General features: G+C 62.6%; 51 protein-coding genes and 1 tRNA gene (1 of these 52 only partly in view). 35 read left to right on the top strand and 17 right to left on the bottom strand.

Going from position 1 to position 57369, the window contains the following annotated elements; translation table 11 throughout:
* Both ACIQWO_RS22945 and ACIQWO_RS22940 read left to right on the top strand, forming a co-directional pair.
* Positions 1-1287, top strand: the 3' portion of a protein-coding gene (locus tag ACIQWO_RS22945; RefSeq protein WP_402829165.1) for a molybdopterin-dependent oxidoreductase. 789 nt of this gene lie to the left of the window's left edge; 1287 of the gene's 2076 nt are visible here — the last part of the coding sequence; the start codon falls outside the window, past its left edge; the stop codon is at positions 1285-1287.
* A 58-nt stretch (positions 1288-1345) separates the two neighbouring features.
* Positions 1346-2479, top strand: coding sequence for an aminopeptidase (locus ACIQWO_RS22940; RefSeq protein ID WP_402829163.1), 1134 nt, complete (start codon positions 1346-1348; stop codon positions 2477-2479).
* 37 nt (positions 2480-2516) lie between these two features.
* Here ACIQWO_RS22940 and ACIQWO_RS22935 read toward each other — a convergent pair whose 3' ends face one another.
* Together ACIQWO_RS22935 and ACIQWO_RS22930 are read right to left on the bottom strand one after the other, a co-directional pair.
* A complete protein-coding gene (locus ACIQWO_RS22935; protein WP_402829161.1) occupies positions 2517-2996 on the bottom strand; it encodes a MarR family winged helix-turn-helix transcriptional regulator in 480 nt (159 codons plus the stop codon).
* A gap of 184 nt (positions 2997-3180) precedes the next feature.
* Complete coding sequence (locus ACIQWO_RS22930) at positions 3181-4338, bottom strand: porin (protein ID WP_039393361.1); 1158 nt, start codon at positions 4336-4338, stop codon at positions 3181-3183.
* A 318-nt stretch (positions 4339-4656) separates the two neighbouring features.
* Here ACIQWO_RS22930 and coq7 point away from each other — a divergent pair, with 318 nt between their 5' ends.
* From coq7 to lpxC, 17 genes are all read left to right on the top strand, one after another.
* Positions 4657-5304, top strand: a complete 648-nt coding sequence (coq7, locus tag ACIQWO_RS22925) for a 2-polyprenyl-3-methyl-6-methoxy-1,4-benzoquinone monooxygenase (RefSeq protein WP_402829158.1) — start codon at positions 4657-4659, stop codon at positions 5302-5304.
* 421 nt (positions 5305-5725) lie between these two features.
* Complete coding sequence (mraZ, locus tag ACIQWO_RS22920) at positions 5726-6154, top strand: division/cell wall cluster transcriptional repressor MraZ (RefSeq protein WP_010806918.1); 429 nt, start codon at positions 5726-5728, stop codon at positions 6152-6154.
* 46 nt (positions 6155-6200) lie between these two features.
* Entirely contained in the window at positions 6201-7130 is a 930-nt protein-coding gene (rsmH, locus tag ACIQWO_RS22915) for a 16S rRNA (cytosine(1402)-N(4))-methyltransferase RsmH (RefSeq protein WP_402829156.1), read from the top strand.
* The gene (ftsL, locus tag ACIQWO_RS22910; RefSeq protein ID WP_150666603.1) at positions 7127-7471 is read left to right on the top strand and encodes a cell division protein FtsL; all 345 of its coding nucleotides are present in this window, start codon (positions 7127-7129) and stop codon (positions 7469-7471) included. Before rsmH ends, ftsL begins: the two co-directional genes overlap by 4 nt.
* On the top strand, positions 7468-9243 hold the full coding sequence (locus ACIQWO_RS22905) for a peptidoglycan D,D-transpeptidase FtsI family protein (RefSeq protein WP_402829153.1): 1776 nt from the start codon (positions 7468-7470) through the stop codon (positions 9241-9243). The genes ftsL and ACIQWO_RS22905 overlap by 4 nt, the downstream gene beginning before the upstream one ends.
* Positions 9244-9275: 32 nt before the next feature.
* On the top strand, positions 9276-10814 hold the full coding sequence (locus ACIQWO_RS22900; protein ID WP_402829219.1) for a UDP-N-acetylmuramoyl-L-alanyl-D-glutamate--2,6-diaminopimelate ligase: 1539 nt from the start codon (positions 9276-9278) through the stop codon (positions 10812-10814).
* On the top strand, positions 10811-12235 hold the full coding sequence (gene murF / locus ACIQWO_RS22895; RefSeq protein WP_402829151.1) for a UDP-N-acetylmuramoyl-tripeptide--D-alanyl-D-alanine ligase: 1425 nt from the start codon (positions 10811-10813) through the stop codon (positions 12233-12235). The genes ACIQWO_RS22900 and murF overlap by 4 nt, the downstream gene beginning before the upstream one ends.
* Positions 12236-12250: 15 nt before the next feature.
* Positions 12251-13420: a phospho-N-acetylmuramoyl-pentapeptide-transferase gene (mraY, locus tag ACIQWO_RS22890; protein ID WP_039393356.1), complete on the top strand. Its 1170-nt coding sequence runs from the start codon at positions 12251-12253 to the stop codon at positions 13418-13420.
* Positions 13421-13629: 209 nt separating this feature from the next.
* Positions 13630-15156 carry a UDP-N-acetylmuramoyl-L-alanine--D-glutamate ligase gene (gene murD / locus ACIQWO_RS22885; protein ID WP_402829148.1) on the top strand — a complete coding sequence of 509 codons (1527 nt, stop codon included), beginning with the start codon at positions 13630-13632 and terminating at the stop codon, positions 15154-15156.
* Positions 15153-16421 (top strand): putative lipid II flippase FtsW, encoded by a 1269-nt coding sequence (gene ftsW, locus ACIQWO_RS22880; RefSeq protein WP_402829146.1) that lies wholly within the window; start codon positions 15153-15155, stop codon positions 16419-16421. Before murD ends, ftsW begins: the two co-directional genes overlap by 4 nt.
* Entirely contained in the window at positions 16418-17521 is a 1104-nt protein-coding gene (murG, locus tag ACIQWO_RS22875; protein ID WP_402829144.1) for an undecaprenyldiphospho-muramoylpentapeptide beta-N-acetylglucosaminyltransferase, read from the top strand. The genes ftsW and murG overlap by 4 nt, the downstream gene beginning before the upstream one ends.
* A 1-nt stretch (position 17522) precedes the next feature.
* Positions 17523-18932 carry a UDP-N-acetylmuramate--L-alanine ligase gene (murC, locus tag ACIQWO_RS22870; protein WP_402829142.1) on the top strand — a complete coding sequence of 470 codons (1410 nt, stop codon included), beginning with the start codon at positions 17523-17525 and terminating at the stop codon, positions 18930-18932.
* 1 nt (position 18933) lies between these two features.
* Entirely contained in the window at positions 18934-19917 is a 984-nt protein-coding gene (locus tag ACIQWO_RS22865; RefSeq protein ID WP_402829140.1) for a D-alanine--D-alanine ligase, read from the top strand.
* Positions 19918-19964: 47 nt separating this feature from the next.
* Complete coding sequence (locus tag ACIQWO_RS22860; RefSeq protein WP_150666596.1) at positions 19965-20798, top strand: cell division protein FtsQ/DivIB; 834 nt, start codon at positions 19965-19967, stop codon at positions 20796-20798.
* A 22-nt stretch (positions 20799-20820) separates the two neighbouring features.
* The gene (gene ftsA / locus ACIQWO_RS22855) at positions 20821-22053 is read left to right on the top strand and encodes a cell division protein FtsA (protein ID WP_010806905.1); all 1233 of its coding nucleotides are present in this window, start codon (positions 20821-20823) and stop codon (positions 22051-22053) included.
* 117 nt (positions 22054-22170) lie between these two features.
* Positions 22171-23361 (top strand): cell division protein FtsZ, encoded by a 1191-nt coding sequence (gene ftsZ, locus ACIQWO_RS22850; RefSeq protein WP_023594064.1) that lies wholly within the window; start codon positions 22171-22173, stop codon positions 23359-23361.
* A gap of 559 nt (positions 23362-23920) precedes the next feature.
* Positions 23921-24835: a UDP-3-O-acyl-N-acetylglucosamine deacetylase gene (lpxC, locus tag ACIQWO_RS22845; protein ID WP_150737360.1), complete on the top strand. Its 915-nt coding sequence runs from the start codon at positions 23921-23923 to the stop codon at positions 24833-24835.
* A 115-nt stretch (positions 24836-24950) separates the two neighbouring features.
* On the opposite strand, the gene ACIQWO_RS22840 is transcribed toward lpxC, so the two are convergent.
* Complete coding sequence (locus tag ACIQWO_RS22840; protein WP_402829136.1) at positions 24951-25418, bottom strand: DciA family protein; 468 nt, start codon at positions 25416-25418, stop codon at positions 24951-24953.
* Between the two features lie 305 nt (positions 25419-25723).
* Here ACIQWO_RS22840 and secA point away from each other — a divergent pair, with 305 nt between their 5' ends.
* The 4 genes from secA to ACIQWO_RS22820 all read left to right on the top strand — a co-directional run bounded on the left by secA (position 25724) and on the right by ACIQWO_RS22820 (position 31621).
* Positions 25724-28534, top strand: coding sequence for a preprotein translocase subunit SecA (gene secA, locus ACIQWO_RS22835; RefSeq protein ID WP_402829134.1), 2811 nt, complete (start codon positions 25724-25726; stop codon positions 28532-28534).
* A gap of 201 nt (positions 28535-28735) precedes the next feature.
* Positions 28736-29965, top strand: coding sequence for a bifunctional glutamate N-acetyltransferase/amino-acid acetyltransferase ArgJ (argJ, locus tag ACIQWO_RS22830; RefSeq protein WP_402829132.1), 1230 nt, complete (start codon positions 28736-28738; stop codon positions 29963-29965).
* Between the two features lie 251 nt (positions 29966-30216).
* The gene (locus ACIQWO_RS22825) at positions 30217-31098 is read left to right on the top strand and encodes an ATP-binding protein (RefSeq protein WP_402829130.1); all 882 of its coding nucleotides are present in this window, start codon (positions 30217-30219) and stop codon (positions 31096-31098) included.
* Positions 31099-31186: 88 nt separating this feature from the next.
* The gene (locus ACIQWO_RS22820) at positions 31187-31621 is read left to right on the top strand and encodes an NUDIX domain-containing protein (protein ID WP_373275334.1); all 435 of its coding nucleotides are present in this window, start codon (positions 31187-31189) and stop codon (positions 31619-31621) included.
* 137 nt (positions 31622-31758) lie between these two features.
* Here the strand turns inward: ACIQWO_RS22820 and yacG are convergent, their stop codons facing one another.
* The 7 genes from yacG to ACIQWO_RS22785 form a co-directional block, all read right to left on the bottom strand.
* Positions 31759-31953 carry a DNA gyrase inhibitor YacG gene (gene yacG, locus ACIQWO_RS22815; RefSeq protein ID WP_402829127.1) on the bottom strand — a complete coding sequence of 65 codons (195 nt, stop codon included), beginning with the start codon at positions 31951-31953 and terminating at the stop codon, positions 31759-31761.
* Positions 31954-31957: 4 nt separating this feature from the next.
* Positions 31958-32713, bottom strand: a complete 756-nt coding sequence (zapD, locus tag ACIQWO_RS22810; RefSeq protein ID WP_039393327.1) for a cell division protein ZapD — start codon at positions 32711-32713, stop codon at positions 31958-31960.
* Positions 32714-32888: 175 nt separating this feature from the next.
* A complete protein-coding gene (gene coaE, locus ACIQWO_RS22805) occupies positions 32889-33503 on the bottom strand; it encodes a dephospho-CoA kinase (protein ID WP_402829125.1) in 615 nt (204 codons plus the stop codon).
* On the bottom strand, positions 33500-34360 hold the full coding sequence (locus ACIQWO_RS22800; RefSeq protein ID WP_402829123.1) for a prepilin peptidase: 861 nt from the start codon (positions 34358-34360) through the stop codon (positions 33500-33502). The genes coaE and ACIQWO_RS22800 overlap by 4 nt, the downstream gene beginning before the upstream one ends.
* A complete protein-coding gene (locus ACIQWO_RS22795; protein WP_402829121.1) occupies positions 34357-35583 on the bottom strand; it encodes a type II secretion system F family protein in 1227 nt (408 codons plus the stop codon). The genes ACIQWO_RS22800 and ACIQWO_RS22795 overlap by 4 nt, the downstream gene beginning before the upstream one ends.
* A 138-nt stretch (positions 35584-35721) precedes the next feature.
* On the bottom strand, positions 35722-36891 hold the full coding sequence (locus ACIQWO_RS22790; RefSeq protein WP_402829119.1) for a GspE/PulE family protein: 1170 nt from the start codon (positions 36889-36891) through the stop codon (positions 35722-35724).
* A 141-nt stretch (positions 36892-37032) separates the two neighbouring features.
* On the bottom strand, positions 37033-38238 hold the full coding sequence (locus tag ACIQWO_RS22785; RefSeq protein ID WP_402829117.1) for an HlyC/CorC family transporter: 1206 nt from the start codon (positions 38236-38238) through the stop codon (positions 37033-37035).
* Between ACIQWO_RS22785 and ACIQWO_RS22780 the strand changes: the two genes are divergently transcribed.
* Entirely contained in the window at positions 38237-38362 is a 126-nt protein-coding gene (locus ACIQWO_RS22780; protein ID WP_263596972.1) for a hypothetical protein, read from the top strand. The genes ACIQWO_RS22785 and ACIQWO_RS22780 overlap by 2 nt on opposite strands.
* Positions 38363-38555: 193 nt before the next feature.
* Here the strand turns inward: ACIQWO_RS22780 and ACIQWO_RS22775 are convergent.
* Positions 38556-38632, bottom strand: a tRNA-Pro gene (locus ACIQWO_RS22775).
* A gap of 19 nt (positions 38633-38651) precedes the next feature.
* On the bottom strand, positions 38652-39581 hold the full coding sequence (locus ACIQWO_RS22770; protein ID WP_233327767.1) for a polyprenyl synthetase family protein: 930 nt from the start codon (positions 39579-39581) through the stop codon (positions 38652-38654).
* 327 nt (positions 39582-39908) lie between these two features.
* On the opposite strand from ACIQWO_RS22770, the gene rplU reads away from it, so the two are divergent.
* The 4 genes from rplU (at position 39909) to proB (ending at position 43115) form a co-directional block, all read left to right on the top strand.
* Positions 39909-40220, top strand: coding sequence for a 50S ribosomal protein L21 (gene rplU, locus ACIQWO_RS22765; protein WP_039393314.1), 312 nt, complete (start codon positions 39909-39911; stop codon positions 40218-40220).
* Positions 40221-40248: 28 nt separating this feature from the next.
* Positions 40249-40509, top strand: coding sequence for a 50S ribosomal protein L27 (rpmA, locus tag ACIQWO_RS22760; RefSeq protein WP_039393311.1), 261 nt, complete (start codon positions 40249-40251; stop codon positions 40507-40509).
* Between the two features lie 147 nt (positions 40510-40656).
* Positions 40657-41796 (top strand): Obg family GTPase CgtA, encoded by a 1140-nt coding sequence (gene cgtA / locus ACIQWO_RS22755; RefSeq protein WP_402829113.1) that lies wholly within the window; start codon positions 40657-40659, stop codon positions 41794-41796.
* Between the two features lie 185 nt (positions 41797-41981).
* The gene (proB, locus tag ACIQWO_RS22750) at positions 41982-43115 is read left to right on the top strand and encodes a glutamate 5-kinase (RefSeq protein ID WP_150737373.1); all 1134 of its coding nucleotides are present in this window, start codon (positions 41982-41984) and stop codon (positions 43113-43115) included.
* A gap of 108 nt (positions 43116-43223) precedes the next feature.
* On the opposite strand, the gene ACIQWO_RS22745 is transcribed toward proB, so the two are convergent.
* Positions 43224-43799 carry a CNP1-like family protein gene (locus ACIQWO_RS22745; protein ID WP_402829110.1) on the bottom strand — a complete coding sequence of 192 codons (576 nt, stop codon included), beginning with the start codon at positions 43797-43799 and terminating at the stop codon, positions 43224-43226.
* A gap of 85 nt (positions 43800-43884) precedes the next feature.
* Positions 43885-44571 carry an RNA pyrophosphohydrolase gene (locus tag ACIQWO_RS22740; RefSeq protein WP_402829108.1) on the bottom strand — a complete coding sequence of 229 codons (687 nt, stop codon included), beginning with the start codon at positions 44569-44571 and terminating at the stop codon, positions 43885-43887.
* Positions 44572-44809: 238 nt separating this feature from the next.
* On the opposite strand from ACIQWO_RS22740, the gene ACIQWO_RS22735 reads away from it, so the two are divergent.
* Entirely contained in the window at positions 44810-46549 is a 1740-nt protein-coding gene (locus tag ACIQWO_RS22735) for a proline--tRNA ligase (protein ID WP_402829106.1), read from the top strand.
* A 147-nt stretch (positions 46550-46696) separates the two neighbouring features.
* Positions 46697-47290 (top strand): MarC family protein, encoded by a 594-nt coding sequence (locus tag ACIQWO_RS22730; protein ID WP_039393298.1) that lies wholly within the window; start codon positions 46697-46699, stop codon positions 47288-47290.
* A gap of 114 nt (positions 47291-47404) precedes the next feature.
* Here the strand turns inward: ACIQWO_RS22730 and ACIQWO_RS22725 are convergent, their stop codons facing one another.
* The gene (locus ACIQWO_RS22725) at positions 47405-47953 is read right to left on the bottom strand and encodes a hypoxanthine-guanine phosphoribosyltransferase (protein ID WP_150737378.1); all 549 of its coding nucleotides are present in this window, start codon (positions 47951-47953) and stop codon (positions 47405-47407) included.
* A gap of 107 nt (positions 47954-48060) precedes the next feature.
* Entirely contained in the window at positions 48061-49425 is a 1365-nt protein-coding gene (gene ffh / locus ACIQWO_RS22720) for a signal recognition particle protein (RefSeq protein WP_150666578.1), read from the bottom strand.
* 110 nt (positions 49426-49535) lie between these two features.
* On the opposite strand from ffh, the gene ACIQWO_RS22715 reads away from it, so the two are divergent.
* The 5 genes from ACIQWO_RS22715 (at position 49536) to ACIQWO_RS22695 (ending at position 55884) form a co-directional block, all read left to right on the top strand.
* Positions 49536-50420 (top strand): inner membrane protein YpjD, encoded by an 885-nt coding sequence (locus tag ACIQWO_RS22715; protein WP_039393291.1) that lies wholly within the window; start codon positions 49536-49538, stop codon positions 50418-50420.
* Between the two features lie 6 nt (positions 50421-50426).
* Positions 50427-50723, top strand: a complete 297-nt coding sequence (locus tag ACIQWO_RS22710; protein WP_402829103.1) for a PP0621 family protein — start codon at positions 50427-50429, stop codon at positions 50721-50723.
* Positions 50724-50944: 221 nt separating this feature from the next.
* Positions 50945-51457, top strand: coding sequence for a DUF1269 domain-containing protein (locus tag ACIQWO_RS22705; protein WP_150737723.1), 513 nt, complete (start codon positions 50945-50947; stop codon positions 51455-51457).
* A 501-nt stretch (positions 51458-51958) separates the two neighbouring features.
* Positions 51959-52558, top strand: coding sequence for a 1,6-anhydro-N-acetylmuramyl-L-alanine amidase AmpD (gene ampD, locus ACIQWO_RS22700; protein WP_402829101.1), 600 nt, complete (start codon positions 51959-51961; stop codon positions 52556-52558).
* A 374-nt stretch (positions 52559-52932) separates the two neighbouring features.
* Positions 52933-55884 carry a ribonucleoside-diphosphate reductase subunit alpha gene (locus ACIQWO_RS22695; protein ID WP_402829099.1) on the top strand — a complete coding sequence of 984 codons (2952 nt, stop codon included), beginning with the start codon at positions 52933-52935 and terminating at the stop codon, positions 55882-55884.
* Positions 55885-55999: 115 nt separating this feature from the next.
* On the opposite strand, the gene ACIQWO_RS22690 is transcribed toward ACIQWO_RS22695, so the two are convergent.
* A complete protein-coding gene (locus ACIQWO_RS22690) occupies positions 56000-56971 on the bottom strand; it encodes a hypothetical protein (RefSeq protein ID WP_402829097.1) in 972 nt (323 codons plus the stop codon).
* Positions 56972-57369: the final 398 nt, after the last annotated feature.

The following is a 57369-nucleotide window of genomic DNA, read 5'->3' as shown; positions in this document are numbered from 1 at the left end:
CCGGCGCGTGTCGCCGAGATTTGCGGCATTCCCGAAGAAACGGTGACGACGCTGGCTCGCGAGTATGCCAGCGCGAAGCCTGCCGCCATTCGCCTTAACTACGGCATGCAGCGCGCGAAGGGCGGTGGTCAGGCAACCCGTGCAGTGGCGTGCCTCCCGGCGCTGATCGGCGCATGGCGAGACCCGGCGGGTGGCCTGCTGATGTCGACGTCTGGCTTTGCGCCAGTCGATGCAGCGGCGCAGGCACGTCCTGATCTGCGGGCGCGTCAGGACAAACCGGCGCGCATGGTCAATATGAGCGCCATCGGTGATGCGTTGTGTCATCCGGGTGACGACGTTTTCGGCCCGAAGATCGAGGCGCTGGTGGTTTACAACAGCAACCCGGTGGCCGTTGCGCCTGAGTCGAGCAAGGTGGCGGCTGGCTTCGGGCGTGAAGATCTCTTCACTGTCGTACTCGAACACTTCCAGACGGACACGGCCGACTACGCCGACTTTGTGTTGCCTGCGACGACGCAACTGGAGCATCTGGACATTCACAAGGCCTACGGGCACACGTATCTGCTCGCGAACAACCCGGCCATTGCGCCGCTCGGCGAGTCGAAACCGAACTCGGAGATTTTCCGTCTGCTGGCCAAGCGGATGGGATGGCAGGAACCGTGTTTTTCGGACACCGATGACCAACTGGCGGCGCAATCGATCCGCTGGAGCGACGCTCGTATGGCTGGCAGTGACTGGGAGACGCTCAAGCGTGACGGGTGGATTCGCTACGATCTGCCGGAGGCGCCTTTTGCGAACGGTCAGTTTTATACGCCGTCCGGCAAATGCGAGTTTTACTCCGAGCGTATGCGTGAAGAAGGATTCGATCCGTTACCGGACTGGGTACCTCCGTACGAATCGGTCGCCAGTAATCCGGGATTGGCCGAGCGTTATCCGCTGGCCATGATTTCACCGCCCGCGCGTAACTTCTTGAATTCGAGCTTCGTAAACGTCGACAGTCTTCGGGCTTCGGTCGGTGAGCCAACGTTGGATATTCACCCGGAAGACGCCGCACCACGCGGCATTTCGGATGGTGCGAACGTGCGCATTTTCAACGACCGAGGCACGCTCAATGCCAAGGCTCGGGTCACGGAGAAAGCGCGGGAGGGCGTTGTCGTCGGACTTTCAATCTGGTGGAAGAAGCTCGCGCCGGACGGAAAGAACGCCAACGAAGTTACCAGCCAGCAACTCACCGATCTTGGCAGGGCGCCGACGTTTTACGATTGCCTGGTCGACGTCGCGCCGGTCTGACGACGACGTTCCAAGCCGGTTCTGAGTCCCTTTCGAATCAACACTCAGGAGTCTAGCAATGCCGATCTTGCTTGCGATGCTCCTGCGGTGGGTATCCCGGGGCGCGGGACTCGCCCTGACGATTGCCCTCGCGATAGGGCTTCCCGGCTGTTCGCAGGTCGGCTACTACGCGCAGTCGATCAACGGCCACTTCACGGTCTTACATGAAGCGCAGCCGGTGAGTGATTTGCTGGCGGATCCGTCTATCGATCCGCGTTTGCGCACGCGACTGATCGAGGCAGAGCAAATTCGCAGCTACGCTGTCTTGGCACTCGGTGAACCGGACAATGGCAGCTATCGCAGCTATGCCGATCTCAAGCGGCCATTCGTTGTGTACAACGTTTTCGCTGCACCGGCTCTGTCCCTGAAGCTACATGAGTCTTGCCTACTGGTCGTCGGTTGCGTCGAGTACCGTGGCTATTACTCACGCGAGTCCGCTGAGGCATACGCGGCCGAACTCCACCGGGATGGATGGGAGACCTTCGTCGCGGGAATCCCTGCCTATTCGACGCTAGGCTATTTCGACGATCCGCTGCTCAACACGTTTATCTACCTCCCCCGGGCGGAAGTTGCGCGCATGATCTTCCACGAGCTCGCGCATCAGATTCTATTCGTTCGGGGAGATACGGCGTTTAACGAGTCCTTCGCCGTGACAGTCGAGACGGTGGGTGTTCGGCGCTGGCTTGCGGCACACCCCGACGCGGCAATGGAGTACGACCGTTACGATGCGCATCGTCGCCAGTTTCGCAAATTGGTCGACGGGTATCGCAAACGTCTCGAAGCCGTGTACGACAGCTCGGAAACGGACGCGGAAAAGGTGGCGAGCAAGGACGTCCTGTTCGATCGCATGCGTGCAGATTACGGCGCACTGAAGACGTCTTGGGGCGGTTACAAGGGCTTCGATCTATGGTTTGCCACGGACCTGAACAACGCCAAGATCGGATCGTTCGCGACCTATAACCAGTGGGTGCCAGCGTTCATGGCGCTGCTGGCGCAAGAGCACGACGACCTGCCAAGGTTCTATGCGGCAGTCAAAGCCATGTCAAAACGGCCGGAAGCAGAAAGAAATGCGACGCTCACGGCGTTGGACAGTACGTCTGCGGCCGCTGCCGCCCGAGCGCTACTGGATGCGCCGATGCAGGCTGTACGGTGATCTGCGCGCGAAGTGCGTTCGAGGGACTTCGCTATCGCTACGAAATGACCGACTTCAAATCCCCGAGCAGCAGATAGAGTTGCTGTCGCTGATTTTCCGGTAATGCGCCCAGGCGTTGCTCGATCCATTGCTCGTGAGCACGCGCCATATTGAAAAACGCCTTCTTTCCACGCGCCGTCAGTTTGATCAGGAACGCGCGGCGGTCGTTCACGACGGTCTCGCGCGTCACCCAGCCTTCTTTCTCCAACTGATCGGTGATGCCGGTCACGTTTCCGCCAGTCACCATCATTCGCTTACTAAGCTCCCCCATCTTCAGGCCTTCCGGGTGGCGATCGAGCTGTGCAAGCAAATCGAAGCGTGGCAGCGTGCAGTCAAATTCCTGACGTAAGCGTGAGCGGATGTCCGTCTCGATCAGGTTGGCGCAGGTGAGCAGCCGAAGCCAGAGCCGCAGCGCGTCGTGCTCGCGATCGTGGGCTCGCGTTTCAAGATCGAGAGAATCGGAGTCGGCGAGGCTCATAGTCGATGGTGGAAAATTTACAGTATGGAAATTTTAGGTTTGAAATAATCGCCGGGTCAAGATAGGGCGGTTACGAGGCCTGGATGATCGCATCGAAGGGCCGATGCTCGGTGCGAGTGACGCATAAAAAAAGGGCACCCGAAGGTGCCCTTTCGCCAAAGCCTAAGTGACAGAAACTGTCAGCTTAGAACTTGTGACGGATACCGGCCGTAACAGCGAACTGGTTCGTGCTGTTCGAGAAGCCCAGGCCGTTCAACGATGCGCCGCCAGGAGCGTCGTTGTTGGCGTGTTGCCACAGACCAACCAGGTACGTGTCCGTGCGCTTCGACAGGAAGTAGTCGACGCCCAGGTTGACTTGGTGGTACTTCGGCGACACGCTGCTGCCCGTCAGGTTAAGCGTCGACCACGTGTACGTGTACGATGCGCCCAGTTGCAGTGCCGGGGTCAGCATGTACTTGGCGTTCAGTTCGGCGTTGTCGAACTTCCAGCTGCCGCCACCAACGTATTGGTACACGCTGTGTGCGTAGACCAGACCCAGCGTAGCCGGACCGAAGGCGTACGAACCGCCTGCCGATGCGATCCATGCCTTGTCGCTGGCAACCAGGCCGCCGAGCGTCATCGGGGTCGTAGCATCGCCACCGTTGTTGATCACGCCGGTCGAGTTAGCAGCCGGTGCGCTGAGCATCAAGTAACCTGCGCCGAACGACACCGGGCCGTTAGCGTAGCCCAGACCGAACGAGTAAGCACGGTTGTTGGCGAAGCCCGTACCCGTCGAACCGTTGTTAGCCGAGTTCGAGAAGCCATACATACCGCCGGCGCTGAAGCCGTTGTAGTTGACCGTCGTGTACTTGACCGAGTTGTTGACGCGGAACGAGTTGTTCAGGTTGTCGTTGTCGAACGGGTGAGCGCCCGCGAACGTCGACCATTGGCTACCCGAAGCGTACGGGCCAACGAAGTCAACCACGGAGTCGTACTGACGACCGATGGTGAACGTACCAGCCGTTGCGCTGCTCAGACCAACGTAGGCTTGACGACCGAACATACGGCCGTTCTGGCCCAGCGTGCCCGAACCCAGGTTGAAGCCGTTTTCCAAGACGAAGATCGCCTTCAGGCCGCCACCGAGGTCCTCAGCACCCTTCAGGCCCCAACGCGAACCTTGCAGGTTGCCGTTGGCGAACTGGAAGTTGTGGTTCGTTTGACCCGTGCCAGCCAGGTTGCCACCAGTCTTGCTGACGTACTGCAGGCCAGCGTCGATGATACCGTACAGGGTCACGCTGCTTTGAGCGTGAGCAGCGCCAGCGAATGCGCCGAGCACACCCAGAGCGAGAAGCGACTTTTTCATTGAGTGATCTCCAAAGGATTGTGAGATTTGTTTAACAAGGTCACTAGTGATAACGTCCTTGCTAATCAACTTCGCGAGAAGTTGGACGTAATGTAACAAATTCACTTTAGGCGGCAAAGGAAAAGGCCGGTTTTACGCGGGTTCGCAGCGGGTTTTGTTTCGTTTACGCAACATCGCGCAAACCGGCATCTGGCGGGGATTTCGCGCGTTTGCGCCCGCGCAAGGCGCGCCGGATAAAGGGGCGTATCATTGGCCGCGGACGTGAAAGAATCGTCCTGCGTTCCGCATTGTGAAAGATTTGAGTGAGTTGAAAGTACGATGTTCTCCGACAGTCTGATCTCCGAGCTTGACCGTGGTCTGCGTGCCATCGCAGGTGTCACGCAAGCGTCCCGTCCGACTCCCACTGCAGTCCAATCCGACAATAGCGACGCCCCCACAGGCGACGACGCGTTGACGTCCCAAGAGCGGCGCCACGTGGCTGGCCTCATGCGCGTGAATCATGTCGGCGAGGTTTGTGCGCAAGCGCTGTATCAGGCGCAGAAGCTGGCGACGAAGCGCCCCGAGTTGCGCACGGCGTTCGAGCACGCGGGCAAGGAAGAAGAGGATCACCTCGCGTGGACGGCGCACCGTCTCTCGGAGCTTGGCTCGCGTCCCAGTCTGCTCAATCCGTTGTGGTACGCAGGCGCTTTTGCCATCGGCTTCGTCGCCGGGAAGTGCGGCGACAAGGTGAGTCTCGGCTTCATGTCGGAGACGGAGCGTCAGGTCGAGCATCATCTAGACAGCCATCTCGATGACTTGCCGGCGCACGACCTGCGCTCGCGGGCCATCGTTGATCAGATGCGTCTGGACGAGATCGAGCACGGGCAGGCCGCCCGTGACGCCGGCGGCATTGAGCTGCCTGCCCCGGTGCAGCGCGTCATGCGCGCCGCGGCAAAGGTCATGACGACGACGGCCTACTATATATAGAGCGTCCGCAAGAACTCCCCGAAAGACCCCCTGCCTCCTGCATCGACTCCCTCTCGTGTAAGCGCGTGCCGGCCGGTTTTCCACGGTGTCGGCACGGCGTGAGCGCGCACTACGCCGTATCGACAGTCCTGACGGGCCTCGCGCGAAGTGATGCTCAAAATATGAGGTTCCACTTTCACTATCGCACTTATGTCTTTAATTTTCCTGACAAAATTCCGTTTTCCAACTTTAGGAAAGTGAGCTAAGTCATTGTTCTGACTACCAAATTCCCTCTGAAAAATGGGCGAAACGCTTGACCGCCCATACACTCTCCTCTAAAGTGGGAAATAGTGTGAGAAAGTGTATTTTTGTGTGGCGTAAGGCACAAAATCTTTCTCTTTCGGCATGACGGGCAGGCGGAAGAAACCTCACGGGAGCGCACGTGTTTCAGGGAGCCTCGGCACTTTCACTGGATGCAAAGGGACGGATGTCGATTCCGGCCCGGCACCGTGACGTGCTTCAGGGCGACGCTGAAGGCAAGGTGACGATCACCAAGCACCCGGATGGATGTCTGCTGCTGTTCCCGCGTCCCGAATGGGAGATCTTCCGCGGCAAGATCGCCGCACTGCCGATGGACGCGCACTGGTGGCGACGCATCTTCCTGGGCAACGCAGCCGACGTCGAGATGGATTCGGCGGGCCGTGTCCTGGTGGCGCCCGAATTGCGCGCCGCCGCAGGCATGGACAAGGAAGTCATGCTGCTGGGCATGGGCAGTCATTTCGAACTCTGGGATGCCGCGACGTATGCCGCCAAGGAACAGGCGGCGATGGCGCAGGGTATGCCGGAAGCACTGAAGAACTTCACTTTTTGACAGATCAGGTGGTCCGACGAGCATGGCGCACGCGGTGGAAACGGTAATGCAGCACCGCACGGTCCTGCTAGAGGAGGCCGTGGATGCCTTGCTGTGGCGCGACGATGGCGTCTATATCGACGGCACGTTCGGCCGCGGCGGGCACAGTCGCAGGCTGCTCGAGCGGCTGGGTGCCCAGGGGAGACTGATCGCATTCGACAAGGATCCCCAAGCGATCGCGGAGGCGGCAAAGATTGCCGATCCGCGATTTTCGATTGAGCACGAGAGCTTCGCGACGTTGCGCGAGGCGATGGCCCGGCGTGGTATCGACAAGGTGTCGGGCGTTTTGCTGGACCTGGGTGTGTCGTCGCCGCAAATCGACGACCCGGCGCGCGGGTTCAGTTTTCGGGCCGACGGTCCGCTCGATATGCGCATGGATCCCACGCGCGGCGAGTCGGCTGCCGATTGGCTGGCCCGGGCAACGCTGGAAGAAATGACGGAGGTCATCAAGGACTATGGGGAAGAACGGTTTGCTTTTCAGATTGCAAAGGCGCTTGTTGCTCGCCGGGCAGACGCCGACCGCCTCGGGCCTCTCGTCAGTACACGCGAGCTTGCCGCGATCGTGGCGGGTGCCGTCAAAACCCGTGAGAAGGGCAAGGACCCGGCAACACGTACCTTTCAGGCTCTACGGATTCACGTCAATCAAGAGCTTGCGGACTTGCAGATAGCACTGGATGTGGCGGCCGATGTCCTCGAAACGGGAGGCAGACTCGTGGCGATCAGCTTTCATTCACTGGAAGACCGGATCGTGAAGCGCTTCATGCAGGCTCGCTCAAGCGCGCCGGCGGTGGATCGCCGCGTGCCGCTGCGCGCCCACGAAATTCCCGAGCCGCCGTTCAAAGCCAGCCGCAAGATCAAGCCGTCCGCCGCCGAGGTAGAGGCGAACGCTCGTTCGCGCTCGGCGATCATGCGGGTGATGGAGCGGGTGTCGACATGAGCCGGCTCAATATCCTCCTGCTCGCCGTGCTGATCGGCTGCGCCCTTTCCCTGATCAATGCGCAATATCGTGCTCGCGGTACGTTCGTCGAACTGAACCGCGAGCAGGCGCTCGAGCATCAATTGCTGCAGGACTGGGATCGTCTCCAGTACGAGCAGAGCGCGCAGAGCAAGAGCGCCCGCATCGAGAGCGTTGCGCGTAGCGACCTGAAGATGCAGGCCGTCTCGCCCGGCCGCACGCAATATCTCTCCGCACCCGCTGGCAGCACGGGCGCGATGGTGGATGTGCCGGTGCCGACCGCAAGCGCCGCGTCCGCCCCTGCGAGCGGAGGCAAACGATGATTCGCCGCAAAGACGCCAAGGCCAAGACCAAGGATGTGCAGTTCTCTGCCAGCCCGGTCCTGTCCGTGCGTCTGCCGATGTGGCGCTCGAAGATGCTCGTCTTCGTGATCTTCGGCGCGTTCGCGTCGCTGGTCGCACGTGCCTTCTGGATTCAGGGGCCGGGCAACGCCTTCTATCAACGTCAGGGCGAGAGCCGTTACGAACGCACACTGGAGATGTCCGCCACGCGCGGCAAAGTGTTCGACCGTAACGGACAGGTGCTTGCCACCAGTCTGCCCGTGAAGGCCATCTGGGCGATTCCGGAAGACGTGCCCGACGACGTCTCGACGCAGCAGGTGCGTCAGCTCTCGAAGCTGCTCGAGATGAGCGAGTCGGATCTGCGTCGCAAATTCAATCAGGAAAAGAGCTTCGTCTACGTGAAGCGTCAGGTCCTGCCCGATGTGGCCAAGCAAGTCGCAGACCTCGACATCCCCGGTGTGTATCAGCGCAAGGAGTACAAGCGCTTCTATCCGGAAGGCGAGATCGCGGCGCACGTGGTCGGCTTTACGAACGTCGAGGATATCGGTCAGGAAGGCGTCGAGCTGTCGATGCAGAAGGATCTGGCCGCGACGCCGGGCAGCCGCAGGGTGATCAAGGATCGTCTGGGGCGCGTGGTCGAGGATATCGATATCCTCGCGCAGCCGCGCGACGGTCACGACATTACGCTCTCGATCGACAGCAAGATCCAGTTCCTCGCCTACAGCGAACTCAAGGACGCCATGGAGCGCACCGGCGCGAAAGCCGCTAGCGCCGTGGTGCTCGACGTGCGCACGGGCGAAGTGCTCGCGCTGGCCAACCTGCCGACGTACAACCCCAACAACCGCACGAACCTGACGGGCGCGCAACTGCGCAACCGCGTCATCACCGACACCTTCGAGCCGGGCTCCATCATGAAGCCGATCACCATCGCTGCTGCGATGGAAAACGGCTATGTGAAGCCGACGTCGACGGTCATGACCACGGGCCGCGCCAACTTCTTCGGCGCGAACATCACCGATACCCACGATTACGGCCTGCTCACGGTAGCCGGCGTCATTCAGAAGTCGAGCAACATCGGTACGGCAAAGATCGCGCTGATGATGAAGTCGCAGGACATGTGGGACATGTTTACCAGCGTCGGCCTCGGGCAGGCACCGAAGCTCGGTTTCCCCGGCGCGGTGGCGGGACGTCTGCGTCCGGCCAAGAGCTGGCGTCCGATCGAGCAGGCGACGATGGGCTACGGCTACGGGCTGTCGGCCTCGCTGATTCAACTGGCGCGTGCTTACACCGTCTTCGCCCACGACGGCGAATTGCTGCCGATCTCTATCTATAAGACGGACGGCAGTACCGTGAAGGGAACGCCGGTGATTTCTCCGGCTACCGCGCGCGAAGTGCGCAAGATGCTGGAGATGGTGACGTCGCCCGGTGGCACGGCCACGCGCGCTCAGGTGATCGGATATCGCGTGGGTGGCAAGACCGGCACGGCCTACAAGCAATCGGGCAAGGGATACGACAAGAGCAAGTACCGCGCATCGTTCGTCGGCATGGCGCCGATGTCCGAGCCGCGCATCATCGTAGCCGTCACGCTCGATGAGCCGGGTCGCGGTTCTCACTACGGCGGCGTGGCTGCCGGTCCGGCGTTCGCGTCGATTGTGGGCGGGACGTTGCGGGCATTGAACGTGGTGCCGGATTCGCCGGTGACGAAGCTCGTCGTGAGCGACAAGGTGGAGGAGAGCGAGCCATGGGCACCGTGACCCCGACGCCGCAAAATCCCGCCACGTTCGCCATGGTTGCGGACGCCACCGATCGCGCCGTGCTCGCGCAGGCGTGGGACTGGCTGCGCCGCACGGTACCTGCTGGCGCCACGTTGCATGCGGATAGCCGTCGCGTGACGCCGGGTGACGTGTTCGTCGCCTACGCGGTGAAGGGCGCCGACAGCCGTGGCTTCATTGCCGACGCCGTCGAGCGCGGTGCCGCTGCGGTGCTCTGGCAGAGCGACGATTTCACCTGGCCCGCATCGCTCACGTCGCTGGCCAACGTGCCGCAGTTTGGCGTGGCGCGCCTCGACTGGCTCGCGGGCCCGCTGGCGGCGCTGTGGTACGGCGAGCCGAGCGTCGGCATGACGATGTTCGGCGTGACGGGCACCAACGGCAAGACGTCGTGCAGCCAATGGCTGGCGCAACTGCTCTCGAAGACGAACGTGCGCAGCGCCGTGATCGGCACGCTGGGCAGCGGCTTCCCCGGTCATCTCACCGTGACGGGCTTCACCACGCCCGACGCCGTCCAGTTGCAACACAGCCTCGACGATCTGCGCGCGCAAGGCGCTGCAGCGGTCGCGATGGAGGTGTCGTCGCACGGTCTGTATCAGGGCCGCGTGAACGGTGTGGCGTTCGACGTGGCGGTATTCACAAACCTGACGCAGGACCACCTCGACTATCACGGGACGATGGCCGAGTACGAAGCGGCCAAGACGCGTCTGTTCGACTGGCCGGGTCTGAAGGCGGCGGTCATCAATCGCGACGATGCGATGGGACAGCGTTTGCTGACGCGTCTGGGTGGCAAGACACCGGTCTTCGAATACGGTATTCACGGCGCCGCGACGTCGGCGCATGGCAACCGCGTGCTGCGTGCGGAAGACATCCGCGCAACGACGGCGGGCACGCGCTTCACGCTGCATATCGACGATCAGAGCCAGCAAGTGACGGTGCCGCTGATCGGTGAGTTCAACATCAGCAACGCCCTTGCTGTACTGGGCGCCGCACTGGCCGCCGGTATCGCGCAAGATGCCGCCATCGCCGGACTCGCGACGCTCGCGCCGGTGTCTGGCCGCATGGAGCAGATCGGACAGCCGGGTCAGCCGCTGGTGGTGATCGATTACGCCCATACGCCCGACGCACTCGACAAAACGCTGGCTGCCCTGCGGCCGGTGACGCAAGCACGTGGCGGCAAGCTCGTCTGCGTGTTCGGTTGCGGCGGGGATCGCGATGCGGGCAAGCGTCCGCAGATGGGGGCGGTGGCCGAGCGTCTGGCGGATGCCATCGTGCTCACGAGCGACAACCCGCGCACCGAAGTGCCCGCCGAGATCATGGCGCAGATCGCTGCCGGTCTCGCGCAGCCGGACGCTGCACGTCGCATTGAAGACCGCGCAAGCGCGATTCTTCAGGCTGTGCGTGGCGCGCAGGCCGCAGACGTCGTGCTGATCGCGGGCAAGGGACACGAAAGTACACAGGAAATCATGGGCAAGAAGCGGCCGTTCTCCGATCAGGAACACGCGCGTCTGGCACTCGCTGCGCGTGCGACCACGGTGCGCGGAGGTGGCGAATGACGCCGACGATGCACGCCATCATGTGGCAACTGAGCGACGCACAGGCGGCCGTGACGGATTCGCGCGTCAACGGCGCGCCATCGACGGGGTTCGCCCGCATCGTGACGGATAGCCGTTCGGTGCAGCCGGGCGATCTGTTCGTGGCGCTCAAGGGCGAGCGTTTCGATGCACACGACTTTCTGGCCGACGTGGCGCGCGCAGGTGCAGCCGCCGTGGTCGCGACCCACGTGCCGGACGGTTTCGAGACACCGGCGCTGATCGTACCCGACACGCGCATCGCGCTGGGCGAACTGGCCGCCGCATGGCGTCGTCGCTTCGCGATTCCGGTCGTCGCGGTCACGGGAAGCAACGGCAAGACAACCGTCAAGGAAATGATCTCGGCGATCTTCGCCGAGGCGGCGGGCGCGGATGCACGTCTGGCGACTGCTGGGAACTTCAACAACGACATCGGCCTGCCGCTGACGCTGTTCCGTCTGAAAGACGGCGACAAGCTCGCGGTGCTCGAACTCGGCATGAATCACCCGGGCGAGACCGCGTATCTGGCAAAGATCGCGCAGCCGACGGTGGCCGTCATCAACAACGCGCAACGCGAGCATCAGGAATTCATGGTGAACGTGGCCGCCGTGGCCGAAGAGCATTCGGCCGTGCTGGCGGCGCTGCCCGGCGACGGCGTGGCCGTCTTCCCGGCAGAAAGCGAATTCGCACCGATGTGGCGCGAGGTGGCGGGCAAGCGTCGCGTGCTGGACTTCGCGCTGGACGCGCGTGCAGCGGTCTCTGGGCGCTACGACGTCGCGACGCGCGTGTTGCGTGTGGCGTCGCCTGCGGGCGAGTTTTCGCTCACGCTGCCGCTGCTCGGCGAGCACAACGCACGCAACGCGCTGGCCGCGATTGCCTGCGCACTGGGCGCGCACGTGGACATTGGTTCGATCGTGCGGGCACTCGAAGCGTTCTCGGCCGTCAAGGGCCGACTTCAGGTGTCCACGCTGTCGAAAGGACCGCTTGCGGGTGTCACGTTGATCGACGACACCTATAATGCGAACCCCGATTCCGTATTGGCCGCAATCGACGTACTTGCGCAGACGCCCGCACCGCGTGTTCTGGTGCTCGGCGACATGGGCGAGGTCGGTGACAACGGTCCCGCATTCCACCGCGAAGTGGGCGAGTACGCCGCACAGCGCGGTATCGATCGCCTGCTCGCGATGGGTGAACAGACGCAGGCCAGCGTTGTCGCGTTCGGCGACGGCGGTGAACATTTTTCGGATGTGAACGACGTGGCTCCGCTCGTAGCGACGCTGAACGCCACGTTGAGTGCACCGGCAACGGTGCTGGTGAAGGGAAGCCGCTTTATGCGGATGGAGCGCGTGCTCGAACAGTTGCGCGCGACGAGTGAAAGTGGGGGCGGCAACGCCCCGGCCAATTGATAAAGGATTGATGGAATGTTGCTGACGTTGGCGCAATGGCTGCAAGCGGATGCGAGCTATTTGCGCGTGTTCAACTACCTGACGTTTCGGGCCGTGATGGCAAGCCTCACGGCGCTGGTGATCGGGCTCTCGTTCGGGCCGATGGTCATTCGCAAGCTCGCCGAGATGAAGGTGGGTCAGGCCGTGCGTACCGACGGCCCGCAGACACACCTGGTGAAGTCGGGTACGCCCACGATGGGTGGCGTGCTGATTCTGATCGGCATTACCGTCGCCACGTTGCTCTGGGCGGATCTGAGCAACCGTTTCATCTGGATCGTGCTGCTGGTCACGCTGGGCTTCGGGATCATCGGCTGGATCGACGATTACCGGAAAGTCGTCTTCAAGGACCCACGCGGCATGTCGTCGCGCGAGAAGTATTTCTGGCAATCGATCATCGGTCTGTTCGCTGCCATTTATCTGGCGTTCTCCGTTTCGGAGACGAGCAACCTGAAGGTCTTCGAGCTGTTCATCAGCTGGGTGCGTAACGGCTTCCCGCTCGATTTGCCGCCGAAAGCGGACTTCATCGTGCCGTTCTTCAAGACGATGAGCTACCCGCTGGGTGTGTTTGGCTTCATTGCGCTGACCTACTTTGTCATCGTCGGCTCGTCCAACGCCGTTAACCTCACGGACGGCCTCGACGGGCTGGTCATCATGCCGGTCGTGCTGGTCGGTGCGGCGCTTGGCGTGTTCGCTTACGTGATGGGCAACGTCGTCTACTCGAAGTACTTGCTGTTCCCTCACATACCGGGCGCGGGCGAGTTGCTTGTGTTCTGTTCGGCGATGTCCGGGGCGGGGTTGGCGTTCCTATGGTTCAACACCCATCCGGCACAGGTGTTCATGGGCGACGTGGGTGCACTGGCACTCGGCGGCGCGCTCGGTACGGTCGCCGTGATCGTGCGACAGGAAGTCGTGCTGTTCGTGATGGGCGGTGTGTTCGTCGCGGAAACGCTGTCGGTGATGTTGCAGGTCACCTGGTTCAAATACACCAAGAAGCGATTCGGCGAAGGGCGGCGCATTTTCAAGATGGCACCGCTACATCACCACTTCGAGTTGTCGGGATGGAAAGAAACGCAGGTGGTGGTCCGCTTCTGGATCATCACGCTGATGCTGGTGCTGATCGGCTTGTCGACGTTGAAGCTGCGCTGACGCTGCTGTCGGCGTGTCTCGACGTAACGAGACGAAACAAGACGAGACGTGACTGGCAGGAAGTCACAAGATAGCGACTTCGCAAATTTGTGAAGTCGCTTTCGTGCAAGTGGAATTAAAGGTAAGGCCGCTCGCGCCGATAGCAGTAGATCGGTGTCGTTGAAGCGATGCATTCGTAGGTTGTTTGAATCGATAAAGGAAAGAGCGACGTGTTCGGCGAGAAGTTTGGTGAATCCTGGCAACCGCGTGTCCTGATCCTGGGTCTGGGAGAGTCCGGCCTGGCGATGGCGCGTTGGTGCGCGCGTTACGGCTGCCGAGTGCGCGCAGCCGACACGCGCTTTGCGTCGTCGGAGACACCGCCGAACGTGGCGACCCTGCGCATCGACGCGCCGCAAGCTGAATGCGTGGGCGGCGCATTCGCCGGTCAGATCGACGCGCTGCTCGACGACATCGAACTCATCGGCATCAGCCCGGGCCTCTCGCCGCTGGCCGAAGACGTGACGGCGCTGCTGGCCGAAGCGGCCGAGCGCGGCGTTCCAGTGTGGGGCGAGATCGAGTTCTTCGCGCAGGCCTTGCGTCATATGCAGTCGACGAGCGGCTACGCGCCGAAGGTGCTCGCGATTACCGGCACGAACGGCAAGACCACGACGACGAGTCTCACCGGCTTGCTGTGCCGCCGGGCAGGCAAGCGTACGGCGGTGGCGGGCAACATCAGCCCGTCGGCGCTCGACCGTCTGAGCGAGTGCATCGCCGACGCCACGCTCCCCGACGTCTGGGTCCTCGAACTCTCCAGCTTCCAGTTGGAGACGACGCATTCGCTCGCACCCGATGCGGCGACCATTCTCAATATCACGCAAGACCATCTGGACTGGCACGGCGACATGGACGCCTACGCCAGGGCCAAAGCTCGCATCTTCGGTGAGAACACCGTGCGCGTGCTCAATCGCGACGACGCCCGCGTGATCGCCTTCGCATCGCCTGAAGCCAACGTGGTGACCTTCGGCACGGGCAAGCCCGACGCCGTGGGCGACTTCGGTCTGGAGATGGAAGGCGGTATGTGGTGGCTGGTCGAGGGCTACACGCGCGACGACGCGCCGCCTGCGCCCAAGCGTCGTAAGGCGGGCACACCGGAAGCCACCGTCGAAGTGCACGGCAAACGTCTGATGCCCGCCGATGCGCTGCGCATCCGTGGTCAGCACAACGCCGCGAACGCCCTGGCGGCGCTCGCGCTCGCCCGCGCGATCGATCTGCCGTTGGCCAAGCTGCTGCATGGCCTGCGCGAGTATCCGGGCGAGCCGCATCGCGTTCAGCTCGTCGCCACGATCAACGAAGTCGAGTTCTACGACGACAGCAAGGGCACCAACGTCGGCGCGACGGTCGCGGCGATTACGGGGCTCGAAAAGAAGCTGCTGCTGATTCTCGGCGGCGAAGGCAAGGGGCAGGACTTCTCGCCGCTGGCCAATCCGGTCGCGCATCACGCGCGCGCGGTACTGCTGATCGGTCGCGATGCACCGCTGCTGCGCGAAGCGCTCACGGACACAGGTGTCGATCTGATCGACGCCGCAACGCTGGAAGACGCCACACGCGAAGCCGCCCGTCTGGCGCAGCCCGGCGATGCCGTGCTGCTCTCGCCGGCCTGCGCGAGCTTCGACATGTTCCGCAACTACGAGCATCGCGCAAACGTGTTTCGCGACACCGTGGTTGATCTGGCCGCCGACGCGGGGGTGATGCTATGAACCGTATCAAGTCGTTCTTCAGCAAGAAGCGTCAGGCCGGTTTCGCCGGTGCAGGCACGGCCAACGCGCCGGGCGCGGCGACCACGGCAGCGAACCGCACGCTCAGTGGCATCAAGCCGACGCGCTCGCGCATGCTCGAATACGATCACGCGCTCGTGTGGGTGGTGATCTCGCTGCTGTCCCTCGGTCTGATCATGGTCTATTCGGCGTCGGTCGCGTTGCCGGACTCGCCGAAGTACAGCGGCTATTCGACGTTCCACTTCCTCGGTCGTCACATCGTGTCGCTCACGATCGGGCTGGTCGCGGCGATCATCACCTTCCGGATTCCGGTCAAGACGATGGACAAGCTCGCGCCGAAGCTCTTCCTGCTGGCGCTGCTGCTGCTGGTGATCGTGCTGATCCCGCACGTGGGCAAGGGCGTGAACGGGTCGAAGCGCTGGATTCCGTTTGGCGTGCTGAACCTTCAGCCGTCCGAAATCATGAAGCTCGCCGTCACGCTGTACGCCGCGAACTACACCGTGCGTAAGCAGGAGTTCATGCAGAGCTTCGGCAAGGGCTTCCTGCCGATGGGGATTGCCGTCGTGTTCGTCGGCATGTTGCTGCTGCTCGAACCTGACATGGGTGCGTTCATGGTGGTCGCGGCCATCGCCATGGGCATTCTGTTCCTCGGCGGCGTGAACGGACGCCTGTTCGGCGGTCTGGCGCTCACGGCAGTCGGCACCTTCGCGATGCTGATCTGGCTGTCGCCGTGGCGTCGCGAGCGGATCTTTGCGTATCTCGATCCGTGGCGCGAAGACTACGCCCTCGGCAAGGCTTATCAGCTGACGCACTCGCTCATCGCGTTCGGGCGCGGCGAATGGACCGGCGTGGGGCTGGGCGGCAGCATCGAAAAACTGCACTACCTGCCCGAAGCGCACACCGACTTCATCCTCGCGGTGATCGGTGAGGAGTTCGGGTTTGTCGGTGTGCTGGTCGTCATCCTGCTCTTTTACTGGATGGTGCGCCGCGCGTTCGAAATCGGACGTCAGGCACTGGCGCTGGAGCGCACGTTCGCCGGGCTGCTCGCGAAGGGCGTGGGCGTGTGGCTGGGTGCGCAGACCTTCATCAATATGGGCGTGAATCTGGGCCTGCTGCCGACCAAGGGGCTGACGTTGCCGCTGGTCAGTTATGGCGGCTCGGGCATCTTGCTCAACTGTGTGGCCGTGGCGATCTTGCTGCGGGTGGATTACGAAAACCGCGTGCTGATGCGGGGAGGCAAGGTATGACCGAGCGCGCTACCGCGATGCCGGCACCGCAGACGAAGACACGCACGCTACTGGTCATGGCCGGCGGCACGGGCGGTCACGTCTTCCCGGGGCTCGCGGTCGCCAACTTCCTGCGTGTGCAGGGGTGGCGCGTGGTCTGGCTCGGCAACCCGACCGGCATGGAAGCGACGCTGGTGCCGAAGTACGACATTCCGATGGAGTTCGTGAAGTTCGGCGGGCTGCGCGGTAAAGGCTTGATGACCAAGTTCCTGCTGCCGCTCAATCTGCTGCGCGCGTTCTGGCAAAGCATCGGTGCGATTCGTCGCGCGAAGCCGAACGTCGTGCTCGGCATGGGCGGCTACATCACGTTCCCGGCGGGGATGATGGCGTCGCTGCTGGGGCGTCCGCTGGTGCTGCACGAGCAGAACTCGGTGGCGGGCATGGCGAACAAGGTGCTCGCGCGCGTGGCGGACAAGGTGCTGCTCGCGTTCCCGGACACGATTCCGGGCGGCGAGTGGGTCGGCAACCCGATTCGCGCCGACTTCGACGAGATGGCCGCACCGGCCGAGCGCTACAACGCGCGTACCGGACCGCTGCGCATTCTGGTCGTCGGGGGAAGTCTGGGCGCGACGGTGCTCAACGAGATCGTGCCGAAGGCGCTGGCGAAGCTGCCGCGCGAAGATCGTCCGCAGGTCACGCATCAGGCGGGCGTCAAACATATTCAGACGTTGCAGGCGAATTACGCCGCAGCGGGGGTGACGGTCGAAGCACTGCCGTTCATCGACAACATGGTCGCGGCCTACGCCGGGGCGGATCTGGTGATCTGCCGGGCGGGTGCGATGACGGTGGCCGAAGTGGCGGCGGCGGGTGTGGCGGCACTGTTCGTGCCGTTCCCTCATGCGGTCGACGACCACCAGACAACGAATGCGCGTTTCCTCGCCGACAAGGGCGCGGCAACGCTGATCGATCAGCGCGAGCTGTCGGTCGAGACCCTGGCCGAGTGGCTGCGCCGTCAGACGCGCGAATCGCTGCTCGCGATGGGAGAGAAAGCCAGGGCGCTCGCCAAGCCGGACGCCACCGAACAAGTGGCGCGCGTGTGTGCGGCTCTGGCCAAGGATTGAAATGAAACACATCGTCAAACATATTCACTTCGTCGGCATTGGCGGCTCGGGCATGAGCGGCATTGCCGAGGTGTTGCTTAACCTGGGGTATCAGGTGAGCGGCTCCGATCTCGGCGACAACGCGGTCACGCAGCGTCTCGCCGGTCTTGGCGCGCGTATTGCACGCGGCCATGCTGCCGAACATATCGAAGGGGCCGACGCCATCGTCGTCTCCACCGCCATTACGGCGGATAACCCGGAAGTGCTGGCGGGCCGCGCACGTCAGATTCCGATCGTGCCGCGTGCGCTGATGCTCGCGGAACTCATGCGTCTGAAGCAGGGCGTGGCCATTGCAGGTACGCACGGCAAGACGACCACGACGAGTCTTGTGGCCAGCGTGCTTGCGCAGGGCGGGCTCGATCCGACGTTCGTGATCGGCGGCCGTCTGAACAGTGCCGGAGCGAACGCGAAACTCGGTACGGGCGATTTCATCGTGGTCGAGGCCGACGAATCGGACGCCTCGTTCCTGAATCTGAATCCGGTCATCGAAGTCATCACGAACATCGATGCCGATCACATGGATACGTACGGGCACGACTTCGCCCGTCTGAAGCAATCCTTTGTCGCCTTCACGCAGCGCCTGCCGTTCTACGGCATCGCCGTACTGTGTGTCGACGATCCGAACGTGCGCGAGATTCTGCCGTTCGTCTCGAAGCCGATCGTGCGTTATGGCCTGTCGGATGACGCACAGGTGCGCGCCATCGACGTGCGCCCGGACGGCGGACAGATGCGTTTCACCGTGCTGCGTCAGTTCGGCGAGGGTGCGGCTCCGCTCGATATCACGCTTAACCTGCCGGGCGAGCACAACGTGCGCAATGCGCTGGCCGCGATTGCGATCGCGACCGAACTCGAAGTGCCTGATGCCGCGATTCAACAGGCGCTGGCGGAATTTAACGGCGTGGGCCGACGTTTTCAGCGTTATGGCGAGATCGCGCTGCCGAAGTCGAATGGCGCCGGTTCGTTCACGCTGATCGACGATTACGGCCATCACCCGGTCGAGATGGCGGCAACGCTGGCCGCAGCGCGCGGTGCGTTCCCCGGCCGTCGCATCGTGCTGGCGTTCCAGCCGCATCGATATACGCGCACGCGCGACTGTTTCGAGGACTTCGTGAAAGTGCTCTCGGATGCGGATGCCGTCGTGCTCGGCGAAGTCTATTCGGCCGGTGAGGCGCCCATCGTGGCCGCCGACGGTCGTGCGCTGGCGCGCGCGGTGCGTGTCGCGGGCAAGGTAGAACCGGTTTTCGTGGAAGACGTTGCGCAACTGCCCGACGCCATTCTGCAAGTCGCCCGTGCGGGCGACGTCGTGATCACCATGGGTGCCGGCTCCATCGGCGCGGTGCCCGGCAAGTTGCAAGTTCAGCAAGGAGTTTGACGTGAGTGCTTTCGATCCGAAACGTTTCGGCAAGGTTGGCGTCCTGATGGGCGGGCGCTCGGCCGAGCGTCAGATCTCGCTGATTTCGGGCAATGGTGTGCTCGAAGCGCTGCGCTCGCGCGGCGTCGATGCGCATGCGTTCGATACGGGCATGCACGATCTCGCCGCGCTCGCCGCGCAGAAGTTCGACCGCGTGTTTATCGCCTTGCATGGCCGCTACGGCGAAGACGGCACGATCCAGGGCGCGCTCGAACATCTGGGCGTGCCGTACACCGGCAGTGGCGTGTTGGCTTCCGCGCTGGCGATGGACAAGGAGATGACCAAGCGCATCTGGATCAACGAAGGGCTGCCGACGCCGCGCTTCACGATGCTGAATGCCGACACCGACTTCGATGCTGTCGCGCGCGATCTCGGGTTGCCGCTCATCGTCAAGCCGTCGCGCGAAGGCTCGACCATCGGTCTGACGAAGGTGACGGACGCCTCGCAACTGAAGGCGGCGTTCGAGAAGGCGGTCGCGCTCGACCCGGACGTGCTTGCCGAAGAGTTCATCGACGGCGACGAACTGACCGTGCCGGTGCTCGGCGTGGGCACGAAGGGCGCGAACGCTGCGCGCTCGCTGCCGGTCATCCGCATCGTCGCGCCGGACGCGAACTACGACTACCAGAACAAGTACTTCAAGGACGACACGCGCTACGAATGCCCGCCGCCGTTGTCGGTGTCCTTGCAAGAGGAAGTGCAGCGCCTCGTGTTGCGCGCCTACCTCGTGCTCGGCTGCCGTGGCTGGGCCCGTGCCGACGTGATGCTGCGCAAGCGCGACAACAAGCCGTACCTGTTGGAGATCAATACGTCGCCGGGCATGACCGGTCACTCGCTGGTGCCGATTTCGGCGCGCGCGGCGGGCCTGTCGTACGAAGACCTGGTGGTTGAAATTCTGGCAACTGCGACGCTCGATCTGCATCCGAACGCGCAGTGGAAACCCGAGTAAGACATTGAACGCGTTGAAGAACGCCCTGATACGGAAAGCAAATCGCCATGTGGCACAACGTACGCCTGCTCAACGCCATTGCGAGTGTGCTCGTCGCGCTCGTCGTGCTGGCGGCGCTCGCGGCGGGCGGTCATTGGCTGATTCAGCGGCCGGTTTTCACGCTCAAGGCGATTCAGATCGATGGGGACGTGTCCCACATCAACGGACCGACCTTGCGGGCGAATGCGGTCTCGCGGCTGAAGGGCAACTTCTTCACGATCGATCTGGACGCCACGCGAGCGGCGTTCGAAGCGGTGCCCTGGGTGCGTCATGCGAGCGTGCGGCGTGTCTGGCCGAACCAGCTCGCGGTGACGATCGAGGAGTACAAACCGCTGGCCACGTGGAACGACGGCCGTCTGGTGAGTGTGGACGGCGAGTTGTTCGCAGCCAACCTGGCGGAAGCCGAGGACGACGGCAAGTTGCCGGAGTTCGCGGGGCCGCCAGGCAGCGAGAAGGATGTAACGGCGCGGTACTACGACTTCGTGAAGTGGTTTGCGCCGCTGAATATGAAACCCGAGGCAGTGACGCTGTCGAATCGCTACGCCTGGGGCGTGCGGCTCGCAGGGGGCGTGCAACTGGCGCTGGGACGGGAGCGGACCCCCGAGACCCTCGCCACGCGCAGCCGACGCTTCGTACAGGCGTATCCGCAGGTAGCGGCACGCTGGGGAAATCAGATCGAGTATGCCGATCTGCGGTACCCGAACGGTTTTGCAGTGCGTGCCGCGGGCATGCGTTTCTTGAGCGAAGAACAGGCCAAGAAGCTTGCCGCGACACCCGTGCAAAAGCGGGATTCGCAGAAGCCGGCAGCGAAACCTGCCGCCCCGGTAAAGCGAAGCCAGTGAGACTTCAGGACTTACACACGCTATGAGCAAAGATTACAAGGATCTGTTGGTCGCCCTCGATATCGGCACGTCGAAAGTCGTGGCGGTGGTGGCCGAACTGCGCCCTGAAGGCCGCTATGAAGTCATCGGCCTCGGCCAGAGTGAATCGCGCGGCCTGAAAAAGGGCGTGGTGGTGAACATTGAGGCCACAGTGCAGTCCATTCAGCGTGCGCTCGAAGAAGCGGAGCTGATGGCCGACTGCAAGATCACCAACGTGTTCACCGGCATCGCCGGTAGTCACATCCGCAGCTTCAATTCGAGCGGCATGGTGGCGATCAAGGACAAGGAAGTGACGCAGGCCGACGTGGCGCGCGTCATCGAAACGGCCAAGGCGATCAACATTCCGACCGATCAACAGGTGCTGCATATCCTCACGCAGGAATTCATCATCGACGGTCAGGAAGATGTGCGCGAGCCGATCGGCATGAGCGGCATCCGTCTCGAAGTGAAGGTGCACATCGTGACCGGCGCGGTGTCGGCGGCACAGAACATCGTGAAGTGCGTGCGCCGTTGCGGCCTCGAAGTGAACGACCTGATTCTGCAACCGCTGGCGTCGAGCATCTCGGTGCTCACGGAAGACGAGAAGGAACTCGGTGTGGTGCTGATCGACATCGGTGGCGGCACGACCGACATCGCGATCTTCAGCGAAGGGGCGATCCGTCACACGGCCGTGATTCCGATTGCAGGCGATCAGATCACGAGCGATATCGCGATGGCCGTTCGCACGCCGACGCCGGATGCGGAAGACATCAAGATTCAACACGGTATCGCCAAGCAGTCGCTGGCCGATCCGGACGAAATGATCGAAGTGCCGGGGTTGGGCGAGCGCGGTCCGCGCACGCTCTCGCGTCAGGCGCTGGCCGCGGTGATCGAGCCGCGTGTCGAAGAGCTGTTCTCGCTGGTGCAGCAAGTGGTGCGCGAGTCGGGTTACGAAGAACTGCTGTCCTCGGGCATCGTGCTCACCGGCGGCGCGGCAATGATGCCGGGCATGGTCGAGCTGGGCGAGGACATCTTCCTCAAGCCCGTGCGCATCGGCGTGCCGGAATATGCAGGCGGTCTCGCCGACGTGGTGCGCAGCCCGCGTTACGCAACGGCGATGGGCCTGCTGCTCGAAGGACGTTCCCAGCGCATGCGCGGCCGTAAGGTCGCCGTGCAGTCGGGGCAGGCGAACCAGGTCTGGACGCGGATGCGCGACTGGTTCTTCAGCAATTTTTAAGTTGTCTTTTTACAGAGTTTTTGAGGGGTGTGGATTCGGTGTTGAAAACACGCGCGGCTTACCCGAGCGGCACGTGACCCGCAGTACCGAATCTGCTTTTAATTCACTGGAGGCGCTATGAACTTCGAAATGTTGGAAACGGAAACCAACGGCACCATCATCAAGGTGGTGGGCGTTGGTGGCGCTGGCGGCAATGCCGTCCAGCACATGATCAACCGTGGTGTGCAAGGCGTGGAATTCATCGCCATGAACACCGACGCTCAGGCACTGGGCCGCTCGCAGGCCAGCGTGAACATTCAGCTCGGCAAGACCGGTCTGGGTGCGGGCGCGAAGCCGGAAATGGGCCGCTCCGCCGCTGAAGAAGCGCGCGAGCGCGTGGCCGACGCCCTGCGTGGCGCGCACATGGTGTTCATCACCGCCGGTATGGGCGGCGGTACGGGCACGGGCGCAGCACCGGTGGTGGCGCAGATCGCCAAGGAAATGGGCATTCTGACCGTGGGCGTGGTGTCCAAGCCGTTCGAGTTCGAAGGCGGCAAGCGTATGCGTGTGGCCGAGACGGGCGCACAGGAACTGGAAGACAACGTCGACTCGCTGATCGTCGTGCTCAATGACAAGCTGTTCGAAGTCATGGGCGACGATGCCGAGATGGACAAGTGCTTCCAGTGCGCCGACGACGTGCTGCACAACGCCGTGGCCGGCATCGCCGAAATCATCAACGTCGACGGTCTGGTGAACGTCGACTTTGAAGACGTGAAGACGGTGATGGGCGAGCAAGGCAAGGCGATGATGGGTACGGCGACGGTTGCCGGTGTCGATCGCGCGCGTCTGGCCGCCGAGCAAGCCGTGGCAAGCCCGCTGCTCGAAGGCGTGGATCTGTCGGGTGCGCGTGGCGTGCTGGTGAACATCACGGCATCGCGTTCGCTGCGTCTGTCGGAAACGCGTGAAGTGATGAACACCATCAAGAGCTACGCCGCCGAAGACGCGACCGTGATTTTCGGTACCGTCTACGACGACAAGATGGGCGATGCACTGCGCGTGACCGTTGTGGCAACCGGCCTGGGCCGTGCTGTTGCGAAGAAGGCCGCTGCACCGATGACGCTGCTCAAGACCGGTACCGACAACATGCCGATCGCGACGGGCCATGTGCCGAACGTCGGTCAGGCTGCCGGTACGGACTACGGCGCGCTCGATACGCCGGCCGTGTGGCGCAGCACGCGTGAAACCGCAGCTTCGCATGTCGCTGCGTTGCAGGAAAAGGGTGTCGACACGTACGACATCCCGGCCTTCCTGCGCAAGCAAGCCGACTGACAAGGTTGCGCGCGGGCCGGGTGCCAGTGCCTGGCGCCGCCGCACCTTGGGAATCGCGAGACCTACGCAGGTCGTCGTGAGGATTCGCCGTCGCTCCAACTACCATGCCCTGTGGCGTGGGGAAGGCGCGCCCCGGTACGGATCCGAAGGACGATACGGCAAGGTTGTGATGCGCAGAGATGCCTTGTGGTCGCGACGACCAGAGTCGCAAAAGGTATCGACGCGTCACAGATGACGAACGTTACGGGTAAGCGTTCGTGATCCCTGACCCGGTCTCGCGGATCTGTCCCCCCGACCGCTGCGGCTTGCCTCCGTCGCAGTGGCCGGGGTGCCCCGAAAATTAATGGGCGCGCAGGTCTATGGCCTGACGTCTAAGATGGAAAAGCCGATTTTCGCAAATACGTCATTTCGTTTCGCGATATAGGCAAGGGACAATCCGATGAGGCAACATCCGGAATGTTTGGTAACGAAGCGTTGTGTTTGTGGCACAGCGATGAAGGCGCCGATCTGATATAATTCGATCTATGATCCCTAGCGTCTGATAGTTTTAATAAATAGCATGCTTAAGCAGCGCACTCTCAAATCCATCGCCAAGACAGTCGGCATCGGCTTGCACTCCGGTCGCAAGGTCGAGCTGTCGCTGCGTCCGGCGCCGCCCGATACGGGCATTGTCTTCTGCCGTACCGATCTGAATCCTCCTGTGGAGATTCCGGCGTCGGCGATGGCGATTGGCGACACGCGTCTCGCGTCGGTGTTGCAGAAGGATGGTGCGCGGGTGTCCACCGTGGAACACCTGATGTCGGCATGCGCAGGGCTGGGCATCGACAATCTGTATGTCGACGTCACCGCCGAAGAAATTCCGATCATGGACGGCAGCGCTGCCACGTTCGTCTTCCTGATCCAGTCGGCCGGTATCGAAGAGCAGCCTGCTGCGAAGAAGTTCATCCGTGTGACGAAGCCGGTCGAGATTCGCGAAGGCGACAAGCTCGCCCGTCTCGATCCGTACGACGGCTTCAAACTCAAGTTCACTATCGACTTCCGTCACCCGGCCGTGGATCGCACGGGCCAGGCGCTCGAAGTCGATTTCGCCGATACGTCCTACGCGAAGGAAATCGCGCGTGCGCGCACGTTCGGTTTCGCGCATGAAGTCGAAATGCTGCGTGAGCTGGGGCTTGCGCGCGGCGGCAGCATGGACAACGCGATTGTGCTCGACGAGTACCGCATTCTGAACAACGACGGTCTGCGCTACGACGACGAGTTCGTGAAGCACAAGATGCTCGACGCGATTGGCGACCTGTACGTGATCGGCCACCCGCTGCTGGCGTCTTACACGGCGTACAAGTCGGGCCACGGTCTGAACAACCAGCTGCTGCGCGAGCTTCTCGCACAGGAAGCGTACGAAATCGTCACGTTCGAGCGCGCAGAAGACGCCCCGCGCGGCTTCCAGTTCGAACCGCAGACACAGTTCGCGTAAGTGACGCAAACCGTCATGCTGCATGACGGGATGTAACAAAAAGAAAGCGCCGGTCATCCGGCGCTTTTTTATTTGACGCGCGAGCAAAATCGGCGTCGGCAGTTGTGTGGAATGTTCAGGGTTTGCGCGACCCGCCGTACGAGTGACGAGCAACGAGCCGCGCCAGCGCGTCGCGCAGCGGAGACGGCTCCAGAGCGTCGCGCAGATCGCGCAGGCTCACGAGCCCCTGACGCGACAGCAGGGCCTCTTTAGGGGGCTTCTGAGGCTCAGGCGTGGCGATGCTTACGCGGATCTTGATCGAGCGGATGAGCCATCCGCGCGTCGCGAGCCCGTCGATCAGCGACGGCGTTTGCTGACGCAGACGCGCCGCCAGTGCGTTATTGCTCACCAGGAAGACGAGCGCCCCTTCACGCGGCGGCGCAAGCCTCACGCTGGCGCGCAGTGCGGAGGGCAACAGCGCGTGAACGTCGCGTTCCAGACGGCCGAGTTGTTCGGCGGCGACCAGCAGCGATCCGGCACCGTCGGATGCGGATAACAGGTCGGTCAGAGGGCGGGCAACGCGGGGCGCTTTAGGTCGTTTCATATGATGAGACAGAAGTCACCGCATATTTTACCCCGCCATCGGGCGTCGCCTTGTCTCGTCCCCTGAAAGCCCCGGATTGCTGACGTTGGGTGCCTTCGGGAGGTGCCACGTCAGCATGCTAGAATCCATTTTTCAGTACAGGTATCGAACCGGCGTGCGGCCAACGTGCCAAACACCGGTGACCCGCAGCGCGCAGACGCTCGGGCGGATCGTTACTCATGGGGCACAACTCCGGGGTGAGGTTTTCCGTCAGACGACAGACTGCGCGATTGCGAACGACATTTGCCGCCCTAACCAGTGATCCGATGATTCCCGGTCTTCTTAAAAAAGTATTTGGCAGCCGCAACCAGCGGCTCATCAAGCAGTACCAGAAAACCGTCACGGCGATTAACGCCCTCGAGCCGCAAATCGCCCAACTGAGCGATGAGCAACTGCGCGGCAAGACTGAGGAATTCAAGCAGCGTATCGCCCAGGGGGCGAGCGTGGACTCGTTGCTCGTCGAAGCCTTTGCCGTGTGCCGTGAGGCGGGCAAGCGCGTCCTCAAGATGCGTCACTTCGACGTTCAGCTGATCGGCGGCATGGTGCTGCACTACGGCAAGATCGCCGAAATGCGTACGGGTGAGGGCAAGACGCTCGTCGCCACGTTGCCCGCCTACCTGAATGCGCTTTCGGGCAAGGGCGTGCACGTTGTGACCGTCAACGACTACCTGGCACAGCGCGACGCCGAGTGGATGGCGCGTCTGTACAATTTCCTGGGTCTGTCGGTGGGTATCAACCTGTCGCAGATGCCGCACGACCAGAAGCAAGGCGCTTACGCGGCCGACATCACGTACGGCACGAACAACGAGTTCGGCTTCGACTACCTGCGCGACAACATGGTCTACGAGACCGAGCAGCGGGTGCAGCGTTCGCTCAACTACGCCATCGTCGACGAAGTTGACTCGATCCTGATCGACGAGGCGCGTACGCCGCTGATCATCTCCGGTCAGGCGGAAGATCACACCGAACTGTACGTGAAGATGGATCGCCTGCCGGCGATGCTCGAACGCCAGATCGGCGAAGAGAAGTCCGACGGTACGGGCGTCGAAGTGCCGGGCGACTACACGCTCGACGAGAAGGGCCGTCAAGTGTTCCTGACCGAGCGTGGCCACGAGAAGGCGGAGCAACTGCTCGCCGAGTGGGGCATGATCGGCGAGGGCGACAGCCTGTACGCACCGCAAAACATCACGCTCATGCACCACGTGTACGCCGCACTGCGCGCGCACACGCTGTTCCACAAGGATCAGCACTACGTGGTGCAGGACAACGAGATCGTGATCGTCGACGAATTCACGGGCCGTCTGATGGCAGGCCGTCGCTGGTCCGAAGGTCTGCATCAGGCCGTGGAAGCGAAGGAGCGCGTCAAGATCCAGCACGAGAACCAGACGCTCGCCTCGATCACGTTCCAGAACTACTTCCGCATGTACGCCAAGCTCTCGGGCATGACGGGTACGGCGGATACCGAAGCGTTCGAATTCAACGAAATTTACCGTCTCGAGACGGTGGTGATCCCGACGAACCGTCAGCCGAAGCGGATCGACCGTCAGGATCAGATCTACAAGACGGCGAAGGAAAAGTACGACGCCGTCATCAAGGACATTCGCGACTGTGTCGAGCGCGGCCAGCCGGTGCTGGTGGGCACGACGTCGATTGAAACGTCCGAATACCTCTCGCAACTGCTCACGCGCGAAAAACTGCCGCATCAGGTGCTCAACGCCAAGCAGCACCAGCGCGAAGCCGAGATCGTGGCGCAGGCGGGCCGTCCGGGCGTGATCACCATCGCGACCAACATGGCCGGTCGCGGTACCGACATCGTGCTGGGCGGCAACGTCGAGAAGCAATCCGGTTTCATCGAAGCGGACGAAAGCCTGTCGGATGCCGACAAGGCAGCCCGCATCCAGCAGTTGCAGGACGAGTGGCAAGGGTTGCACGAGCAGGTGAAGACCGCTGGCGGTCTGCACATCATCGGCACCGAGCGTCACGAATCGCGCCGTATCGACAACCAGTTGCGCGGTCGTTCGGGTCGTCAGGGCGATCCGGGTTCGTCGCGCTTCTATCTGTCGCTGGAAGATCCGCTGCTGCGCATTTTTGCGGGCGACCGCGTACGCGCGATCATGGATCGTCTGAAGATGCCGGAAGGTGAGGCCATCGAAGCGGGCATCGTCACGCGTTCGATCGAGTCGGCACAGCGCAAGGTCGAAGCCCGTAACTTCGACGTGCGTAAGCAACTGCTGGAGTACGACGACGTTGCGAACGATCAGCGTAAGGTGATCTATCAGCAACGTAACGAACTGCTCGAAGCGCAGGACGTGTCGGAAACGATCGCAGGCATGCGTCAAAGTGTGTTCGAGGATCTGGTGCGCAACTACGTGCCGGTCGGCACCGTGGAAGAGCAGTGGGACCTGAAGGGTCTGGAGACGACGCTGCGCGAAGAGTGGCAGCTCGATCTGCCGCTGCAATCGCGTATCGAAGGCGCCGAAGAGATCGACGACGAAGACATCCTCAAGGAAGTCATGGATGCGGCCGAAGCGTCGTATGCCGCGAAGGTCGATCTGGTGGGGCGCGAGTCGTTCTCGGGCTTCGAGCGTTCGGTCATGCTGCAAAGCGTGGATTCGAACTGGCGTGAGCATCTGGCGGCGCTGGATCACCTGCGTCAGGGTATCCATCTGCGCGGTTACGCTCAGAAGAATCCGAAGCAGGAATACAAGCGCGAAGCGTTCGAACTGTTTGCGCAGTTGCTCGAGACCATCAAGCTGGAAGTCACGCGCGTGATCATGAACGTGCGCATCCAGTCGCAGGAAGAGCTTGAGCAAGCCACGGAGTCGCTCGACGACAACGCAGGCGGTCTGGTGAACATCGAGTTCAAGCATGACGAACTCGAAACCGTGGGCGGCGAAGGCGAAGTGGACGAAGACGCCGGTCGCCCGGTGGTCGCGGCGCTCGCCCAGGCAGCCAGTGCTGCGGGCGTAGCCGGTGCAGCCGCTGGTGCCGACATGTTGCCGAAGGTCGGACGCAATGACCCGTGCCCGTGCGGCAGTGGCAAGAAATTCAAGCACTGCCACGGCAAACTGTCTTAAGATGTGAACGATCGACGCGGCGCCGACACTTTATCGGCGCCGCGTCGTTTGTAGCGCCGGTTTTTGAAGATTCGCAAAGCTTCGAAAAGCTTCGCAAAACATCGAAAGCGGCCGCACCGATCAACCGCCGCCCCGGCGGGCTGTCGTGCCGACATCGCCAGGGCGGGTGCTTGAACCCTTACCTCTCGCGGGCGAACCCCCATGGCCGTCAATTTCCCCTCGATCGAAGCCTCCCAACTGCACGCCGTTCCGGGCGTCGAACTGGGCTGGGCCGAAGCCAATATCCGCAAACCGAACCGCAAGGACGTGCTGGTCATGCGACTGGCTGCCGGCAGTACGGTATCGGGCGTTTTCACGACCAACCGCTTCTGCGCCGCACCGGTGACGGTGTGCAAGGAACATCTGGCTGCCCATGCGGGCATCCGCGCGCTCGTCGTCAATACGGGTAACGCCAATGCGGGCACCGGCGAGCCGGGCATGCTGGCCACGCGCGCCACGTGCGACGCGCTTGCCAAGCTGCTGTCGGTCTCGAGCAACCAGATCCTGCCGTTCTCGACGGGCGTGATTCTCGAGCCGCTGCCGGTCGACCGTCTGGTCGCCGGTCTGCCGCAAGCCATCGCTAATCTGGCACCTGCGCACTGGTTCGAGGCTGCACAATCGATCATGACGACCGACACGCTGCCGAAGGCTGCCTCGCGTCAGATCGTGATCGACGGACAAACGATCGTGATGACGGGCGTGAGCAAGGGCGCGGGCATGATCAAGCCGAACATGGCGACCATGCTCGGTTTCGTGGGCACGAACGCCCGCGTGGCACAGCCGGTGCTCGACGCGCTGGTGAAGTACGTGGCCGACCGCTCGTTCAACGCCATCACCATCGACGGCGATACGTCCACCAACGATTCGTTCATCGTGGCTGCCACCGGCCAGACCGAGCTGCCGGAAATCGCCAGCACGGACACCCCGGCGTTCGCTGCGTTCCGCGACGCGCTGTTGTCGATCTCGCAAGAACTGGCGCAACTGATCGTGCGCGACGGCGAAGGCGCGACCAAGTTCATCACCGTGACGGTCGAAGGTGGCCGCGACGTGGCCGAGTGCCGTCAGATCGCATATGCCATCGGCCATTCGCCGTTGGTGAAGACCGCGTTTTTTGCGTCCGATCCGAATCTGGGCCGTATTCTGGCCGCCATCGGCTATGCGGGCGTGAACGACCTCGACGTCAGCAAGATCGACCTGTATCTCGACGATGTGCTGGTGGCGCGCGCCGGTGGCCGCAACGCCGACTATCGCGAGGAAGACGGTCAGCGCGTGATGAAGCAAAGCGAAATTACGGTACGCGTAGTGCTGGGTCGCGGCGACGCGGCCGCTACGCTGTGGACGTGCGATCTCTCGCACGACTACGTCAGCATCAACGCGGATTACCGCTCCTGAGACCCGACGCGACGGCCCTGAAGGTCTAGGCCTCCCACAGGAGGCGAGGGCCGTCGGCGCATGGCACCGACGCCTGACCGGCGTCGGCCATGTGCCGGTGGAAGTGAATGAGCAAAACGCGCAAGTCCATCGGAAACATCGTTTGGACTGCCGGACGGGTGGCAAAAGCACCGCGGCGCACAGCGAAGGGAAACGACAACACCTCGAAGCATCGACATGAGCGCCCATGAGCGGCGCGGGGATATCGAAGCATGGACAAACTGGAACAGTTCCTGACGCGCGCGGAAGGCGTGCTGGCCCGGCTGGAGGCAATGCTGCCCCCGGCGACCCCTGAGATCGACTGGAACGTCGCTACGGCGTTTCGTTGGCGCAAGAAGCAGGGCCGTGGGTTTCTGCAGCCCGTTGCGCACGTCTCCTCCATTACGCTAAGCGACCTGCAGAACATCGAACGCCAGAAGGCGCTGATCGAGCAGAACACGCGTCAGTTCGTGCGTGGCGAACCGGCCAATAACGTGCTGCTGACCGGTGCACGCGGCACGGGCAAGTCGTCGCTGATCAAGGCTTGTCTGAATCAGTACGCGTCGGAAGGGCTGCGTCTGATCGAAGTCGACAAGGACGACCTGACCGATCTGGGCGACATCGTCGACCTGATCTCGCAGCGTCCGGAACGCTTTGTTGTGTTCTGCGACGACCTGTCGTTCGAAGACGGTGAATCGGGCTACAAAGCACTTAAGGTGGCGCTTGACGGTTCCGTGGCCGCGCAGTCGGACAACGTGTTGATTTACGCGACGTCCAACCGCCGTCACCTGTTGCCCGAGTACATGAAGGACAACGAGAGCTATCGTCACACCGACGACGGCGAAATTCATCCGGGCGAAGTGATCGAAGAGAAGATCTCGCTGTCCGAGCGTTTCGGTCTGTGGGTGAGCTTCTACCCGTTCAAGCAGGACGACTACCTGACGATCGTCGGCCACTGGCTGCAGCACTTCGGTGTACCGGCGGATCAGACGGAAAGCGCGCGTCAGGAAGCGTTGATCTGGGCATTGGAGCGGGGTTCGCGCTCGGGCCGTGTGGCATTCCAGTTTGCGCGCGATTGGGCGGGCAAGCAGCGTGGTGCGGCACAGGCATCGTAACGATTTGGCAGATGGCGTCGTCCGGGGATGATCCGGACCGCCGCGGACCGCCGTTTGCCGATCCCGAAATTCAGCAATGCGTAGCGATATGACAGATTCGAAACGAACGGCGCCGGACGGGCGTCCGGTCACGGAAGTGGCCGTTGGCGTCATGGTGCGCCCGGATGGCGCGGTGCTGCTTGGTCAGCGTCCCGAGGGCAAGCCGTACGCCGGATACTGGGAGTTCCCGGGCGGCAAGCTCGAAGCGGGCGAGTCGGTCGCGGCGGCGCTCGCGCGCGAGCTCCACGAAGAGCTGGGCGTTACGGTTGAGCGTTGCGCGCCGTGGCGTGTCCTCGAACACGACTACCCGCACGCGTATGTGCGTCTGCACTTCTGCAAGGTGACGGCATGGCAGGGTGAGCCGCATGGCAAGGAAGGACAGGCCCTCGCGTGGGAGCATCCGCCGGTGAGCGTGGAGCCGCTGCTACCCGCTGCGTTGCCGCCGCTGACGTGGCTTGCCGAGGAATTGGCGCAGCGGTCCTGACGCGTGCATGACGCCTCCGAGGGCGTTGGCGAGGCGAATGCCGGTCAGATCCACTGAACCCGCAAAAGCAAAAAAGCCGTTTCGATGGATGTCGAAGCGGCTTTTTTCTATGGTGCTTAGTGCGGGTCCGTCAGCACTTAGCGTTGTGTCGGGTCGAGCGGCGATTCCTGCGAGGGATCTTCCGGCGTTTCGGACGGGATGGTGTACTTCTCCGCCGCCCACGCACCCATATCGATTTGCTTGCAGCGTTCCGAGCAGAACGGGCGGAATTTAGCTTGCGGACCCCAGACGACTTTCTTGCCGCAGGTCGGGCAATTTACGACGCTCGTCATCGGCTTACAAATTGCAGAGGGTGAGCAGGAACGGCACGTCGCTGTCGACCGGACGTGGCTTCAGATCGCCATCCTGCGTCGTGAAGCGCACCCACAGCATGTACTTGTTGGCGCTGGCTTCCGGAATGACGCGAAGGTCGGCGGCGACACGCACCTGCATCAACTGATAGACACGGCCGGTAAGCATCTGCTGATAGCTGCCCTGCTGCGCCATCGCCTTGCTGGCATGGCCGGATTCGCGCGCCAGCCCCAGCACGATGCTGATGGCGTCGCGAATCGGGAACAGCGGGCCGATCCACTTATCGATGTCGTGACGGCGCTGCTCGGCATCGTTGTGACGCCAGGCGTAATACGACGGCAGATCGAAACGGCAGGTGCCACCCGGAATGACCGAACGGCTGCGAATGCTGGCAAGCCATTCGTTGTCGTTCAGGTGCTGACCGGGTTTGCCGGGAATCTGGTTGAGGTTCGCGATGGCCAGCTCGACTTCGCCGATGAATTGTTCGAGCGCGTCGGAGGCGATATCGGGATTGCCGCGATAGGTCTGCAGCGTCTGACGTTGCCGGTCGAGTTCCTTGACCAGTTCGTTCTTCAGATCGGTGCGACCGGCGATGTCGGCAATCTCGAACATCGTGATCAGGGCCGCGTGATGATCGAGCGGCTGATCCTGTCCGACGAAAAAGGCAAAGCGCCCGAACAGCTCTTCTAGCCGAAGCAGCGTGCGAATGCGTTCGTTGAGCGGATATTCGTACAGGATCAAGCGCGTTGGCCCAAAAGTTGGCGCTTTTCAGCGTAATGGCGACATTCTAATGCGGGAATCTGTCGGGTTGCAACGCGAGTGGGCGCTCAATTGGGCACCGAATGCAAGACACCTGCACGAAATGCCTCCCGACATACCTCCAGACATCGGTATTCCAATGTGCTGTAACCGGAAATCACTCGCCGCCGGTCTGCCTGGCGAACTGAAGATAGGCCGCGTGCAGACGGTCGACTTGCGGGGCGAGCGGTGCCTGCTGCGCGTCGTTGTCGATGATGTCGTCCGCCACGGCGAGTCGCTGCGCCCGTGACGCCTGACGTGCCATGATCGCCTGCACCTGCTCGCGTGTGAACCGGTTGCGCGACATCACGCGAGCAATCTGCGTCTCCTCGGTGCAATCGACAACGAGGATGCGCTGCACCCGCTCACGCCATGTGCCGGACTCCACCAACAACGGCACGACGAAAATCAGATAGGGCCCTTCGGCCTCGGCCGCCGCACGCTCGCACTCCGTACGTATCAGCGGATGGGTGATTGCCTCCAAACGCGCTTTTGCGGCGTTGTCAGAGAACACCGCTTCGCGCATGCGCGCGCGGTCGAGTGAGCCGTCCGGTGCGACGAAGGCATCGCCGAAGTCCCGGCGGATCGCAGGCATCGCAGCGCCACCCGGGGCGGTGATGCTGTGCGCGATGGCGTCGGTATCGATGATGGCGATGCCATGCGTGGCAAACAGATTGGCGACGGTCGTTTTGCCGCTACCGATGCCGCCGGTCAGGCCGATGGCGTATGTCATGGAGTTCCTCCGATCCAAAGCATGAGGCTGTCGCCACCGAAGAGCGTGACGATACCTGCGGCGGCAAGAAACGCGCCGAAGGGAAACATCTGATCGCCGCGCAAGCGCCCCATCAGCCACGCGCTGCCCGCAATGACAATGGCGAGCACGCAGGCGACGAGCAGAATTTGCGGTAACGCCGTCCAGCCGAACCACGCGCCGAGCGCCGCGAAAAGTTTGAAGTCGCCGAATCCCATGCCTTCGCGACGCCGTACCAACCAGTACACCCAATACATCGCCCAGAGACTCATATAGCCCGCCGCTGCGCCGATGACAGCCGACGGCAGGCTGGCAAACCAATGGCCGAGGTTACAGAGCAACCCGGCCCAAAGCAGTGGGAGCGTGAGGATGTCGGGGAGCAGTTGCGTGTCGTGATCGATGTAGGCAAGGGCGATCAGCGTCCAGACAAGTCCGAGCGCGCCGACGCTCTGCCACGTCGGCCCGAAACGCCAGGAGATGGCGACACTCAGCACGCCGCTGAGCAGCGCGAGCTGCCATCGACGCGACGGTGCGGGGTCGGAGAGTGCGACGGGCAGGTTGATCGCGCCGACGCCCGACATCTCACTGGTCGAGGCGAGGGCAAGCGGCGAGACCTGTGGTGATGCGGCAGGCAGGGTGTGCGTGTCCGAGCTTTCGGCGGCCTGCAATTCTTCGAGCCACGCGCGCTCGATGGCGGCAGGCACCCGTCGCACGACGACATCGAGGAGCAGTCCGGCAATCACGCCGGAAACCGCAAACAATGCGAGACGCCAGTAGAGAGAGAGTTGCGCGAGCCAGTCGACGAGAAGCAGTTCGGCGTAGCCATTCATGGCGTTCATGCGACACCGTATCCGAGTTGGAACATCGGCAGGTACATGGCGAGGACCATGCCGCCGATCAACAGGCCGAGCAACGTAATCATCATGGGTTCGAGCGTTGCGCAGGTACTGACCAGCGCATGCGACGCTTCCTCGTCGAGCAGGCCGGCGGCCTGATTGAGCATGCGCCCGAGTGTACCCGATTCCTCTCCGATGACGACCAGTTGTGCCACGGCCAACGGCCAGTGTTCGTCGCCTTCCAAGGCTGTCGCCAGACGCTCGCCCCGGGCCACTTTGCGATGCACGTTGTGCGCCGATCGCTGCATCACGAGATTGCCGCACGCGCTGGCGGCGGCGTCCATGGCGTCGGGCAGCGCGACACCGGCATCGAGGAGTGTGCCGAGGGTTCTAGCCCATCGCGCGGCGCTCATCATCCGAAGAATCTTGCCCACGCCGGGCAGACGCAGCAATAGCCGGTCGCGATGACGTCGCAGCGATAGGCTTCGCCTCAAACCCGCAGCGACGACCAGCCCGGCGGCACCTGTGCTCGCCAGCACCCAGTGGCCGTTGTCGAGCGATGCGCGCGAAATGTCGATGAGCCAGCGAGTCAACGGCGGCAACGGCACACCACCACCGGCAGCACTCGCGAATAGCCGCTCGAACTCCGGGATCACCCATTGCAGGAGTGCGACGACGACGGCGACGGCCACCGCCAACACGGTCAGCGGATACGCGAGTGCGCGTTGCAGCTTGTCGCGAACGCTTTGCACGTGATCGTACTGTGCGCTCAGCCGTGCCAGCGTCGGGGCGAGTTGGCCGCTCAGTTCTCCCGCCGCGATCAACTGACAATCGACGCTACTGAAGCGACGGCTGGCACGCGCCATCGCCTGCGCGAGCGGATACCCGAGGGCGACATCCTCCGCGACGGTGGCGGCCAGCCGCTTGAGGCCGCGCGTGTGCGCACCTCGGGCAAGCACGTCGAGGGCGGCGCTCAGCGGCACGCCCGCACCGAGCAATGTCGCGAGACGTCGCACGAGGTCGGTTGCGTCTGCCGGGCGTGTGCGTGCGGCAGATGCGTGGCGACGCTGCGGACGCAGTTGCATGACGGTCAACTGCGGATGCCGATGCCTCAATGCCAGTCGGGCGGCCGCCTCGCCGTGAGCGATCACGTCTCCATGAAGACGCTGTCCATCGGCGTCGCGACCTTGCCATCGCCATCGCCGTAAATGTGTCGATACCGTCATGCGGCACCTTCGCCCGACGTGATCTGTTGTCGCCATTGGCGGGCAGGTGGCGCATGTCTTGCGTCGCCTCGTTGATCTCCTTCCATCCGGTTCAATGACCGTATGCCCGCTATATCGCGTGTTCGCATCTCAGCGGCATCAAGCGGGCAGCGTCGCATTGACATCCTCCTGATCGACAGCGCCAGCATCGACATGCCACAACCCGGCGTCTCGCAGCGTCATGACGCCTTCGCTGCGCGCCTGCGCCGCCAGTTCGTGCGGACTGCGGGCTTGCGCAATGTTGATGGCCTGCGTGGGGCTGATCGGCATCACCTGAAACGCGCCGATGCGTCCGGCAAAACCGGTGCCGTGACAGCGCATGCAGGTGTCCGCGCGGTCCTTTGCAGTCGTCGTGCCGCTAGGCTCGCACCCGGCCGGGCATCGACGCCTGAGCAGGCGCTGTGCGCTGACCAGCAGTAACGTCGACGACAGATTGAACGGGGCGACGCCGAGATCGAAGAGCCGCGCGAGCGTGCTGGGTGCGTCGTTGGCGTGAACCGTGGCAAACACAAGGTGGCCGGTCTGCGCGGCCTGAATGGCGATTTCAGCGGTCTGCGCATCGCGGATTTCGCCCACGACGAGGACGTCTGGATCCTGACGGAGGAACGCACGCAAAGCCGTTGCAAAGTCGAGGCCGGCGCGTTCGTTGAGATTGACCTGCGTGATGCCAGGCAAGCGAATTTCCACCGGGTCTTCGATGGTGACGATGTTGCGCGACGCGTCGTTCAGACGTCGCAGGCAACTATAGAGCGAGACGGTCTTGCCGCTGCCTGTCGGGCCCGTCAGCAAAATCAGGCCGTGCGGCCGCGCAATCGCTTGCGTGAGTGCGAGATATTGCTGCGGCGAATAGCCGAGACCTTCAAGCGAGAGAGGGACTTTCGCGCCATCGAGCAGACGCACCACGAGTTTCTCGCCGTGCAGCGTGGGGAGCGCACTCACGCGACACTCGACGGGTTCGCCAGCTTCGCGCCACACCATGCGTCCGTCTTGAGGCAAGCGCTTTTGTGCGATGTCGAGATTGGCGAGCACTTTCACGCGCGAGACCAACATGTCGCGCGCTGTCAGCGGAACGTCGCCATGCTCCTGCAAGCGACCGTCGATCCGCAGACGGACCCGGAAGCGCTGCGCCATCGGTTCGAAATGGATGTCAGAGGCACCTGCGCGAATCGCTTCGCTCAGTATTCGTTCAAGGCGTTGCAGCGGTGTGGTGAACGCCGGGGTTCCGGTGGACGGCAGAGCGTCGTCGGAGACAATGGTTTGACGCGGCATGACAGGGTTCGGCGAGAGCTGGGTGAAGCTTCAGTCTCGTCAAATCCCTGCGGCGGCTCAATCGGAATAACCTGAAAAACAGCGACAGGTGACCGGGAGTGAACGAGTGCGACGTGATGGCCTCTCGTCGTGCGCGTTGCCTCAGTCGTGATGCGCAGCCCGCGCTATCGGTTTGAACAGGCGTACCGTTTTGATCGCCTGGTTATCGATCTGCACGATTTCCATACGTACGCCGTCGATCTCGAGACTGACCGAAGCTTCGGGGATCTCGCGCAGCACTTCGAGAATCAGGCCGTTGAGTGTCTTCGGGCCGTCGGTCGGCAGATGCAGTCCCAGTCGCCGATTCAGATCGCGAAGGCCCACACCGCCACCCACCAGACAATCGTCGTCCGTCGTCCAGCCCGAACGGCTGCCGCCGGTGCCCGGCACGCTCGTCGTGAACTCGCCGATGAGTTCTTCGATGATGTCTTCGGTCGTCACCAGCCCTTCGACTTCGCCGTACTCGTTGACCACGAGTCCCACGCGTCGATGGTTTTCCTGGAAGTACTGCAACTGTCGCAGGGCGGGGGTGTCGCTCGGAATGAAATACGGTTCGACGAGCAACGCGCGCAACGTATCGACCGTGAGGTCGTCCGGATGACGCAACGCCGAGAGCGTACGACGCACTGGCAGAATACCGACGATGCGATCGATGTCGCCGTCATAGACCGGCAGCTTGTTGTGATAACAGGTTTCGAGTTGCGAGAGGATCGTGTCGAGCGGCGCCGAGATATCGAGCGCTTCGATGCGCGCGCGCGGCACCATCACGTCGTCGACGGCGATGTTCTCGAGATCGAGCAGATTGAGTAGCACACTGCGCGGCTTGGTCGGCATATAGTTACCGGCTTCGAGCACGATGGTGCGCAGTTCTTCGGTGGTCAGACGGGTTTCGCTCGCCGCTGTGCGGGTATCGATGCGCAGCACGCGCAACATGCCACGCACGAACGTGTTGAGCACCCACACCAGTGGCGTCGCCACGGCCACGATGGGCTTGAGCGGCGTGCTGACGGAAAGGGCGATGCGGTCGGGGTACGTCGCGCCGACGATCTTCGGCCCGATCTCCGCGAAGATGATGATGAGCAGCGCGATCATCGCCGTCGCGATCGACAGCGTGATGGCGTCGTTGCCGAAATAGCGCACCGCGATGGACGTGGTGAGCACCGGAACAACCGTGTTGATGACGTTATTGCCGACGAGAATGGTCGAGAGCAGATCTTCCGTGCGCGCTAGCAGTCCCTGTGTCGCGCGCGCACCGTGTACGTTCATGCGTACCAGGTGCTTCAGTCGATGGCGGTTGAGCGCCATCATGCTCGTCTCGGAAATGGAAAAGAATCCCGAGCAGATGATCAGGAAGGCGACGGCGCAGATCTGCGCCCATAAGGGCAAGGCGTCCAAGCGTTTGGGGGCGGCTAAGCGCGGGCGGTGGCAATGAGTCGCCACTATATCAGAGGGGATTGGAACGTTTGCTGCGTCGCCGGACGGCGGGGGCATCACATCGGAGGGATGTGACGGACTACCGACTTTTCGATGTGGCAGACGTGGCGAACGTATCCTGCAGTAGAAATAAAAAAACCGACGGACAAGTCCGTCGGTTTTTTTGCTTTGCTTGAGAGCAAAGTAAATCCTGGTCGGGGTGAGAGGATTCGAACCTCCGGCCTCTACGTCCCGAACGTAGCGCTCTACCAGGCTAAGCTACACCCCGCTTCGATACTGCTACTTCGCTAAGTGCGTCGCGCTATCGAGTAAGAGCATAATTCTAGCAGGCTATTTTTATAATGGGAAGAGGGAAGCGTAGAAATAATTCGTGCGGCAGCATCTGCCTCTTCCTGAGCGCGTGCGAGCGTGTAGTCGAGTGCACCCGTGCGCTTGATTGCGGCGAGGATCGGCTCGAACTTGTCGGTGCCGCCATTCTCGATAGCTTCGCGAACGAGCGCGCGCTCTTCTTCCGTGCCGTGTTGCAGAACGTGAATCAGCGGCAGCGTCGGTTTGCCTTCGCGCAGGTCGTCGCCAGCATTCTTGCCCATCGCATCGGTGTCGCCGGCGTAGTCGAGCCAGTCGTCCATCAATTGGAAGGCAGTACCCAGGCGGCCACCGTATTCGCAGACGGCGGCTTCGGTCTGCGCATCGGCGTTGGCGAGTACGGCCGCCAGTTGCGTCGCCGCTTCGAACAGCGTGGCTGTCTTGTACTTGATGACCTGGAGATAACGCGCCTCGTCCACATCGGGGTCGTGCATGTTCAGCAACTGAAGCACTTCCCCTTCGGCGATGACGTTGGTCGCACGCGCGAGGATCTGCATCACGCGCATGTTGTCCACGCTCACCATCATCTCGAACGAGCGCGAATACAGGAAGTCGCCGACCAGCACCGACGCCGCATTGCCGAACAGCGCATTGGCTGTCTGCTTGCCACGGCGCAGGTCGGATTCGTCGACGACGTCGTCGTGCAGCAGCGTCGAAGTGTGGATGAATTCGATGACGGCCGCCAGCTCGTAGCGGGCGGGCGATGTCACGCCCAGCGCACCGGAGACCAGCAGCAGCAATGCCGGGCGTAGCCGCTTGCCGCCCGAATTGATGATGTATTCCGAGATCTGATTGATCAGGACCACCTCGGAGGCCAGCCGATGGCGGATAAGCGTATCGACGGCTTTCATGTCGTCGGTGATGGCGGCCAGTACGTTCTGGGCAGAAGTCGAAGCAGTCAAGACAAGGCTCGGGTGAGGAAAAATTCGCCCCAAATTATATAGTGGGTGCGGCTACTTTCGGGCACCAGGGCCGCGGAATGACTGGAGTTACGGAAGTCTTTGACGCAAAAGGAGAAAGTCTGTATAATTCCCCGTTTTCGTGCGCGCATTCGTTGCGCCGCGTCCGAAAATACTTCGGAAAGCGGGCTGCGGCGGGGGCGTTCGACCGGTAGGTGGAGTCCTTTCGGGACCCTCGGTCTGCGCGGAAATTCTCTTGTTTATGAGTGAGGTTCAACAATGTACGCGGTCATAAAAACCGGCGGTAAGCAATATAAGGTTGCTGCTGGCGAAAAGCTCAAAGTAGAACAGATACCGGCTGACATTGGCGCTGAAATCACCATTGACCAGGTTCTCGCCGTTGGCGAGGGCGAATCGATTAAGTTCGGTGCGCCGTTGGTCACTGGGGCTTCCGTCAAGGCTACCGTTGTCGCCCAGGGTCGTCACCCCAAGGTGAAGATTTTCAAGATGCGCCGTCGCAAGCACTACCAAAAGCGTCAAGGCCATCGCCAAAACTACACCGAGCTGCGCATCGACAGCATCAACGGCTAATCGATCGAGCTAGGTAAGGAGTTAAGTCATGGCACACAAAAAAGCAGGCGGATCGTCCCGTAACGGCCGCGATTCCGAGTCGAAGCGCCTCGGCGTGAAGGTGTACGGCGGTCAGGCAATCCTGGCTGGCGGCATCATCGTTCGCCAACGCGGTACTCGTATGCATGCCGGCGAAAACGTCGGTATCGGTAAGGACCACACGCTGTTTGCACTGGCCGACGGCCACGTGCAATTCGCCGTCAAGGGCGCAGCGAAGAAGCAAGTGGTTAGCGTGGTAGCGGCAGCGTAAGCTAAGCCTTTTGCCACCAAAAGGCTCCGCTTCCATGCGGAGCCTTTTTTGTTTCTCCCGCCAGCGCGCACTGGATGCAGCGCGGCGTGGATCATCGAACAGTATTCTGGATCGTCTGCGGACGGTCATTAAGCGGGACGGACCCACATGAAATTCATTGACGCAGCGCGAATCGAGGTGATCGCCGGAGACGGCGGCAACGGCTCGGCATCGATGCGCCGTGAGAAATTCGTGCCGTTCGGCGGACCTGACGGCGGCGACGGCGGTCGTGGCGGCAGCGTGCTCGCCGTGGCGGATCGCAACATCAACACCCTGATCGACTACCGATATTCGAAGAAGCATCTGGCGAAGGACGGTGAGCGCGGTCGCGGTTCGGACTGCTACGGCAAGGGCGGCGACGACATCACGCTGCGTATGCCGGTGGGCACCATCATCACTGACATGGACACGGGCGAGACCATCGCCGATCTGACCGAACACGGCCAGGAAGTGGTCCTCGCGCAGGGCGGTGCAGGCGGTCTGGGCAACATCCATTTCAAATCGAGCACGAACCGCGCACCGCGTCAGACGACGCCCGGCAAGCCCGGTGAGCGCCGTATGCTCCAACTTGAGCTGAAAGTGCTCGCGGACGTCGGCCTGCTCGGTATGCCCAATGCGGGCAAGTCGACGTTTATCTCGTCGGTGTCGAACGCGCGTCCGAAGGTCGCCGACTATCCGTTCACGACGTTGCACCCGAATCTGGGTGTCGTGCGCACGGCCCCTGGCCGTAGCTTCGTGATCGCCGATATTCCGGGGCTGATCGAAGGCGCCGCCGAAGGTGCGGGCCTTGGCCACCAGTTCCTGCGTCACTTGCAGCGCACCGGTCTGTTGCTGCACATCGTGGACATCGCGCCTTTCGACGAAGGCGTCGATCCGGTGGCGGACGCGAAGGCCATCGTCCTCGAATTGCAGAAATACGACGAAGAGCTGTTCCAGAAGCCGCGTTGGCTGGTGCTCAACAAGGTCGACATGGTGCCTGAGGCGGAGCGTGAAGCGCGCGTCGCCGACTTCAAGGAACGCTACGGCTGGAACGGCCCGACCTTCGAGATCTCCGCGCTGACGGGCGAAGGTTGCGAGAAGCTGTGTCTGGCGGTGCAGGAGTATCTGTACCAGCAGCGTGGCGCGGTCGAAGAAGCGATCGAAGACGCTGCCGCCGATCCGCGCTTCCGCGTGGGCAGCACCGGTAGCGCTACGCCGGCCGCCGACGCCGCACCACAAATCCCAACGGACGACACGCCAAAGGCGTAAACTCCACATCACTCAAACGCTGGCGCTGACGTCGTAAGGTCTCGAACGTCATCAGGTCCCGGACCATGCGCCAACGCCAGCGATCCGGCTGTTGTGGCCCAATGAGAGACGATCCGCACGCGCGGCATCGTCCCGGGGCACGGTGGTCTCGTCTTCCCAATACATCCGCAGGAGAATCCAGGTCCATGCGTTCGGTCATCGCCGATGCCAAGCGGCTCGTGGTGAAAGTGGGCTCCAGTCTTGTGACCAACGACGGTCGCGGGCTGGATGATGTCGCCATTGCGCGTTGGGCGCAGCAGATCGCCGCATTGCGGCACGGGGGCGACGGACGTCCGCCAAAACAGGTCGTGCTCGTGAGTTCGGGCGCGATTGCGGAGGGGATGCAGCGTCTGGGCTGGGCCAAGCGCCCGAAGGCCATCGACGAGTTGCAGGCGGCGGCCGCCGTCGGTCAGATGGGCCTCGCGCAAGTCTACGAGACGCGTTTCGCCGAGCATGGTGTGCGTACGGCGCAGATTCTTCTCACACACGCCGACCTGGCCGACCGCGAACGCTATCTGAATGCGCGCACGACGCTGCTTACGCTGCTGCGTCTGGGCGTGGTGCCGATCATCAACGAGAACGACACCGTCGTGACCGATGAAATCAAGTTCGGCGACAACGACACGCTCGGCGCGCTGGTCACGAACCTGATCGACGGCGACGCGCTCGTCATCCTGACCGACCAGTCGGGCCTCTACACGGCCGATCCCCGCAAGGACCCCGATGCCGAGTTTGTGCACGAAGCCGAAGCCGGGGACGAACGTCTCGAAGCGATGGCCGGAGGTGCGGGCACGAACATCGGTCGCGGTGGCATGCTGACGAAGATTCTGGCGGCTAAACGCGCGGCGACTAGCGGCGCACACACGGTGATCGCGTCGGGTCGCGAAGCGGACGTACTGGTGCGTCTGGCCGGTGGTGAAGCCATCGGCACGCAACTGGTGGCGCGCACGGCGGTGCTGACCGCTCGCAAGCAATGGATGGCCGATCACCTTCAGGTGCGCGGTCGTGTGGTGATCGATGCGGGCGCGTGCAAGAAGCTGATGGAAGAGGGCAAGAGCCTGCTGCCGATCGGTGTGATCGACGTCGAAGGGACGTTTGCCCGTGGCGAAGTCATCTCGTGCGTCGACGAGGCGGGCCATGAGGTCGCGCGCGGCCTGTCGAACTACAGCGCTTCGGAGACGCGCCTCATTCGTCGTCACCCGAGCAGCGACATCGAGCAGGTGCTGGGCTTTGCAAACGAGCCCGAACTGATTCATCGCGACAACCTGATCCTGCGCTGATCCGCATCCGCGCAGAGCGTCAGACAAAAAACGCCGACACGTGATTACGTGATCGGCGTTTTTTGCATCGTGATGCCGCAGATGTGACGGCGTCGGTACGGCACAGACTTAGCGATAGGCGGCGGGCGTCGTCGGATAGCGCAGGTTCTGGACGATATCCTTGGCGGAGCCGTACGGCGTCTTGTCCTGGCAGAGGAAGTCGCGGTACAGAATGCCCTGATACGCGGTCGAACCGTACGGCTTGATCGGACGCCATTCGCTGTTGCGCGCCGCTGCCCACGTGCCGTCCGGACGGCCGGTTGCGTACAGACGCGATTCGAACGACGAGCAGTGGATGCCCTCGTACGACACGTTGCGCGCACCGCTCTTGCTGCGGATCACCGCGATGTAGCGCACCACGCCGTCTTCCCGGGTGACTTCGATGGACTTCGCGTCGACGGCGTAGTCAAGCGTGGCATTCGGCAGGGTCGAGAAGCTGATCAGATCGGCGTCTTGCGGCGCGGCGGTCGGCATCTTGTATTCCGCCTCCTTCCACTTGCCCTTGGCGGCTTCTTGCTGCGCCATGTATTCGTCAAAGTCCTGAACGGGCTGGGACACGCTGCTGCAGGCGGCGATCAGCGCCAGAGCGGCCAGAGAGACAAGCGTGGCCAGGCGCGGGGCGCGGCGGGCAATCGAAGGACGCATGGGAATGTGGTCGTGAGATCAAAAAAAGCCGACGCGGGCAACCGTGCCCGCGTCCGGTGTTGAGACAGGCCGTCAGGCGCCCGGTTCAGTGCCCCCGGCGGTGCTGAAGGTCGGCACTGTCGGCGTTACCGGCGTTGGCGGCAGGATCGGCGGTGTTGCTGTCGTCACTGTCGCCACAATCGCCGCCGCCGTAGCTGTCCTCCTGCTCGTGCAGCGCATCCGTAGCCCCCGGCGGCATCTCGCCGACCCGGGCACCGGCGCGCGGAAACCGTCGCCGGTCCTGCTGGGCGCGTGCGGCCGAGCGTCGCAGATAACGCGAGAGTTCGTTCAGGGCGAGCTGATACACATCGCGCTTGAATTCGATCACAGCGTCGAGCGGCACCCAGTATTCGTTCCAACGCCAGGCGTCGAACTCGGGATGATCGGTTGCGCGCAAGCAGATATCGCAGTCGCGGCCGACCATGCGCAGCAGGAACCAGATCTGCTTCTGGCCCCGGTAATGTCCGCGCACTTCGCGTTTGATGAACTTGTCCGGCACCTCGTAACGCAGCCAGTCGCGTGTGCGACCGATGATTTTGACGTGTTCTGGCTTTAGCCCGGTTTCCTCGTGCAATTCTCGGAACATGGCCTGTTCTGGCGTTTCGCCGTACTTGATGCCGCCTTGCGGGAACTGCCAGGAGTGCTCGCCCAGCCGCTTGCCCCAGAACACTTCATTGCGTGCGTTTAAGAGGATGATGCCGACGTTCGGGCGAAAGCCTTCACGGTCAAGCATACAACCACCCTTGAATCCTTTAAAATTGCTTCGATTATAAACAGATAATCACCGGCGCGGCGGCCGGCGGCGGCTCGGGTAACCGGGGCGGCGCGTACGGCCGGCGGGTGTCTCAGGGCATGCGAAGATGGTGCACGGCGTCAATCTTGCATCAATCCGTATTCCCCCGGACCCGCTTCCCTGCATCAGACCGAACCGTCGCGTGCGCCGTTGACCCTATTTTTTCCCGGAAATCTGCATGAAAGCCTCTCGTTTCTTCATCGGCACCCTCAAGGAAGCTCCCGCCGACGCCGAAATCGTCAGCCACAAGCTGATGATGCGCGCCGGCATGATTCGCCGCGTTGCCGGCGGCATCTACGATTACCTGCCGATCGGCCTGCGCTCGATCCGCAAGGTCGAAGCCATCGTCCGTGAAGAAATGAACCGCGCCGGTGCGCTGGAACTGCTCATGCCAGCCGTGCAGCCGGCCGAACTCTGGCAGGAGTCGGGGCGCTGGGAGAAGTACGGCCCGGAACTGCTCCGTCTGAAAGATCGTCACGACCGCGATTTCGTCGTCGGCCCGACCCACGAGGAAGTGGTGACGGATATCGCTCGCCGCGAGATCAAGAGCTATCGTCAGCTGCCGGTGAACTTCTATCAGGTGCAGACGAAGTTCCGCGACGAAATTCGTCCGCGTTTCGGCGTGATGCGTGGCCGCGAATTCATCATGAAGGACGCCTATTCCTTCGATAAGGACCGCGCAGGCCTGCAAGTGTCGTATCAGAAGATGTTCGACGCCTACGTGCGCATCTTCACGCGCCTGGGTCTGGAGTTCCGCGCTGTGGTGGCCGACAACGGCTCCATCGGCGGCTCGGGCTCGCACGAATTCCACGTGATCGCCGAGACCGGTGAAGACGCCATCGCCTACTGCCCGACGTCGGACTATGCGGCCAACGTCGAGATGGCCGAAGCGCTGCCGCCGCAAGGTGAGCGTCCGGCCGCTGCCGAAGCCATGACCAAGACCGCGACGCCGGGCAAGGCCAAGTGCGAAGCCGTGGCCGAGCTGCTCTCGATCCCGCTGGCGCGCACCGTCAAGTCGATCGTGCTCGCAACCGACAGCGACGACACCGGCACGCAGGTCTGGCTGCTGTTGTTGCGTGGCGACCATGAGCTCAACGAGATCAAGGCGAGCAAGGTGCCGGGTCTGGGCGAACTGCGCTTCGCGAGCGAAGCCGAGATCGTCGAATGGTTCGGCACGCCGCCGGGCTATCTGGGCCCGATCGGCACGAAGAAGCCGGTCAAGCTCGTGGTCGATCGCAGCGTCGCGCACATGAGCGACTTCGTGGTGGGTGCGAACGAGAAGGACTTCCACATCACCGGCGTGAACTGGGGCCGCGATCTGCCGGAGCCGGAAATCGTCGCCGATCTGCGCAACATCGTGCCGGGCGACGCGTCGCCGGACGGCAAGGGCGAGATCGCCCTGTGCCGTGGCATCGAAGTCGGTCACGTGTTCCAGTTGGGGACGAAGTACTCGGAGGCGATGAGCGCCACGTTCCTCGACGAGAACGGCAAGCCTGCCCCGATGGAGATGGGCTGCTACGGCATTGGCGTCACGCGTATTCTCGGCGCGGCCATCGAGCAGAACTTCGACGACCGCGGCATCATCTGGCCGGAATCGATTGCGCCGTTCGAAGTCGTGCTGTGCCCGATGGGTTACGACCGCAGCGACGCCGTGCGGGCTGCCGCCGACAAGCTGTACGAAGACCTGGCGGCCGCTGGCGTCGACGTGATTCTCGATGACCGTGGCGAGCGTCCGGGCGTGATGTTCGCGGACTGGGAGCTGATCGGCGTGCCGCATCGCGTGGTGATCGGCGACCGTGGCCTGAAGGAAGGCAAGATCGAGTATCAGGGCCGTCGCGACACGGAAGCCCAGTTGCTCGACGCCGCCTCGGTGGCGGAAGTCGTCACCGGCAAGGTACGCGCCGCCAAGGCGGTCTGATCGAGTGACGTGTGACGCGTTACCGGTGGTCGCCGGTAGCGCGTCGCGCGGTGCTCAGGTCTCGCGCGCCTTGTATCGGCACAAACGCATTACCTGACGGCAGTCGCCCCGGCGGCTGCCGTTGTCATATCTGAAGGCGTCGTCTGTATGGAATACACGTTCGCGTCGGCCACCGTGCTGTTGCTGCTGATTACCGATCCGTTCGGCAACATCCCCATTTTCGTGAATGCACTGAAGAACGTGCCCGCGAGCCGACGGCCGCGCGTGATCGTTCGCGAGGTGCTGATCGCGTTTGCGATCCTGCTGCTGTTCATGCTGGTGGGGGAGCGATTCCTGCGCATGATGAGCCTCACCGACCTGTCATTGCAGCTCGCTGGCGGCATCGTGCTGTTCCTGATTGCGCTGCGGATGATCTTTCCGCGTCCTGACCACGGCTCGTTGCCGGATGCCGGTGAGCCGCTGATCGTCCCGCTGGCGATCCCGGCGCTGGCCGGGCCGTCGGCGCTCGCGACCGTCATGCTGCTGGTTTCGCAGCAACCGGGACGCATGCTCGAATGGATTACCGCGCTCAGCGTGACGATGGCCGTGTGCGCGGTGGTGCTGTTGCTTGCCGACCGTATCGAGCGATGGTTGGGTTCGCGGGTCGTGGCGGCGTTCGAACGGTTGATGGGGCTGATTCTGGTGGCGATCTCGGTCGAGATGATCCTGAAGGGCGTGAAAGTCTTCGTCCACCAGTTCTGATGCCCGTTGAAGCGCCCGCCGCTGTCGGACGTCACAAAAGTAAAGGGGCCTTGCGTGAGCAGGCCCCTTTCTTATTTGTCGCGGGACACACCCTGCGACGGTGTTGCGTGCTTATCAGCGCGGCGTTGTCAGCGCGCGAATCGCGGGCAGGTTGCGCCAGTATCCTTTGGCGTCCATGCCGCAACCGAAGACGTAGCGATCCGGCACGGTGAAGCCGCAGAAATCCGGATGCGACGGCTTGTCCTTCGTCAGGATCTTCTCGCACAGCACGGCGCTGTAGAACTTCGACGCGCCCATCTCGAGAATGCGGTCGCGAATCGCGGCCATCGTCGCGCCTTCGTCGAGAATGTCGTCGAGCACGAGCACCACGCGGTCGCGCACCGAGTCGCGCGGCGCAACGCGCCACTGCATCGCACCGCCAGTGGTGGTGTTGTTGTAGCGCGAGAGGTGGATGTAGTCGAATTCGAGCGGGAAGTCGAGACGCGGCAACAGCATGCCAGTGAAGACGGCTGCGCCACCCATGACCGACAGCACCATCGGGAAGTCGTCGCCGACGGCGGCCTTGATGGCTTTGGCCATGGTGTCGACGGACCGGTTGACCTCGTCCGAGGAGACGATTTCTTCGGAATTACGGAATACTTCGAGCGCTTCTTCGCGGTTCATATGGGGCGACCCTGTGGAACGGTGTTGCGGGGGTTTCGCTATGTGCGGCCCGGAGTATATACGGAAAGCCCGTAGTTCAGACCGGACCGCGACCGGATGAGTCTCAATCAGCGCATGCCGGGCATCATGCCCTTCATGCTGCGCATCATCTTCATCATGCCACCGCCTTTGAGTTTCTTCATCATCGTGCGCATCTGATCGTACTGATTCAGCATGCGGTTGACTTCCTGCACCTGAACGCCCGCACCGGCGGCGATACGGCGCTTGCGGCTCGCCTTGATCAGTTCCGGCTTGGCGCGCTCGGCGGGCGTCATCGAGTTGATGATGCCTTCCATGCGACGCACCTGCTTCTCGGCCTGATCCATATTGGTCTGGCTGGCGGCGGCCTGGAACTGGGCCGGCAGCTTGTCCATGAGCGACGACAGGCCACCCATCTTCTTCATCTGACCGATCTGCGCCTTGAAGTCGTTCAGATCGAAGTCGCCACCCTTCTTGACCTTGTCGGCGAGCTTTTGCGCGGCCTGAACGTCAACGCCGCGCTGGGCTTCCTCGACGAGCGCGAGAATGTCGCCCATGCCGAGAATCCGGTTCGCCATGCGATCCGGGTAGAAGACTTCGAGGCCGTCGAGCTTTTCGCCGACACCGACGAACTTGATCGGTTTGCCGGTAACGTGACGCACCGACAGTGCCGCACCGCCGCGCGAGTCGCCGTCGAGCTTGGTGAGCACCACGCCGGTGAGCGGCAGCGCGTCGTTGAAGGCGCGGGCGGTGTTCACGGCGTCCTGACCGAGCATGGCGTCGACGACGAACAGCGTTTCGATCGGTTTCAGCTCAGCGTGCAGGGCACTAATTTCCTGCATCATCGCTTCGTCAATACCAAGACGGCCTGCCGTATCGACGAGCAGCACTTCATGGTGATGGCGACGTGCCCAGTCCACAGCGGCGCGGGCGATATCGACCGGCTTCTGGTCGGGTTGCGACGGGAAGAAGTCGGCGTCGACCTGTTTCGTGACCGTCTCCAACTGGGCGATAGCGGCAGGGCGGTAGACGTCGGTGGAAACCGTGAGGACTTTCTTCTTCTGGGCGCGCAGCAGCTTGGCGAGCTTACCGACCGTCGTCGTCTTACCCGCACCCTGCAAACCGGCCATCAGGATGATGGCGGGCGGGGTGGTGGCGAGATTGAGTTCGGCGGCACGGCCTTCGTAATCGCCGCCCATGAGCGCGGTCAGTTCGCGCTGCACCACGCCAACGAGGGCCTGGCCGGGCGACAGACTGGAAATGACTTCCTCACCGAGGGCCTTTTCCTTCACCTTGGCGATGAAATCGCGCACCACCGGCAGGGCGACGTCGGCCTCGAGCAGGGCGAGGCGCACTTCGCGCAGCATTTCCTGCGTGTTGGCCTCGGTCAGCCGGGCTTCGCCGCGCAGGGTCTTGACGACTTTGGCAAGGCGCGTAGTGAGATTGTCGAGCATGAAACGTATCCTGTAAGACCTTCAGCGGCCTCGGTTGCCCGCCCCCCGGCCGTAGACGGCGGTGGCAAGCACGGCAGCGCGCCCCTCATGGGCTGGTGTAAACTTCAAACATGACTATTTTACTGTATGCGCTGACCGCCATCCTCTACGCCGGGTTGGCGGTTTGTTCGTGGCAAGGATACCGGCGCGACGCCGCGCTCGCACTCGCGGGCGGACAAGTCGCGCCTGCGCCTGTCACGGGCACGCCCTCGCGCTGGCCGATGCAGCTTTCGCTGTTCGCCGCGCTCGTGCTGCACGGGGTGTTGCTGCATCAGACGATCTTCCGCGCCGACAGCATGCACTTCGGTTTCGCGTACATGCTCTCGGCCATGTTGTGGCTCTCGGTCGGCATCTACTGGATCGAAAGTTTCTTTTTCCCGCTCGAGAGCCTGCGACTGATGGTCACACCCGTGGCGGCTGTCGCGTGTCTGTTGCCGATGATTTTTCCGGACGTGCGCATTCTGGGCTTTGCCGCCAATCCGGTGTTCAAGGCGCACTTCATCATCGCCAACATGGCCTACGGGCTGTTCGCGCTGGCGGCGCTGCACGCATTGCTGATGATCTATGCCGAGCGGCAACTGCATCCGTCGCGCAGCAACGAGGCGACGGGCTGGCTCTCGCGCTGGCTTGAGACGCTGCCGCCGCTGCTCACGATGGAGAAGCTGCTGTTCCGTCTGATCGGCGCGGGGTTCGTGCTGCTCACGCTGACGCTGATCTCCGGCGTGATGTTCTCCGAGGCGCTCTTCGGGCGCGCGGTGCGCATCGATCATAAGACCGTGTTCGCGGTGGTGTCGTGGCTGATGTTCGGCGCGGTGCTGCTGGGGCGGCATTTTTACGGATGGCGCGGCAAGGTCGCGCTGCGTTGGGTTCTGGCGTCGTTCGTGGCGCTGTTGCTGGCGTATGTCGGTTCTCGCTTCGTGCTTGAGGTGGTGCTGCATCGCATGACGGAGACTTGAAGCGCGATGCGCAATATCCTGTTGTTACTGTTGCTCCTTATTGCCGGGACGTGGTGGATGCGCCACAACGAGCGTAAGCGCAATTCCGACGGCCCTCAGCGTAATGAGCGCATGCGCACGCCGCAGGGCAATGGCGGCCAGACCACGGCTCAGCAATCGCTGCCGCCCGCCGAGCGCATGGTGCGTTGCAGCGAGTGCGATACCTATCTTCCCGAAAGCGAATCGCTGTCGGGTGCCGGTGGTAAACATTTTTGCAGCACGGCGCATCGCGACGCCTACCTCGCGCGCGAACACCGCGTCTGAGTCCCGCTGCGCGGCCCGTCCGCGCAGCGATCGCGCATCCCTGCACATCTCGCCCGTCCCCCTGTTTTCCTGCGAACGCTGTGCATCGCCGCTCACGGCTTGCACCGGCTTGCGCATGCCTGTCGCATGCACTAAAACACAGTAACCGACCCCATTCGTTGAGCCGTGTCGAAACGGTCTTGCAGGCGGAAGGGGCGACGACAGGAGGGCGCAACATGCTAATGCGCAGACGGATGTATTTCCTTCTTCCCGATCTGGCCAGTGCCCAGCGCACGATGAGCGATCTGTTGCTCGCCCGGATCGAGGAGCGTCACATCCACTTTATGGCACGTGACGAAATGGACCTGGAGGGACTGCACGAGGCTAACCTGCTACAGACTTCCGATATCGTGCACGGCGCCGAAGCCGGGCTCGTGATCGGCGGCTTCTGTGGTCTGGCAGTCGGTGCAGTCGCGGCGTTTTTCCCCATCGTGGGCACACGTCCCCAATGGGAGTTGATGATCGTGACGGCACCGCTCGGCGCGCTGTTCGGCGCATGGGTGTCGAGCATGATCGGTGTCTCGGTGCCTAACTCGCGACTCAAAGCGTTTCGTGAACCGCTGGAGCGCGGCATGATCCTGCTGATGGTGGATGTGCGCGAGAGCCGCGTCGAGGAGATTCGCGAGATGCTCAAGGAGCATCACCCCGAAGCCCATATGGAGGGCATCGAGGCCGCGATTCCGGCGTTCCCCTGAAATCGAACGGAGGGAGAGCAAGGACAGTGACGTTATTGAGAGTGCAAACGCGTTTCACCGGCCGGCAACGGCCATTAGCGTCGCACCTGTGAGCGGCGCGGGATGGTGTCCGTGTTGTATGACACGAGAGCGGTGCCATCCCCGGGCGTGGACACGCCCACGGAAGCCTCTCGGCCAAGTCAGGCGAGGGGCTTCTTCTTTGGGAATTTCCTTTTTATTTTTCGACTTGTTTCAGGCGAAGTCCCACATGACACTGGGACTTCGCCTGCCTCGCGGCGGACTTCCCGATCGGGCCGGTCACCGGCGACGTCACGCCAAGTGGGCTACAATGCCACCCCTCGCTCTACGGGAGTTCGTTGTGCCCGTCATGCTCCAGTCATCTGCGTCCCCTAACGTTTCGCTCCGGCCGTTTGCCCCGCTTCTATCTAGCCCGTCTCCATCGATGCGTCGATTCGGACGGTGCAACGGTGTCGACGCCGCCACGCGTTTGCGAGGTGATGCATGAACGCACCGGACAAACTGCCGACGCTCACACTCGACGCCGAAGGATGGGTGCGAGAGGCGGAGCGTCTGCCGTCGCCGAACTTCGACGTGCGTCCGCCGCAAATGCCCATCGGCTTGCTCGTGGTCCACAACATCTCGCTGCCGCCGGGGCAATTCGGTGGCGACGAGATTCCGGCGTTCTTCCAGAATCGGCTCGATCACGACGCGCATCCGTTCTTCGACGAGATTCGCGGCGTGCACGTGTCGTCGCATTTTCTGGTGCGTCGCGATGGTGCGTTGCAACAGTACGTCTCGTGCGACGCACGGGCGTGGCATGCGGGGGCGTCGTCGTTCGAGGGACGCACACGCTGCAACGATTTCTCGATCGGCGTCGAACTGGAAGGGACGGACGACGTACCTTTCACGGCGGCGCAGTACGCGACATTGGCGGCGCTCACGCGCGTTTTGCGTGAGCATTATCCGATTCAAGCCGTGGCCGGACATGCCGATATAGCACCTGGTCGGAAGACGGACCCGGGGCCACACTTCGAGTGGCAACGGCTGCGTCGGATGGCCGCGCTGGAACCGGAGGCGCTGCCGTTTCAGAAGGCAGATTAACCCTCACCGGGGGGCAGGTTTTGCTTGACACGAAGACCCGACGGGCCTTCCCGGGAATGAAATTTTTGATTTTGCGGAGTGCGTCATCTCCACTATACTTAGTGCCAATCCGGCCCCCAACCACTACATATAGTGGTCAGTGACCGGGAAGCAAGATCCATCAATACCGTGCTTGTCCTGCGGCGTTTTGTGGGGCGGCACAGCAGCAAAGCCGTGCAGCGGACACCTCGAACCCTTGGCCGTCCGTCGGTCGTGCGGTGTTCAGCACTTCGCTCCATCGGCGCCCCCAGGGCGCATTTTTGCCGACTTCAGTACTCAGTATTGCTGGTGGAAGTGCGCTAACAGCACCATCTCATTGGAACGGGAGTTTTTACATGCAGACTAACGAAAACCTCACCCGCCCGAACCCGACGCCCGCCGCGAACGCTGGCAGTGGCACGGGTGCGTCGGCGCCCCAGACGACGGGCGCATTCGAGCCGGCGACCAACGCCGACTTCAAAGTGATCCGACGCAACGGCACGGTGGTGGGTTTCGAGCCGTCGAAGATCGCAATCGCCGTGACCAAGGCGTTCCTGGCAGTGAACGGCGGTCAGGGTGCGGCTTCGGCGCGCGTACGCGAGCTCGTGGAACAGTTGACGGAAAACGTCGTGCGCGCATTGGTGCGCAGCCGCCCGAACGGCGGTACGTTCCACATCGAAGACATTCAGGATCAAGTCGAACTCGCGCTGATGCGTGAAGGCGAGCACAACGTCGCCCGCGCCTATGTGCTGTACCGCGAGAAGCGTTCGCAAGAGCGCGCTCACGCCGGTGAGGCCACGCAAGAGGCGGCAACGCCCGACACCCCGGGGCTCAATGTCACCGACAACGGTGTGTCGCGTCCGCTCGACATGGCGGCGCTGCGCGGCGTGGTGAACGCAGCCTGCGACAATCTCGGCAGTGAAGTCACCGCCGAGCCGATTCTGGCCGAGACCATCAAGAACCTGTACGACGGCGTGCCGCTGTCGCAGGTCTACGATTCGGCGATCCTCGCCTCGCGTACCCTGATCGAGAAGGAACCGGCGTACAGCCAGGTCACCGCACGTATCCTGATGCACACGATCCGCCGCGAAATCCTTGGCGAAGAAGTGCCGCAGGGCGAGATGGCCGCGCGTTACATCGAATACTTCCCGCGTTTCATCAAGCAAGGCGTTGACGCTGAACTGCTCGACGAGCAACTGCTCTCGTTCGATCTGGTCAAGCTGGCCGCCGCGCTCGACGCCAACCGCGACCTGCAATTCAACTACCTCGGCCTGCAAACGCTGTACGACCGCTACTTCCTGCATATCGATAGCCATCGCATCGAAATGCCGCAGGCGTTCTACATGCGCGTGGCCATGGGTCTGGCGCTGAACGAAGTCGAGCGCGAAGCACGTGCGATCGAGTTCTATCAGATCCTGTCGAGCTTCGACTTCATGAGCTCCACGCCGACGCTGTTCAACTCGGGCACGCGTCGCTCGCAGCTCTCGTCGTGCTACCTGACGACCGTCTCGGACGATCTGGAAGGCATTTACGAAGCGCTCAAGGAAAACGCACTGCTGTCGAAGTTCGCCGGTGGTCTGGGCAACGACTGGACGCAGGTTCGCGCACTCGGCTCGCACATCAAGGGCACGAACGGCAAGAGCCAGGGCGTGGTGCCGTTCCTCAAGGTGGTCAACGACACGGCCGTGGCCGTGAACCAGGGCGGCAAGCGCAAGGGCGCGGTCTGCGCCTACCTGGAAACGTGGCACCTGGACATCGAAGAATTCCTGGAGCTGCGCAAGAACACGGGTGACGATCGTCGCCGTACGCACGACATGAACACGGCGAACTGGATTCCCGATCTGTTCATGAAGCGCGTGATGGAAGGTGCTGAGTGGACGCTGTTCTCGCCGTCGACCTGCCCGGATCTGCACGACAAGTACGGCAAGGCATTCGAACAGGCTTACACGGCATACGAAGAGAAGGCCGCACGCGGCGAGATCAAGCTGTTCAAGAAGGTGCCGGCACAAGCGCTGTGGCGCAAGATGCTGGGCATGCTGTTCGAAACCGGCCATCCGTGGATCACGTTCAAGGATCCGTGCAACATCCGCTCGCCGCAGCAACACGTGGGCGTGGTGCACTCGTCGAACCTGTGCACGGAAATCACGCTCAACACGAGCGAGACGGAAATCGCCGTGTGTAACCTCGGCTCGGTGAACCTCGTGGCTCACCTGAAGCAGACGGCCAACGGTTACGAGCTGGATCACGAGAAGCTGCAACGCACCATTCGTGTGGCGATGCGCATGCTCGACAACGTCATCGACATCAACTACTACGCGGTGGCGAAGGCGCGCAACTCGAACCTGCATCACCGTCCGGTGGGCATGGGCATCATGGGCTTCCAGGACTGCCTGCACCTGCTGCGTACGCCGTATGCGTCGAACGCCGCCGTCGAGTTCGCCGACCGTTCGATGGAAGCGGTTTGCTACTACGCTTACTGGGCGTCGACCGAGCTGGCCAAGGAACGCGGTCAGTACTCGTCGTACAAGGGCTCGCTGTGGGATCGCGGCATCTTGCCGCAGGACTCGCTCAAGCTCCTGATGGAAGAGCGCGGCGGTTACGTCGACGTCGATCTGTCGAGCACGCTCGAGTGGGACAGCCTGCGCAAGCACATTGCCGCGCACGGCATGCGCAACTCGAACTGCGTGGCTATCGCTCCGACGGCCACCATCTCGAACATCATCGGCGTGTCGGCTTGTATCGAACCGACGTTCCAGAACCTGTACGTGAAGTCGAACCTGTCGGGCGAATTCACGGTGGTCAACGAGTACCTGGTGCGTGACCTGAAGGCCCGCGGTCTGTGGGACGAAGTGATGGTCGCCGACCTGAAGTACTTCGACGGTTCGCTTGCCCGTATCGACCGCGTGCCGGCCGACCTGCGCGAGATCTACGCCACGGCGTTCGAAGTCGAGCCGAAGTGGCTGGTCGAGGCGGCGTCGCGTCGTCAGAAGTGGATCGATCAGGCGCAGTCGCTCAACATCTATATGGCTGGCGCGTCGGGCAAGAAGCTCGACGAGACGTACAAGCTGGCCTGGACGCGTGCACTGAAGACCACGTACTACCTCCGTACGATGGCCGCAACGCACGTCGAGAAATCGACGGTCAGCCACGGCGCGCTGAATGCGGTGCCGAGCTCGGGTGGTGTATCGGGTGGCTTCTCGGCCGAGCCGACCTCGCCGCTGGCGCAGCCGATGCCGGAAGCCGAAGGCGCGGTCTGCACGATGCGTCCGGGCGACCCGGGCTTCGAAGAGTGCGAGGCTTGCCAGTAAGTTGTTTGTGATGCGGTGCCGCATGTCACATGCGGCTCGCGTCTTCGGGAAAACCCCGTCGATCCGAAAGGACGACGGGGTTTTTCTTTGGCGGCGGCTAACGCCCGTTTTCGGATCAGGCCAGATCGATGCGCATCGACAGATCGAGCGTCTGGCCGTGAGCGAGTACCACGTGGTCGGTGTCGAACTCGCCCACGCGATGCGTCGACGGCTCCAGGCAGAGATAGGGGCGACCGGCGGGCGAATGCAGCACGAGCCAGGTCGCATCGTCGCTGCGCACGGTGGCGCTGCGCAGCCCGCCAGCGTAGTCGATGCGGGCGTCGAAGCGTCCCGACTCGGTGGGGACTTCGGCGAACCAGGTCGAACGTCCGCCCGTATCGAGGCCGCCGCCGACCGACACCACTTCCATCGCCCCAACGTGCACGCGTTGCTCGCTCGGCCAGCGGATGTCTTCAGACGGCGAGCGCCAGAGCGCCTCGGATTCGAACGTCACGCGCGCGCCGGCGGGCCAGCGGAAGTACGGGTGCAGGCCGAGCCCTGCGGGCATCTCCTGCGCCGAGAGATTGGTGAGCGAGAGCTGCATATCGACGCCTTGATCGTCGAGCGTCACCGAAAGGTAGGCCTGATAGTGCCAGGGCCATTCGGGTTGGGCGGGACTGTCGAGTTGCAGCACGCAGCAATGCGCGCTTTCGTCGACGACCTCCCACGCGCGTCGCAGTCCCCAGCCGTGCAGCGAACTCGACGTGGCGGGTGTCTCGTGAACGGCGATGGTGTTGCCGCGCCAGTGCAGCGTGTCGTCGCGCAACATATTGGTATACGGCAGCATTGGGAACGCACCGGCCTTGGGCCATTCGTCGGAGGAAAATGGCTCGTTGCCGAGCGGTACGAGGTAGTCGAACAGGTCGCCGCGGGTGTCGCGACGCGCCAGACGCGACAGGCGCGCGCCGCAACCCGGCTGCACTTCGGCGATAAGTGCCCCCCTGGCGAGGCGGATCGGTTTGCCGGGGTTGAGGGTGAGCGGTGTCGGACCCGGTTGATCAGCCGGGGTGGCCGGGGCCTGTGCGCCGTCGGCGCGTGAGGATGTCATCGTCAGTATCTCCTTCGTTGGCGCCGGGGAGGTGGAGGCAGTGGCGCGCGCCGGAATCTCGTGTTCCGGTCCGCGACGCTTTGGCGCTTGCCGCACAGGATACGCCAATGCGGCCGCGCGTCATTTTGATGCACTGCAAACGCTGTCGTGCAGCGTCGTTTCGTGGCAAGATGCCGGTCCCGCAAGGCCGCGCGTCACGTGACGACGGTATGCTCGCAAACACTAGGTATTGTGGTGGTGGCATAACTCGACACAATATATGGTGTCGATGGACTGGAATGCGTGACGGTATTGTGCTAAATTGGAGTCATTCGATCGACGTCGGGAGATCATGATGTTGCAAGACAAAGATTGCAGCCTCGGGACCGGTGTCATCGTCGACGTGGTCATTCAAATTA

The sequence above is a fragment of the Pandoraea sp. NPDC090278 genome (assembly GCF_044772185.1).
In the GTDB taxonomy this organism is placed as follows: Bacteria; Pseudomonadota; Gammaproteobacteria; order Burkholderiales; family Burkholderiaceae; genus Pandoraea.
Note: the sequence above shows the minus strand (reverse complement) of the source record. Positions and strands in the feature narration are given on the sequence as shown.

Coding starts and splice junctions, on each gene's coding strand:
- ACIQWO_RS22860 (WP_150666596.1), top strand. CDS start 19,965: ATGTGGCACAACGTACGCCTGCTCAACGCCATTGCGAGTGTGCTCGTC.
- ACIQWO_RS22695 (WP_402829099.1), top strand. CDS start 52,933: ATGCAGACTAACGAAAACCTCACCCGCCCGAACCCGACGCCCGCCGCG.
- ffh (WP_150666578.1), bottom strand. CDS start 49,425: ATGCTCGACAATCTCACTACGCGCCTTGCCAAAGTCGTCAAGACCCTG.
- ACIQWO_RS22905 (WP_402829153.1), top strand. CDS start 7,468: ATGATTCGCCGCAAAGACGCCAAGGCCAAGACCAAGGATGTGCAGTTC.
- cgtA (WP_402829113.1), top strand. CDS start 40,657: ATGAAATTCATTGACGCAGCGCGAATCGAGGTGATCGCCGGAGACGGC.
- ftsW (WP_402829146.1), top strand. CDS start 15,153: ATGAACCGTATCAAGTCGTTCTTCAGCAAGAAGCGTCAGGCCGGTTTC.
- ACIQWO_RS22715 (WP_039393291.1), top strand. CDS start 49,536: ATGACTATTTTACTGTATGCGCTGACCGCCATCCTCTACGCCGGGTTG.
- coaE (WP_402829125.1), bottom strand. CDS start 33,503: ATGACATACGCCATCGGCCTGACCGGCGGCATCGGTAGCGGCAAAACG.
- ACIQWO_RS22785 (WP_402829117.1), bottom strand. CDS start 38,238: ATGATGGCGCTCAACCGCCATCGACTGAAGCACCTGGTACGCATGAAC.
- yacG (WP_402829127.1), bottom strand. CDS start 31,953: ATGACGAGCGTCGTAAATTGCCCGACCTGCGGCAAGAAAGTCGTCTGG.
- ftsL (WP_150666603.1), top strand. CDS start 7,127: ATGAGCCGGCTCAATATCCTCCTGCTCGCCGTGCTGATCGGCTGCGCC.
- ACIQWO_RS22690 (WP_402829097.1), bottom strand. CDS start 56,971: ATGACATCCTCACGCGCCGACGGCGCACAGGCCCCGGCCACCCCGGCT.
- ACIQWO_RS22710 (WP_402829103.1), top strand. CDS start 50,427: ATGCGCAATATCCTGTTGTTACTGTTGCTCCTTATTGCCGGGACGTGG.
- rplU (WP_039393314.1), top strand. CDS start 39,909: ATGTACGCGGTCATAAAAACCGGCGGTAAGCAATATAAGGTTGCTGCT.
- ACIQWO_RS22725 (WP_150737378.1), bottom strand. CDS start 47,953: ATGAACCGCGAAGAAGCGCTCGAAGTATTCCGTAATTCCGAAGAAATC.
- ACIQWO_RS22730 (WP_039393298.1), top strand. CDS start 46,697: ATGGAATACACGTTCGCGTCGGCCACCGTGCTGTTGCTGCTGATTACC.
- ACIQWO_RS22825 (WP_402829130.1), top strand. CDS start 30,217: ATGGACAAACTGGAACAGTTCCTGACGCGCGCGGAAGGCGTGCTGGCC.
- murC (WP_402829142.1), top strand. CDS start 17,523: ATGAAACACATCGTCAAACATATTCACTTCGTCGGCATTGGCGGCTCG.
- ACIQWO_RS22705 (WP_150737723.1), top strand. CDS start 50,945: ATGCGCAGACGGATGTATTTCCTTCTTCCCGATCTGGCCAGTGCCCAG.
- coq7 (WP_402829158.1), top strand. CDS start 4,657: ATGTTCTCCGACAGTCTGATCTCCGAGCTTGACCGTGGTCTGCGTGCC.
- rpmA (WP_039393311.1), top strand. CDS start 40,249: ATGGCACACAAAAAAGCAGGCGGATCGTCCCGTAACGGCCGCGATTCC.
- ACIQWO_RS22930 (WP_039393361.1), bottom strand. CDS start 4,338: ATGAAAAAGTCGCTTCTCGCTCTGGGTGTGCTCGGCGCATTCGCTGGC.
- lpxC (WP_150737360.1), top strand. CDS start 23,921: ATGCTTAAGCAGCGCACTCTCAAATCCATCGCCAAGACAGTCGGCATC.
- proB (WP_150737373.1), top strand. CDS start 41,982: ATGCGTTCGGTCATCGCCGATGCCAAGCGGCTCGTGGTGAAAGTGGGC.
- ACIQWO_RS22745 (WP_402829110.1), bottom strand. CDS start 43,799: ATGCGTCCTTCGATTGCCCGCCGCGCCCCGCGCCTGGCCACGCTTGTC.
- ACIQWO_RS22935 (WP_402829161.1), bottom strand. CDS start 2,996: ATGAGCCTCGCCGACTCCGATTCTCTCGATCTTGAAACGCGAGCCCAC.
- ACIQWO_RS22740 (WP_402829108.1), bottom strand. CDS start 44,571: ATGCTTGACCGTGAAGGCTTTCGCCCGAACGTCGGCATCATCCTCTTA.
- ACIQWO_RS22820 (WP_373275334.1), top strand. CDS start 31,187: ATGACAGATTCGAAACGAACGGCGCCGGACGGGCGTCCGGTCACGGAA.
- ftsZ (WP_023594064.1), top strand. CDS start 22,171: ATGAACTTCGAAATGTTGGAAACGGAAACCAACGGCACCATCATCAAG.
- ACIQWO_RS22800 (WP_402829123.1), bottom strand. CDS start 34,360: ATGAACGCCATGAATGGCTACGCCGAACTGCTTCTCGTCGACTGGCTC.
- ACIQWO_RS22780 (WP_263596972.1), top strand. CDS start 38,237: ATGCTCGTCTCGGAAATGGAAAAGAATCCCGAGCAGATGATCAGGAAG.
- argJ (WP_402829132.1), top strand. CDS start 28,736: ATGGCCGTCAATTTCCCCTCGATCGAAGCCTCCCAACTGCACGCCGTT.
- murG (WP_402829144.1), top strand. CDS start 16,418: ATGACCGAGCGCGCTACCGCGATGCCGGCACCGCAGACGAAGACACGC.
- ACIQWO_RS22940 (WP_402829163.1), top strand. CDS start 1,346: ATGCCGATCTTGCTTGCGATGCTCCTGCGGTGGGTATCCCGGGGCGCG.
- ftsA (WP_010806905.1), top strand. CDS start 20,821: ATGAGCAAAGATTACAAGGATCTGTTGGTCGCCCTCGATATCGGCACG.
- rsmH (WP_402829156.1), top strand. CDS start 6,201: ATGCAGCACCGCACGGTCCTGCTAGAGGAGGCCGTGGATGCCTTGCTG.
- secA (WP_402829134.1), top strand. CDS start 25,724: ATGATTCCCGGTCTTCTTAAAAAAGTATTTGGCAGCCGCAACCAGCGG.
- ampD (WP_402829101.1), top strand. CDS start 51,959: ATGAACGCACCGGACAAACTGCCGACGCTCACACTCGACGCCGAAGGA.
- ACIQWO_RS22795 (WP_402829121.1), bottom strand. CDS start 35,583: ATGACGGTATCGACACATTTACGGCGATGGCGATGGCAAGGTCGCGAC.
- ACIQWO_RS22840 (WP_402829136.1), bottom strand. CDS start 25,418: ATGAAACGACCTAAAGCGCCCCGCGTTGCCCGCCCTCTGACCGACCTG.
- ACIQWO_RS22770 (WP_233327767.1), bottom strand. CDS start 39,581: ATGAAAGCCGTCGATACGCTTATCCGCCATCGGCTGGCCTCCGAGGTG.
- ACIQWO_RS22790 (WP_402829119.1), bottom strand. CDS start 36,891: ATGCCGCGTCAAACCATTGTCTCCGACGACGCTCTGCCGTCCACCGGA.
- ACIQWO_RS22735 (WP_402829106.1), top strand. CDS start 44,810: ATGAAAGCCTCTCGTTTCTTCATCGGCACCCTCAAGGAAGCTCCCGCC.
- murF (WP_402829151.1), top strand. CDS start 10,811: ATGACGCCGACGATGCACGCCATCATGTGGCAACTGAGCGACGCACAG.
- mraY (WP_039393356.1), top strand. CDS start 12,251: ATGTTGCTGACGTTGGCGCAATGGCTGCAAGCGGATGCGAGCTATTTG.
- ACIQWO_RS22900 (WP_402829219.1), top strand. CDS start 9,276: ATGGTTGCGGACGCCACCGATCGCGCCGTGCTCGCGCAGGCGTGGGAC.